Source organism: Microcoleus sp. D2_18a_B4 (assembly GCF_036702475.1).
Lineage (GTDB): Bacteria > Cyanobacteriota > Cyanobacteriia > Cyanobacteriales > Microcoleaceae > Microcoleus.
In genome coordinates this window covers 56,300-111,711 of record NZ_JAUBTL010000018.1, presented here as the reverse complement: position 1 = coordinate 111,711, position 55,412 = coordinate 56,300, and the positions used below count along the sequence as shown (strand labels likewise).

The 55,412-nt window shown below is 45.3% G+C and carries 41 protein-coding genes, 1 tRNA gene and 2 pseudogenes (1 of these 44 cut by a window edge); 24 read left to right on the top strand and 20 right to left on the bottom strand.

Features of this window, described 5'->3' with window-relative positions; all coding sequences use genetic code 11:
- Nucleotides 1-54: 54 nt before the first annotated feature.
- The 6 genes and pseudogenes from QUB04_RS13410 to QUB04_RS13385 form a co-directional block, all read right to left on the bottom strand.
- Nucleotides 55-672 (bottom strand): Rpn family recombination-promoting nuclease/putative transposase, encoded by a 618-nt coding sequence (locus tag QUB04_RS13410; RefSeq protein WP_333284900.1) that lies wholly within the window; start codon nucleotides 670-672, stop codon nucleotides 55-57.
- Nucleotides 673-2,115 (bottom strand): IS66 family transposase, encoded by a 1,443-nt coding sequence (gene tnpC, locus QUB04_RS13405; protein WP_333284896.1) that lies wholly within the window; start codon nucleotides 2,113-2,115, stop codon nucleotides 673-675.
- Nucleotides 2,116-2,148: 33 nt separating this feature from the next.
- A pseudogene (locus QUB04_RS13400) lies at nucleotides 2,149-2,415 on the bottom strand (Rpn family recombination-promoting nuclease/putative transposase); the annotation flags it as partial.
- Between the two features lie 745 nt (nucleotides 2,416-3,160).
- Nucleotides 3,161-4,024, bottom strand: coding sequence for an Npun_R2479 family HD domain-containing metalloprotein (locus QUB04_RS13395; protein WP_333284894.1), 864 nt, complete (start codon nucleotides 4,022-4,024; stop codon nucleotides 3,161-3,163).
- A gap of 323 nt (nucleotides 4,025-4,347) precedes the next feature.
- Nucleotides 4,348-4,506: a Mo-dependent nitrogenase C-terminal domain-containing protein gene (locus QUB04_RS13390; protein ID WP_333284892.1), complete on the bottom strand. Its 159-nt coding sequence runs from the start codon at nucleotides 4,504-4,506 to the stop codon at nucleotides 4,348-4,350.
- A 178-nt stretch (nucleotides 4,507-4,684) separates the two neighbouring features.
- Nucleotides 4,685-4,834 carry a hypothetical protein gene (locus QUB04_RS13385; RefSeq protein WP_333284890.1) on the bottom strand — a complete coding sequence of 50 codons (150 nt, stop codon included), beginning with the start codon at nucleotides 4,832-4,834 and terminating at the stop codon, nucleotides 4,685-4,687.
- A 324-nt stretch (nucleotides 4,835-5,158) separates the two neighbouring features.
- On the opposite strand from QUB04_RS13385, the gene QUB04_RS13380 reads away from it, so the two are divergent.
- Nucleotides 5,159-5,974: a cobyrinic acid a,c-diamide synthase gene (locus QUB04_RS13380; protein WP_333284888.1), complete on the top strand. Its 816-nt coding sequence runs from the start codon at nucleotides 5,159-5,161 to the stop codon at nucleotides 5,972-5,974.
- Nucleotides 5,975-6,130: 156 nt separating this feature from the next.
- Here QUB04_RS13380 and QUB04_RS13375 read toward each other — a convergent pair whose 3' ends face one another.
- Entirely contained in the window at nucleotides 6,131-7,174 is a 1,044-nt protein-coding gene (locus QUB04_RS13375) for an AI-2E family transporter (RefSeq protein ID WP_333284886.1), read from the bottom strand.
- 980 nt (nucleotides 7,175-8,154) lie between these two features.
- Between QUB04_RS13375 and gshA the strand changes: the two genes are divergently transcribed.
- The 7 genes from gshA to QUB04_RS13340 all read left to right on the top strand — a co-directional run bounded on the left by gshA (nucleotide 8,155) and on the right by QUB04_RS13340 (nucleotide 18,920).
- Complete coding sequence (gene gshA, locus QUB04_RS13370; RefSeq protein WP_333284884.1) at nucleotides 8,155-9,306, top strand: glutamate--cysteine ligase; 1,152 nt, start codon at nucleotides 8,155-8,157, stop codon at nucleotides 9,304-9,306.
- Nucleotides 9,307-9,546: 240 nt separating this feature from the next.
- The gene (locus QUB04_RS13365; RefSeq protein ID WP_333143020.1) at nucleotides 9,547-10,008 is read left to right on the top strand and encodes a tRNA (cytidine(34)-2'-O)-methyltransferase; all 462 of its coding nucleotides are present in this window, start codon (nucleotides 9,547-9,549) and stop codon (nucleotides 10,006-10,008) included.
- A gap of 581 nt (nucleotides 10,009-10,589) precedes the next feature.
- The gene (locus QUB04_RS13360; RefSeq protein ID WP_333284882.1) at nucleotides 10,590-13,064 is read left to right on the top strand and encodes a peptidoglycan DD-metalloendopeptidase family protein; all 2,475 of its coding nucleotides are present in this window, start codon (nucleotides 10,590-10,592) and stop codon (nucleotides 13,062-13,064) included.
- Between the two features lie 138 nt (nucleotides 13,065-13,202).
- Nucleotides 13,203-13,275 (top strand) — tRNA-Met (locus QUB04_RS13355).
- A 126-nt stretch (nucleotides 13,276-13,401) separates the two neighbouring features.
- Nucleotides 13,402-14,001 carry a peroxiredoxin gene (locus QUB04_RS13350; RefSeq protein WP_333284880.1) on the top strand — a complete coding sequence of 200 codons (600 nt, stop codon included), beginning with the start codon at nucleotides 13,402-13,404 and terminating at the stop codon, nucleotides 13,999-14,001.
- Between the two features lie 112 nt (nucleotides 14,002-14,113).
- Entirely contained in the window at nucleotides 14,114-14,656 is a 543-nt protein-coding gene (locus QUB04_RS13345) for a redoxin domain-containing protein (protein ID WP_333284878.1), read from the top strand.
- A gap of 214 nt (nucleotides 14,657-14,870) precedes the next feature.
- Nucleotides 14,871-18,920, top strand: a complete 4,050-nt coding sequence (locus QUB04_RS13340; RefSeq protein WP_333284876.1) for a hypothetical protein — start codon at nucleotides 14,871-14,873, stop codon at nucleotides 18,918-18,920.
- 107 nt (nucleotides 18,921-19,027) lie between these two features.
- Here the strand turns inward: QUB04_RS13340 and QUB04_RS13335 are convergent, their stop codons facing one another.
- The gene (locus QUB04_RS13335) at nucleotides 19,028-21,496 is read right to left on the bottom strand and encodes an ATP-dependent Clp protease ATP-binding subunit (RefSeq protein WP_333284874.1); all 2,469 of its coding nucleotides are present in this window, start codon (nucleotides 21,494-21,496) and stop codon (nucleotides 19,028-19,030) included.
- Nucleotides 21,497-21,938: 442 nt separating this feature from the next.
- Here QUB04_RS13335 and QUB04_RS13330 point away from each other — a divergent pair, with 442 nt between their 5' ends.
- Nucleotides 21,939-27,278 carry an AAA family ATPase gene (locus QUB04_RS13330; protein ID WP_333284871.1) on the top strand — a complete coding sequence of 1,780 codons (5,340 nt, stop codon included), beginning with the start codon at nucleotides 21,939-21,941 and terminating at the stop codon, nucleotides 27,276-27,278.
- 1 nt (nucleotide 27,279) lies between these two features.
- Here QUB04_RS13330 and QUB04_RS13325 read toward each other — a convergent pair whose 3' ends face one another.
- Nucleotides 27,280-27,846, bottom strand: coding sequence for a hypothetical protein (locus QUB04_RS13325; protein ID WP_333284869.1), 567 nt, complete (start codon nucleotides 27,844-27,846; stop codon nucleotides 27,280-27,282).
- 122 nt (nucleotides 27,847-27,968) lie between these two features.
- Here QUB04_RS13325 and QUB04_RS13320 point away from each other — a divergent pair, with 122 nt between their 5' ends.
- From QUB04_RS13320 to QUB04_RS13310, 3 genes are all read left to right on the top strand, one after another.
- A complete protein-coding gene (locus QUB04_RS13320; protein WP_333284867.1) occupies nucleotides 27,969-28,982 on the top strand; it encodes a hypothetical protein in 1,014 nt (337 codons plus the stop codon).
- Between the two features lie 171 nt (nucleotides 28,983-29,153).
- Entirely contained in the window at nucleotides 29,154-30,254 is a 1,101-nt protein-coding gene (locus tag QUB04_RS13315; protein WP_333284865.1) for a glycosyl transferase, read from the top strand.
- 110 nt (nucleotides 30,255-30,364) lie between these two features.
- Nucleotides 30,365-30,781, top strand: a complete 417-nt coding sequence (locus QUB04_RS13310; protein WP_006631723.1) for a secondary thiamine-phosphate synthase enzyme YjbQ — start codon at nucleotides 30,365-30,367, stop codon at nucleotides 30,779-30,781.
- On the opposite strand, the gene QUB04_RS13305 is transcribed toward QUB04_RS13310, so the two are convergent.
- Complete coding sequence (locus QUB04_RS13305) at nucleotides 30,768-31,283, bottom strand: heme-binding protein (protein ID WP_333102701.1); 516 nt, start codon at nucleotides 31,281-31,283, stop codon at nucleotides 30,768-30,770. The two genes, QUB04_RS13310 and QUB04_RS13305, sit on opposite strands and share 14 nt — an antisense overlap.
- 421 nt (nucleotides 31,284-31,704) lie before the next feature.
- Between QUB04_RS13305 and QUB04_RS13300 the strand changes: the two genes are divergently transcribed.
- Together QUB04_RS13300 and QUB04_RS13295 are read left to right on the top strand one after the other, a co-directional pair.
- Nucleotides 31,705-32,910, top strand: coding sequence for an EAL domain-containing response regulator (locus QUB04_RS13300; RefSeq protein ID WP_333284863.1), 1,206 nt, complete (start codon nucleotides 31,705-31,707; stop codon nucleotides 32,908-32,910).
- Between the two features lie 53 nt (nucleotides 32,911-32,963).
- Nucleotides 32,964-33,809 (top strand): prohibitin family protein, encoded by an 846-nt coding sequence (locus QUB04_RS13295; RefSeq protein ID WP_333284861.1) that lies wholly within the window; start codon nucleotides 32,964-32,966, stop codon nucleotides 33,807-33,809.
- Between the two features lie 136 nt (nucleotides 33,810-33,945).
- On the opposite strand, the gene QUB04_RS13290 is transcribed toward QUB04_RS13295, so the two are convergent.
- Complete coding sequence (locus QUB04_RS13290) at nucleotides 33,946-34,860, bottom strand: LysR family transcriptional regulator (protein ID WP_333284859.1); 915 nt, start codon at nucleotides 34,858-34,860, stop codon at nucleotides 33,946-33,948.
- A 391-nt stretch (nucleotides 34,861-35,251) separates the two neighbouring features.
- On the opposite strand from QUB04_RS13290, the gene QUB04_RS13285 reads away from it, so the two are divergent.
- The 9 genes from QUB04_RS13285 to QUB04_RS13245 all read left to right on the top strand — a co-directional run bounded on the left by QUB04_RS13285 (nucleotide 35,252) and on the right by QUB04_RS13245 (nucleotide 42,745).
- Nucleotides 35,252-36,754, top strand: a complete 1,503-nt coding sequence (locus QUB04_RS13285; RefSeq protein ID WP_333284858.1) for an APC family permease — start codon at nucleotides 35,252-35,254, stop codon at nucleotides 36,752-36,754.
- A gap of 211 nt (nucleotides 36,755-36,965) precedes the next feature.
- Entirely contained in the window at nucleotides 36,966-37,670 is a 705-nt protein-coding gene (locus QUB04_RS13280; RefSeq protein ID WP_333284856.1) for a cadmium resistance transporter, read from the top strand.
- Between the two features lie 20 nt (nucleotides 37,671-37,690).
- Nucleotides 37,691-38,341, top strand: a complete 651-nt coding sequence (locus tag QUB04_RS13275) for a cadmium resistance transporter (RefSeq protein ID WP_333284854.1) — start codon at nucleotides 37,691-37,693, stop codon at nucleotides 38,339-38,341.
- 549 nt (nucleotides 38,342-38,890) lie between these two features.
- Nucleotides 38,891-39,556 carry a hypothetical protein gene (locus tag QUB04_RS13270; protein WP_333284852.1) on the top strand — a complete coding sequence of 222 codons (666 nt, stop codon included), beginning with the start codon at nucleotides 38,891-38,893 and terminating at the stop codon, nucleotides 39,554-39,556.
- A 146-nt stretch (nucleotides 39,557-39,702) separates the two neighbouring features.
- Nucleotides 39,703-40,125: a DUF202 domain-containing protein gene (locus QUB04_RS13265; RefSeq protein ID WP_333284850.1), complete on the top strand. Its 423-nt coding sequence runs from the start codon at nucleotides 39,703-39,705 to the stop codon at nucleotides 40,123-40,125.
- 15 nt (nucleotides 40,126-40,140) lie between these two features.
- Complete coding sequence (locus QUB04_RS13260; protein ID WP_333284848.1) at nucleotides 40,141-40,716, top strand: DUF202 domain-containing protein; 576 nt, start codon at nucleotides 40,141-40,143, stop codon at nucleotides 40,714-40,716.
- Between the two features lie 19 nt (nucleotides 40,717-40,735).
- Nucleotides 40,736-40,972, top strand: coding sequence for a hypothetical protein (locus tag QUB04_RS13255; protein WP_333146427.1), 237 nt, complete (start codon nucleotides 40,736-40,738; stop codon nucleotides 40,970-40,972).
- Between the two features lie 170 nt (nucleotides 40,973-41,142).
- The gene (locus QUB04_RS13250) at nucleotides 41,143-41,646 is read left to right on the top strand and encodes a hypothetical protein (protein WP_333284846.1); all 504 of its coding nucleotides are present in this window, start codon (nucleotides 41,143-41,145) and stop codon (nucleotides 41,644-41,646) included.
- 304 nt (nucleotides 41,647-41,950) lie between these two features.
- Complete coding sequence (locus QUB04_RS13245; protein WP_333284844.1) at nucleotides 41,951-42,745, top strand: sulfite exporter TauE/SafE family protein; 795 nt, start codon at nucleotides 41,951-41,953, stop codon at nucleotides 42,743-42,745.
- A gap of 447 nt (nucleotides 42,746-43,192) precedes the next feature.
- On the opposite strand, the gene cysK is transcribed toward QUB04_RS13245, so the two are convergent.
- The 7 genes and pseudogenes from cysK to QUB04_RS13210 all read right to left on the bottom strand — a co-directional run bounded on the left by cysK (nucleotide 43,193) and on the right by QUB04_RS13210 (nucleotide 50,065).
- Nucleotides 43,193-44,173, bottom strand: coding sequence for a cysteine synthase A (cysK, locus tag QUB04_RS13240; RefSeq protein WP_333143086.1), 981 nt, complete (start codon nucleotides 44,171-44,173; stop codon nucleotides 43,193-43,195).
- Nucleotides 44,174-44,191: 18 nt separating this feature from the next.
- Complete coding sequence (locus QUB04_RS13235; protein ID WP_333284842.1) at nucleotides 44,192-44,629, bottom strand: Rrf2 family transcriptional regulator; 438 nt, start codon at nucleotides 44,627-44,629, stop codon at nucleotides 44,192-44,194.
- A gap of 684 nt (nucleotides 44,630-45,313) precedes the next feature.
- Nucleotides 45,314-45,898, bottom strand: a complete 585-nt coding sequence (locus QUB04_RS13230) for a Crp/Fnr family transcriptional regulator (protein WP_333284840.1) — start codon at nucleotides 45,896-45,898, stop codon at nucleotides 45,314-45,316.
- An 87-nt stretch (nucleotides 45,899-45,985) separates the two neighbouring features.
- Complete coding sequence (cysE, locus tag QUB04_RS13225) at nucleotides 45,986-46,717, bottom strand: serine O-acetyltransferase (protein WP_445301050.1); 732 nt, start codon at nucleotides 46,715-46,717, stop codon at nucleotides 45,986-45,988.
- A 157-nt stretch (nucleotides 46,718-46,874) separates the two neighbouring features.
- A pseudogene (locus QUB04_RS13220) lies at nucleotides 46,875-47,819 on the bottom strand (sensor histidine kinase); the annotation flags it as partial.
- 426 nt (nucleotides 47,820-48,245) lie between these two features.
- Nucleotides 48,246-48,818 carry a hypothetical protein gene (locus tag QUB04_RS13215; protein ID WP_333284835.1) on the bottom strand — a complete coding sequence of 191 codons (573 nt, stop codon included), beginning with the start codon at nucleotides 48,816-48,818 and terminating at the stop codon, nucleotides 48,246-48,248.
- Nucleotides 48,819-49,033: 215 nt separating this feature from the next.
- Nucleotides 49,034-50,065 carry a sulfate/molybdate ABC transporter ATP-binding protein gene (locus tag QUB04_RS13210; RefSeq protein WP_333284833.1) on the bottom strand — a complete coding sequence of 344 codons (1,032 nt, stop codon included), beginning with the start codon at nucleotides 50,063-50,065 and terminating at the stop codon, nucleotides 49,034-49,036.
- A gap of 520 nt (nucleotides 50,066-50,585) precedes the next feature.
- Between QUB04_RS13210 and gltD the strand changes: the two genes are divergently transcribed.
- A complete protein-coding gene (gene gltD / locus QUB04_RS13205; RefSeq protein WP_333284831.1) occupies nucleotides 50,586-52,070 on the top strand; it encodes a glutamate synthase small subunit in 1,485 nt (494 codons plus the stop codon).
- A 644-nt stretch (nucleotides 52,071-52,714) separates the two neighbouring features.
- Here gltD and QUB04_RS13200 read toward each other — a convergent pair.
- Nucleotides 52,715-53,323, bottom strand: coding sequence for a transposase (locus QUB04_RS13200; protein ID WP_333284829.1), 609 nt, complete (start codon nucleotides 53,321-53,323; stop codon nucleotides 52,715-52,717).
- Nucleotides 53,324-53,645: 322 nt separating this feature from the next.
- On the bottom strand, nucleotides 53,646-55,412 hold the 3' portion of the coding sequence (priA, locus tag QUB04_RS13195; RefSeq protein ID WP_333284827.1) for a primosomal protein N'. It continues 795 nt past the right edge of the window; 1,767 of the gene's 2,562 nt are visible here — the last part of the coding sequence; its start codon lies off the right edge, out of view; the stop codon is at nucleotides 53,646-53,648.

Sequence of the window (55,412 nt, the reverse complement as noted above, 5' to 3'; positions counted from 1 at the left end):
GAATTTAACAGGCTTTTCAATTCACATATCATTTTCAGTTTGTTTTGTCAACTCCTAATACTGAACCGACGCCCTAGCAATTTCCAGAGCTTTTTCTCGCATTCCTAGTGCGAGCCCTTCTTCTCTGCCTTCTTCTCTGCCTTCTTCTCTGCCTTCTGCGATGCCTTGTTCTCTGCCTTGTGCAATGCCTTTTTCAATTCCCTTGAGCAAGACACCCTGCTGATCGAGAATAAACATTTCACGTTCTTCTAAATCTGCCAACTCCTCTGGATTCAAATTAGTTTCATTGGCAATCGCAAAGGCTTGCTGTATTTCCGAGACTGTTTCCATTGTTGACGGCACTATTTCCAAGCTGGGAGCATTTTTCATAAAATAAATCCACTTGTCAGTCAAAGTTTCTAACTCATCCAATTGTTTATTGAATTTGGGCAATTCGATAAATATCAGTTCAATCTCTGGATCGACATAATCAAATAAACGCTTTTTCTCCTTGAACACAAAGTGAGAAATTACTTCTTGGTCATTGTCAAACATTTCAAAATCTGTAATTGTCAAAGCAATTACAGGTTTTAACTTAAAGTAACCTTGACCGCGAATCAGTTGAGTAGAGTAAGTTTTCGCAGCATTGTAAACCACCCGTTTCGCAAAAGATGCTACATTTAAAGTAAGGATTCAGGTCTGAAGAATGGGAATGAGCTCAGGCATAGCCAAGTCACAAGAATGGGCAGAAAGAGCCTCACGGAAAAAAGTCATTACTGAACGAGCTTGAAAACGACAGGTTTGAATCACACTAAGTAGATCAGCCGTTTCCTCAAATCGTTTCATCGAACGAGAGCCGCCAGAAACTTTCCGCTTAGTTACAGCTAACCGTAGAGAACGTTCGGCTTTATTATTATCTGGAGGAACCGAGGGGTCAGAGAGAAAATACCACCATTGTTCTGCCTTATCCCGTAAGGATTTGAGTAACAAACCTGCGGTATAACCAACTTTGTTCAACCAAGTCTCCAAAGCAAGATTCAATCGTATTTTGAAATCAGTTGCCCATGAGTAGTATGTGAGTTGCTCCTTCGTCTTGCGCCACGACTCATGGGCGATAAAAGCTTCATCTATTAATGACAGAAATATTTGAGCGACTGCTGCATTATCATTGCCAGGAAGTACCAGCACTTTCTTAAAATGCCGTCGTAAATGGGCCAGACACTTCTGTTGAGCTGCGACTTTCACACCATTATAAACACTGAAATCATCTGAGCTTAAGACTCCCGCAAATTCTTTGCCCAGCATGGTTTCTAGTTCCACGCGCCCCCTGGTATCTGCGGCATGAAATAAACAAAATCCTTCTCCACTAGCCGTCCATAGCCATTCTTTAACCCCCATCACACACCACGGCGTTTCATCTACATGAACGTTTGATTGTAGAGGGGCCCATTCCCACAGTGCTTTGATAGCTGGCTCTACTGCTGCTGCTACTCGTTGATTGGTTTTTTGGAGTGTTCCTACGGACACTTCTATCCTGCCGAGTTCCCACAACAATTCAGTCAGCTTATCGTAGGAAAGATGTCCATAATTCCCCAGCCAGACTAAGAGTGCTTGAAGATTAACGCTCAAGTCTTGTCCTGGAATTATGCCGCTTGGTGGTTCTCCTCTGACTACTGCACCACATTCGAGGCATTTACACGATTGTGTTTGATATTCAACAACTTCGATTGGTTTTGCTACTAGACTTGCTACTTGCTGTCTATGAATGTTAATTACTTCACTTAATTCTTTACTGCCACAATTGAGACAGATGTCGGGTGAGCTAATTTCGGTTCTGTCTACTCGTCCAAACCCTTTTCGGGTTTTCCCGGGATGACCTGGTTGTCCACCTGGTTTCTTTTTTTGGTCTGCTTCTGGTTGAACTGTTGGTTTCTCTGATTTTTGGATCAGATCCGTTGATGGGGGCTTTGATGAAGTCTGACTGGTGGTTCGACTTTTCCCCGTAGCAATGGCTAGTTTTTCTTGTAATTCTTCAATAATTTTTTGCAGCCCCAGTACCATTTCCACCAGTTCAGCTTGGCTCAACTGCTGGATTTCGGTTTTTTTCTGCTCTCTGGTGGCTGCGGGCTTTTTCATTCGTTTATTTTACCAGCTTTTGACACTGAAGTTTTTTTGACCTGAATCCTTACCATTTAAAACTTGCATTTCGATAATTACAGTTGCGCCTCCTGCAAGCCTGGCTTTGACATCCAGGTAAGAGTCTTTGAGATACGGAACTCTCGATGCTAAATACGGGTCGATAATTTCTAGGTCGGCGATGGTGGGGTTGCCATCATAAATCATGGCATTGAGAAAGCTGATTAAAATTGGTTTGCTTTCGTTGGAACCGAATATTTTTTTGAAGGCAAAATCGGTTTTGGGGTTAATGAATGTCATGACCAATCTCTTTTAAAATGACTTACCTATTATTTTAACCCAGTGGGAAAATGGATTGGGCGAGTTACCAAAACTAGATATCGGATGCTCTATCCAAGCTTGAGCCGATCGATAATGAAGTCCATCAGCCATTAGCGCTTGCTCTATCTTCTATTCTGTCAAATGGACTTGTCGAATCTCTTCTAGCGTCAGATCCAAACATTGCGCGATTTGCTCATCGCTCAATCCTATTGCTTGCAAGCGTTGGATAGCCTCCATTTTCGCCTGCCGCTTTCCCCGCAAAAACTCAGGCGACTCTTCCTGTGACGCGCAGACATTCAGTGAGCCGATTAAACTGGACTTCGCCCATACAAATGTACTAACAGTCCTAAAACTCTTACTCTACAAAGGATGCAACTGTTGCTCTGAAAATCTGTACCCATTGATCAGCAATAGCTGACGCAGGCGATCGCCCTCAATTGTTGTATATTCAATATAATTGCCGATCGCAAACAGATATCAATCATCTACAGGGGTACACAATTTTTTACTTAACAATTGAAACCTTTGTGATGAGAGGCTTTTGAGCCTGTGTAAGTATATTTGCAGGGTGAAGATCAGATTTAAGCAAGCCCAGCTAAAAAAAGAATATCCAGAACCACGACTTCTTTAAGTGCTGCGGCGATATAAAAGAAGAGCGTTTTACTTTTAATTAGAGCGACTTACTTATCCGAAAAAAGAACGATCGCCCGACATCACCCAAACCCTAGCTAACTACAGCCACCGCAGACTCTGGCACCTGAGAATGCTCCACGCGGAACACATTGGCGCTCAGATTAGCAACAACTTGTTTTCCCTGCTGCGTCAGTTCCAAATAGCCGATCGCATCCTTCACATACCGATAAACCACATTCCAATAAAACTTCGGATAACCATCCCGCAACTCCCCCGGATTTTGATAGCCCAAAACCAGATTCTGCCCAGTCTCCTCAAACTCGTAAAACAGCGCCGCAATCTTTTGCAAATATCGCGGATCGCTCAACTGACCAATTAAATCAGCAGCCCGAACTAAACCCGGATAATTTACCGTATCTTGATAATCTTCATCTGTAGGAACTGGGAAACGAGTCAGCTCAATATTATGCTTAACCAGCTCAGCATCAATCAGTTTGTGACCGCCAAAACGCTCGTCAATAAACATTTTTCCGCGATCGACATGATAAAGCATCAAACTAGCATCCGTCGCCCCTGGAGGCAGCGTTAATTTCATGTCACCTATTCCCGTCGCATACAGTCCTAAATCTGTTCTATCTTGTCGGCAAACACCTTTAACATACCCGATATCGTGACATAGCAAAGCAATGTGGAAGTGCAACCAATCTTCGCAGGAAACACCCCCTTCGCGGATGTGCTTCCCCCCCAGAATTGCTTGTCCCACCAAGGTCACTAAAATAGTGTGTTCGACATTATGGTAAAGAGCATCGCTATTAGCAATATTTTCTAAAGCCATACTCGCCACCCAAGCAATAATCTCGCCATAGTCAGATTTAAACCCGCCGTAAGTGTGGCGGTAGCCTTCAATCAGCCGATTGACAAAAGCCTTAATAAGCAGTTCAGTTGCGTTAAACATATTGACTTCCCTCATCCCACCTAGATTATTAAATTATTTTTATAGTTATTGTTTTTGCTGCTACCGTTTGATGTTATTTTTGGCTGAAGCGCCACGATGGATACCCACTCCTATCGAGAGGCATCCATTGATATTATCAACAATTATGGCTTAAATTATGGCTCTCGCAACTACCAGATCGATAGACCCCATAAATAATTGATATCAATGGGCGATCGAGGTATGACACCCCTCAATCAGCATTACGGTGTTACATCTTCGCCGCATACCTCAGTCGATTTTAGATTTACTCCACAGATACATCTGGGATTTGGAACTAGGCTCTAAAATTTTGGGTTGCTCACTACTCTTGTGGGAAACTTGTATCTGTTTTGGCTGACCCCGCCCAAAAATGAGAGCGAGCGAAAGCGTAACCCCATGAATTCCTCATACACAGGATTAAGCTTGCACATAGGCGGTATGTGGAAAAAATGGTGTCCCAATAACTAGATATATCTCTCACAATGACCGAAAGCATCCAGGATACAAGCCCCCGGATTCATCCCTGGAGAAATAAAAAACCTGTATCCGATAAAGGAGCCCCCGAATTTATCCGTGGGGTCAATGCTTCAATTCTTTAATCTAAAATCTAAAATCTAAAATCTAAAATCGATTGACACCCTACGGGTATAAGTTGGCACACCACTGAGTTACTGGTGGCTCTCCCACTGCAATGCTATCGAGCCACTGTCGCACGGGTTGCACGAGGATCTCGCGAAAAGTTAAGTCTTGGCACTGATTTTCCGGGAAAATACTTGTAGTCAAGTTCATGATTAATCTCAGTAATCATTACTAACAAAAACTTATGAATCACCCGACTTAATCATCAACGAAACCCACTGTTGCGCCGGTGACGGGAAGAAGTTTTACGGGTGGCACTCGTCGCCCCCAAATGTGATGCGAAGAGCTAGCATTTGTGATTGAAAACTCGCTCAAGTGTGAGACAGATCACGCCCCCTGTTCCCTACAGAATGTATATTTAGATAGATGGCAAAAAAATAAGACAGAATAAGTGCCAGCCCTCCGTCCCAGCTTCCCCCTCCCATCATCTGCGATCTATTACTCTGTATACTTACTAATATAAGGTTTCAGGCAATGATTAAACAAAAACATAAATATGCCGACCTTGCTCAACTCTCCCACACTGATACCGTGTTCCAAAAACTCCCTGTAGAAGTTAAAGAGTGGGCAGAAAGCTTGCCTTGGAACCAACGGCGCTATGTCCTGTCCCTCTGCTACATATTGTGTGCATCTACTCCCGACTTGCAAGCAGAATTTTTAGATGATTATACAGCCGACGGTTTAGTCTCAAAAATGTTTGAAGATGTAGATACTCTACACAGAGTCAAAGAGTATTTAATCAGATTTCGAGTCAAAAAACAATTAAACGAATCAGATTTAAGAAGCTACATTAAACAATTTTATATCCACTCAGCTCAACAATCGCGCCGAGAAACTGACCAATATTTAGAATCGGCACTCCGCTTCGTCTTGAGTACAGAAGAACGCAATAATGTTTTTAACTACATTTTGGGCTTTGAATTTATTAAAATTGTGTTTCAAATGAGCTGGTTGCAACACGAAAGATTAGCGAGACTCCAAAAAAATCAGTCGCAGTTTATTGAAACCTATATCAAGCCGATTCAACACGCACACAGAATTAATGGCATAATTCTACCGAAAGATGAGAGAATCTTTTTTGCCAGACGCACCTATTACGTTCAACTGCCTAACATTTCCTACAGAAAGCTGATTGAGTTAGTCATGGCAACTTTTACTACAGAAATGGTGAGTAATTGCGGATTTTCTATCAGCCGCCACTCTCAAGCTCTGCGTTTTGACTGCGATTACATTTACGATCCAGAACCAGAAGAAGAAAGATTTCCTACTGACTTGCAATTTATTCATTGACTTTACGCAGTAATGTGTACCATACATTGCTTTTTTCTGTTTACTTTTAGTTTCGCGTTGGACACAGGAGAGTTTTTGAAGCATGGGACTTGTAGTCGGCCAGTTAAAATCGGATTTTGCAGCCGGATTTGATATAAAATAGGATGGCTGGATCAATTAAACTTCCCCTTGCATTTCTTCAATTTCAAACCAGCTAACTATCACTCCCGCTAACGGAATAGCAAGAAATATGCCTAAAAGTCCTGCTGATCTTGCTCCGACTAACAGTGCAAAAAATACCACTACCGGATTCAGGTTAAGGGAATTTTGCATGAGTCTCGGATGAATAAAGTTGTCTTGAATTTGCTGCAAAACAATGCAAGCTGCGAAGACTTTTAAAGCTAGCCACACATTTTGAGACAATACAATAAAACAAACTAAGCTAATTCCCAGCGTCGCTCCGATTCCCGGAACTAAATCAAACAATCCGATAATAAATGCTAAAATTAAAGGAAATCTCACATCTAACAGCAGGAAAATTACAAAGCTTGCTGTTGTCAAAAATAACATTAACAGAATTTGTGCCTGAAAAAATCCTAAAAAGTTTTTCTCTATTGTTAAACTTAAACGTCTGTGCAGGTGTCGAGGTATAAATTTTAGAACCAACAGCCACAGCCTCTCTCCATCAAGTAACATGAAAGAAGCCACTACCATAATTAATATTAAATTCAATAAATTGGTTAAAAATACTTGTAAAAAAGCAATACTCGATACAACTCCAGCTAAAGCTTGATTTCGCAGTTGTTCCTCAATAACTCGCAGGTTAACTTGCAGGTTTCTCGCCCGCAGGAATGCTTCGATCCGCTCGGACAGAGGCGCCAGAGCATTCACAAATTCAGTCATGCTGTCTATTAATTGCTGTCCTTGAGATAAAAGAGTGACGCCTACGGTGACGGTGAGACCGCCAAAAACTAAAATGGTGAGCAGGACAACGAAGGCGACAGCTAAACTTCGCGGTAAAAATCTTTGGAGAGTTCGCACCGGATAGTTGAGCAAAAAAGCCACGAGTGCAGCAATCGTGAAAACCGCGACTGCTGTTTCAAAGTAAGCTAAAAGTTGCAGTCCAGCCCAACCGGAAGCAAATAAAAGCAAAAACCGGACTAAGGCTAAATTGCTTAGCATATTCCAAAAATTGGGAGGGGTTTTTTCTTGCTCTTTCACAGGGATTTTTAGGGGTTAATAATAGCTCAAAAATATTGCAGAGCCCTCTTTTAGAATGGCACCCAAGATATATCTGTGGCTATCCCCCTCAAGGCAGAAAACAGATGTCGAAGGAAGAAGGAAGTTCGGCAACGGATTGTGTAACGGATTTAACGGATAGAAGGAAGTTCGGCAACGGATTGTGTAACGGATAGAAGAAAGAAGGTAGAAGGAAGAGGGATCTCTTCGGCGAAGCCTATCGGGTAAAAATAAGGAGGAAGCCACAGGGGAGAAGGATGAAGGCAGCAAGCAGTGCTTTATCACTGCTGTTTGGGGCAGGGGTGGGTTCTCTTCACCATAAGTTCGATCGCCCCCAATACCGAATCAAACACAAGCGCGATCGAACAAACAGCCTTTCTGACTCTAAAACCGCCTCGGAAACTCTTTGCCAGGGGAGTATTTGTCCTGGCAGGCCCCCAACTAGGAAACAAAAGCTCAAACAAAGCTGGCGCCGAAAAACCCGGTTTCCGTGCCAGTGGCGAAAAATTTCAACTCTGCTCCGTGGAAGATAGTTTGACATACTCACCGACGTGAAGGTACGGTGATTCTTAAGCCTCGCGACTTAAGTTTCTGCTTCTTGGCAACTGCCTCCACCCTCAAAGAGTTTTGGTCTTATGTTCGCTCCACAGACTAACCCCGCAAGCCCTGCGGTTTTTACGTGTCGAATACCAAACGGAATTCTTCGTAGGTTTGATTCTAGGGTTAGACTTCCATTGCCCTATCCTCTTGAACCGGTCTACCGATTTTGCTTCGCCGCCAGCACCTCGGGCTGAACTTCGCTCGTATAGGCTGTTTGATCCATCGTCTCGGGTGGGTCGTTGACCAATTACATTCTAATATAAATCCGTCCTAAAAGGACGGGGTTTCTACCCAAATTTGTGATGAACAGGTCAATTTTTGGGATACTAGAAACTAGCACTCAACTTAGCTGAGGAATAAACGTGCTGCTATCAAAAGGCTTTGAAGTAGAAATGTATACCGGCACTCCCGAAGGTGAGGTTGTCGGTCTCTCCGATCGCATAGTTGCCGATCTAGAGGGATTTGTGCGGGAGCCTGATAGCCGCAATGTGGAGTACACGACCGCCCCGCTGTGCAGCTACGATCGCCTGCTGTGCGCCTTAGTCAAGCCGCGAGTCCGGCTGCGCGAGTATCTCAAACAATTGGGCGACTATACCTTGCTGCCGGGAAGTACCTTGTCTCTCGGAGGGAGCGATCGATTTTACAGATCCGATCCCAACAACCCCTACCACACCTACATCGAGCAAACCTACGGCACAAAAGTCGTCACCGCCAGCATTCACATCAACATCGGCATCTCCCAACCAGAAATGCTGATGCGCGCCATCCGCCTCGCCCGCGTCGAAGCACCGCTATACCTTGCCTTGAGCGCATCTTCCCCCTTCCTCGACGGCGAAGTCACGGGCTATCATTCCACTCGGTGGGGTTTGTTTCCCAAAACTCCCGCCATCGTCCCCCTGTTTGAAAGTCACAAGCATTACATTCAGTGGACTGAAGAACAGCTAGAACTCGGTACTATGCAAAATGTCCGCCATTTGTGGTCTGCAGTGCGACCAAATGGCGATCGCCGCCCCTACTGTCTCAACCGCCTCGAACTGAGAATTTGCGATCTCGAGGTCAATCCTCTGGCTTTGTTAGCCATCACTGCCTTACTAGAAGCTCGCATTTGGCAGATGATGGAAGACCCCAGCTTAGACCCCTTAGAACTCAGCACCTTACCGGAGGCCACCCGCAACCAAGACTTAGTTGCTCTCACAGACGCCAACGAAATTGCTGCATCCCGGCAAAGTTTGGATGCCGAACTTACCCACTGGCAAGACGGCAGAACTATTCTGGCACGAGATTGGATTGAGGAAATTTACCGCGAAGTGTGGCCTATAGCCAAAAAACGCGGCTTTAGTTGCTTTCTATCGCCACTGAAAAAGATTCTCCGGGAAGGCAACACGGCCCAGCAGTGGTTGAAGCTACAGGAGGGCGGTTCGGACACCCGCAGTATTATTCTGCAAGGGATTCAGGGGATGGCTCACCAAGAATGGGAGCTAGAAGACAACTTGTGCGCCCAGTTAGTTGCCTGAAGTATCGGCCGTTATTATAACGGGGGCTTTCACTAGCCCCCTGGCTATGCGTACTCAGCCAATAATACAAATAGCCGGAACCTCCTCCGAAAAAGTTGCAGAGGGACGCCCAAAAACAAATCAGAATATTTAATCAATGGAGCTCGACAAAGGTTATAAATAAAAGCTATAAGGTATATATACCTTGGGGTAGTTTTATAAATTTCCCAATAGCTGTATTTTAGGCTTTTAATTAGCTTCATGCCCCAACTTGTCTTGATTCACCCGCAAATCCCCCCGAATACTGGCAATATCGCCCGCACTTGCGCTGCCACAGGCACGGAACTGCATTTAGTCGGCCCGCTGGGGTTTGAAATTAGCGATCGCTACCTGAAACGGGCAGGCTTAGATTACTGGCCCTACGTCAATCTCCACTGCCACGAAGACTTAGCGGCTTTTCTGGCTTGTCGGCAGCAGCGCGGGGGACGAGCGATCGGATTCAGCACTGGCGGGCGATGCAATTACGCGCAATTCCAATTTCAGCCCAGCGACTGGCTGATGTTTGGCTCGGAAACTGTAGGCATTCCCCAATTCGTCTTGGATGCCTGCGACGCCACAGTTTTTATTCCGATGAGCCAGCCTGGAGTCAGGAGTTTGAACCTCTCCGTCAGCGCCGCTGTGGGTTTATTTGAGGCTAAACGACAGTTGGGCGAGCTGGGATAAATCATTATCAACACATAAATATATAGAGATTTAATAGCTGCCGGAGGCGGCCAAATCTCCATTTAAATATAAGAAATTTGTATCAAAGGGGTGAAAATCTAGATAGCCGACATTAATATATTTTATTCATTCAAAAACAGATTGTTATCAGCAACACCAAATGACTACAAGAGGATTCAGCAACAAAAATAAATAATTTTAGCGATTTAGGGCGTCAGCGAGCACCAGCTTAGGTCTGAACACTATATCTAGTAAATATACGGTTGTAGCCTGTCCGGAAATTAGCCTAAAGTCGGATAATAGGTAAGAGTTCAGAGCCTTACGGGAATGAAGATTTTATGTATTCGTTCCAGCTCTTGCGGTGTAAGGCTTTTGGGGTTAATTGCAGCAGGTTTGACCGAGAATTTTAAAATTTCTGACGGTTTGAGCTTGTCTAAATTAAAAAAGCAAGGTAATCTGGCCTAAGCATGATAGCTGTCAACAATCAGAATATTTTTGCTTGTTGATTTAAATTCAGCGTCATGCGATCCCCTTGAGTGTTTCCAAGGACAGTTAGCGCTTCTCAGTAGGAGGTCGTTTTTTTGAAACGAACATATCCCCAAATTAAGCCTGTTCAGGCTAGTGAAATCGACAGAGACGGTTCTGCGGAACCATCCAAACAGACAACGCTCAGCACAGGCAGAGTTCGCTCTCTCGCCACGATCGGGCTGGCAATATCGGTAGGTGCTTCTGGCATCCTGTTACCGAGAAATGGAGACAGCGCTCGCGCGTCTGAACTCGCACCGACATCGGAATCCACCGCTGAAGTACAGCCAGTATCGGCCAACGGGCCCGCTACGTCCGCACAAGTTGACGGTTCCAGGGCCGAACAGCCCGGATCACCTTCTGAGCCGGCGACGGTTAAGGTGCAGGAGGGGCAAAGCCTTTGGGAGCTTTCTCGGGATTATCAAGTTGAACCGTTGGTACTAGCAACGGCCAACGACATCAAACCCGATACCATACTCCAAGTTGGCCAACAGCTCAGAATTCCGACTGCGACGGAAGCCACACCACAACAGAACGCCGGCTATAGCACATCGGCTTCGCTAGATCGCGCAGCGACGGTCAATCCCGAACAAGAGTTAAATCTGACTGGCTCCGAGCCATTTGATAGTGCAGCAATGACAGCGCTGCCATCAACCGCAGCGACCCCGCGGGTCACGATGGTACCGGAACAAAGTTCGATCGATATCCCGAATGCAGACGGGGCGATCGACAGTTTGAAAAAACAGGAAAACCGCACCACAGAATCGGGTCGAACGATGTTCGGGTCGGAGGGGGGAGCAAATTTATCTACACCTGCGGCATTTTTGCCGGAGTCAGCACCGACGCTGACCTCCCCCGGATATGCAACTGGGACAACTATTCCTGACCTCGATGCCACACCTGTACTTCCCAATTCCGGGGGAGGTCAAGCAGCATCGCCCGATCGAGCATTCGAGTCAATTGAACAGTCTTTGGCAACACCCAGTTTGCCCTCGGCTGTGCTAGTCCCCCCTGCAGGAAGTACCGCCGGGCCGGCTGAGGTTCTCTACAGCGTGCGTCCGGGAGATACGGTAGATGCGATCGCCAAAGGTCACGGCGTATCGCCCAAAGATCTGATCTCCGTCAACAAGCTCGGCAACCCCAACTTGCTGAATGTCAATCAACGGCTCAAAATTCCCCAAGTGGGGTTGAAAAATCCAGGGGTGCAGGCGGCAGCCTCTTATTCTGCCTCCAACTCTACATCTGTCTGGGCGGCGAGTTCGGTTCCCGCATCTTTGAACCCCAGCTCGTCTACCTCGGAAATAGCCGGTGCTGGCGTTGCAGCCCCCGCGCCCAAAGTGCCTGTTGTCTCTCCCCTGGAGAACCTGGAAGGTCTGAACAATATTTCAGCGCCGATGGTTCCCCAAATTAACAGCATTCCGCTGACTCAAGTTTCCCAAACCATTAGCGATCCACGGAAGCTGGATCTTCAAGGCGAACCAACATTTACAGGTGCAGTTGACACCAGTGCCCTGCCCTTGCCAGCCAGTGCAACTGCTACCGCCATCGCTACGGGAGAATACCCGCAGCCGATCAGCTTCGTGGCAAATACTAGCGCCCAGGGTTCAAATGCCGATCCAACTAGCGCTTTACCAGAGTCGAATTCGGAGGCTCTCCCCACCTCAGAAGCTCTCAACCCTTATTCCGAACGCTTGAGGGCAGAAGTTGTCAGGCTGCGAGAGGAATATCGTGCCTCGCGCAATTCGATCGGCGCCAATGCGGTGTCCCTGGCTCCAAATGACGGGCCCTCGGTCAACCCGTCTGAGGATATGCCAAGTGTCAATCCATATCTCTACACCCCCGACTATACTGAGGCGGTGCAGAATGAAATCAGCAGACCGCAATCGAGAGCCTGGTCTGAGCAGGTTCAGAAGCAGCAGCAAGAGCGTTTAGACCCCGCTCGCGCAGCCGAACTGCAACCGATAAATCTGACGCCGACCTCTGCTGGGCAGCAGCCTATGGTAGCAACTGCTCCTTTGGGTTCTGAGGCTTACGACCCCCTAAGCAACCCGTCTTTGGGACGCATGGTTTCTCCAGAACTGCCTCCGCTTTCGAGCCCTGATACTTATCTGCCTAACGGCAAACAACAGTCGGCTAGCCGGTTTATTTGGCCGTCTAAGGGCGTTCTGACTTCTGGCTACGGTTGGCGCTGGGGACGGATGCACAGGGGAATTGATATTGCAGGGCCGATCGGCACGCCAATTGTGGCAGCATCAGACGGGGTGGTTACCTATGCTCAGTGGAACGACGGCGGTTACGGGTATCTGGTGGAAATTACCCATCCTGACGGCACTGAGACTGTCTATGCCCACAACAGCCGAATTTTGGTGCAAAAGGGTCAGAGAGTCGCTCAAGGGGAACAGATTTCAGAAATGGGCAGCACTGGCTTCAGTACCGGGCCGCACTTGCACTTTGAAATTCATCCTGCCGGACAGGGTGCTATCAACCCAATGGCTTTACTGCCCGACGATGCGTCCAGCGCTTCTCGGTAACGACTGGTCGGAAGTTATGGGTTTTGAATGATTACCAAAACTCATAACTTTTACTTGAAGTCATTAGAAATAGTGTTGTTTGAAAACAAGACATAGCTAGCCCTACCGTGCTACGATAGTAAATCGTGAAGTAGATTTGGCTCAGTGGCGCAGTGGTTAGCGCAGGGGACTCATAAGCCCAAGGTCGCAGGTTCAAATCCCGCCTGAGCCATTATTTAATCAAAAAAACTGCGCTCTCAAATTTGAGAGCGTATTTTTTTGATCGATCGAGAAGATACTTGTAGTCGTTATGAGTATGATATATTTGTAACAGTTCGTAAAAAAGGAAACAAAATCTATGACCAGTGAATGCCTCCGGGTTGGTCAAGCTGCACCCGATTTCGCAGCGACAGCCGTAGTGGATCAGGAATTCAAGACAGTGAAACTGTCCGACTATAAAGGCAAAAAGTATGTAGTCCTGTTCTTCTACCCCTTGGACTTCACCTTTGTGTGCCCAACTGAGATTACAGCATTTAGCGATCGCTTCGAGGACTTCAAAAAAATCGATACCGAAATCCTCGGCGTATCCGTGGACAGTGAATTCTCTCACCTCGCTTGGATACAAACAGACCGCAAAGCTGGCGGTGTTGGCGACCTCAACTATCCCTTAGTTGCTGACCTCAAAAAAACAATTAGTTCGGCCTACAACGTCCTAGACCCAGAAGCAGGCATTGCCCTCCGAGGTCTGTTCATCATCGACAAAGAAGGCATCATCCAACACTCTACTATCAACAATCTTGCCTTCGGCCGCAACGTGGACGAAACTCTCCGAACTCTGCAAGCTATCCAACACGTCCAGTCTCACCCCGATGAAGTTTGTCCCGCCGGCTGGCAGCCCGGTGACAAGACCATGACTCCCGATCCTGTCAAGTCTAAGGTATTCTTTGCTGCGGTTTAAGCCGATTATATTTGTAGGGACACGGCGCTGCCGTGTCCGTACCCGCAGAGGCATTTATTTAAGCGGATTTTTAATTACCAATTAGCAATTAGCAATTACCCAATTAGGAAATATGCTGACTTCTACTAATTTTAGCGGCTTGTTAAATGAGCGGTTTTTCCAAAATTTATTGCCTGTTCCGGCGAGTAATGTTCTGAAGCTGGGACAGAGGACGCCAGATTTTGAATTGCCGGATATTAATAATGGCAAATTGGTGCGGCTGTCGAATTATCGGGGCGATAAGCCTGTAATTCTGGCTTTTACGCGGATTTTTACAGAAAAGCAATATTGCCCTTTCTGTTTTCCTCACATTAAAGCTTTGAATGAAAACTGGGAAAAATTTGCCGATCGCAATATAGAATTATTGATGGTTGCCAGTACCGACGATCGCCAAAGCCAAATAGTGGTTAGAGATTTAGGCTTGAAAATGCCTCTGCTTTCTGATCCAGGCTGTCAAGTTTTTCGGGCTTATCAAGTCGGTCAGGCTTTAGGTGCTCCTTTGCCTGCTCAGTTTGTTTTGGATGCTGATGGAAAACTCCTCTTCAAACATTTGTTTTCTTTCATAGACCACAATGCTAGTGTGGACACTTTGTTGAAATATGTCGATCATCGGTAAGGACACCGCTGCTGTGTCCTAATTTGGAGTTTTTCACCGCTGATGCACGCTGGTTTAGGCCCATCAGCGGTATTTTTTCACAGGTTGACACTGGCTGCGACAGATATTTAGTTATAAATACTTATTGTGCCAATTGCGATGGCGGTATTTTGCCATATTCGCTCGACATTAATCTAGGCTATAGCTGGAAGGTACTTAGTACAAGTTTAAGCCAATGTCGTCTCCCAAAGATCGATCGAGCAAAATAGAATTGAGCGTCTTAGCGTCGCATCCTGAGTTGTTGACAGGTTTAGATGCGTGGCTGCGGCTAGGTTTACTTTCGCCCGCTGAGGTTGAGCAATTGTGCCGACAGTATTTAGTCTGCCCACTCAGAGATCCCGCTGTAGATTTTTCTGAAATAGAAAACCTGCGAGATCCTATTGCCGAGCCAAAAGTACCTGCCTTATCAACGCCTCAAACAGTACCTAGCCGCAGAGAAAGCGTTGCTAGGCCCACAGAAACTACTCAAACCCCTAATTTTATCGCTCAAATTTTGCACTCGCTAATGGCAGAAATTAGCGTGGTGTGGCTGTTGTTTTTAGGAGTGTTCATGGTAGTTGTCTCCTCTGGAGTCTTAGCTGCCAGTCAGTGGGAAAGATTTCCTGCCGCCGGACAATATGGAGTTTTGTTAGCTTATACTTTAACCTTTTGGGCGATTAGCAGTTGGGCAAACAGACAGCAGAATTTGCACTTGACTGCTCAAACTTTGCAAGAAGTGACGCTGTTGCTAGTGCCGATCAATTTTTGGGCGATGGATACTTTTGGATTGTGGCGGTATCCTTGGGATTGGGCGGTAGCAATTGCAGCGGCACTTATTTTGACTTGGATAACTGCCCGGATTATCAAATATCAATATCAAAGCTTTTCAGGAAAAAACATCACTCGATCGATCGCCCTAAATCACTTGGGATTGAGTTATTTGCACTGGGGCTGGGCATTGGCAGGCTTTTCCCTTACTGCGGTTTATGTGGGTACAGTGGGAACTGCTGCTACTACAGTTTATCAAGTTCAGCAACAACGATTGCAATCTATCCAACGTGGGGGAAATACTGAAACATTCCCCGCTGCTTTCAGTTTGAGCAGAGATTTTCTGACTTACAAAAAAGCAGCTTTAGTAGCTTATTCGTTAGGAATTTTACTGGGTCGAGCGATATTTGTCAAGGATGTAAATCTCGCTGAAATGGGTTTAGCTTTGGCGATTTGTGGCGTACTTTTAGCATGGCTGGATTGGCAGCACCCCCTCACATCTGGGACTATTGAAAACAATATATCCGACCAGCCAAATCCCAGCAACTTTTTTAAATGGCAATTAGCGGGAATGGGTTTGTTGGGTTTGGGCTACCTGGTTTGTTTTCGCGACATTCCGCTACAGGCGATCGCAGTTAGCGGATTGGCTGTTTGGTTTTTTTATAACCGTTTAGTGCGGTTTTGGCAAGAGTTTGATTTGCTAATGCTGGAGGCGGTGGGACTTCAGAGTATTTGGCTGTTTTGGCGAGTGCTTCCTTTAGGGATTAAAACACAAGTTGCCGCATTTTTAACTCAGCTTACAAACTCTCAGGAAACTCCTTGGGCTTTTTGGGGTGTTCTGCTGTTGCCTTATTTAATTTTAATGGTAAGTGCAGCGCAGTGGCTCTACCGCAAGCGAAAGTTTCAACTTGCCAGTTTTGGCGAAAACCTTGCTCTCGGTTTGGGGAGTGCTTTAACTGTTATTAGTTTTGTCAATCCGTTTTGGCGATCGCTCAATTTATTAGTCTCTACTTTAATTTTAGGTTGGATCACTTGGAAATACGTAATTCCCGATAATTCCCGGCGAGTTTCGAGGCAGGCTTCTGCGGCTGAACAACCGGGAAATCCGGCAATTTTGGTTCCCCTAACTCACATTATGGGTTTAGGCGCGATCGCTTCGGCAATTGACTTATTTTTCCCAAACCTGACACCCAATATTTGGTCTGCAATATTATTAATATTCATGGCGAGTGAATGGGTATTTTTTGTCTGGATGAAAGCGGCAAATTCCCAAGAAAACTCTGCCTTTTTACGCTGGCATCCTGCATGCTTCCAAAGTTCCTGGTATCTGGGCTTAGTATTAGCAGGATTTAGCTTTATCTTGTTGCAAAATTATGTGATTGCGGGTACTGCCACTTATCGCCCTCAGTGGAGGTTGCTCTGGCTGGCGACTCCTTTGGCTTTGACTACTGTTGCTAAATATACTGAGGTTCCTCACAAAAAAGTTGCCAGTACCTTTAGTACGATCGCCCTAATATTCGCACAAGTTCTAATTTTTATTTTTCCGGGATATCGGTTAATTGGTTTGGGTTTTGCGGCCGGATTAATGTTGGTCAATACTTACTATTTAGTCGAGATACCAGCGGCTGCGATTGGAGTGGGGTTTGGCTTGAGTTTCGTAGCTGCGGCGATCGATCAATTAGGTTTTGTGTCGGGTTGGGATTGGGGAATTGCCGGGGCGATCGCTCTTTTGTGTCTGTGGTTGGTTCGCAGCATGATTGTTCGTTTTTCCAGCCGTTTACCTGAGCCTTCTCAATTAGCTGAAATTTACGATCGAGCTTTAGATGGGTGGGCCATCTTACTCGCCGGCTTACTGTTAACAACTATTACTTTTTATTCCTATGAACTCTACGCAGCCAGTAGCTTGACTTTCCCGCCCTCTACTGAAGTTTTGGCTGCTATTTTGGTGATAATGGCTGCGATAATTTTCCGAAGTTTACGCCAACTTTCCCCTCTGGCAATTTATGCTTTGGCTTGGAGTTTGGAGTTATTGACAGCAGTGGGTTTGAGTTTTGTCGATCGCACGACGATTAATTTGGCAGTGGCTAATATTGCTCTCGGATTGTTTACTCAATTGTTGGGGGATTGGTGGCGGCGCCGCCACCGCGATCGAACAATTTTACCTAGCATTCATTTTATACCTTTGGTTTACGGCGTATTGGGTTTAACTTTCCGATCGCACAGTTTTGCGAATTGGACTGGTTTAACTGTGTTGGGTGCGTCTTTAATTGCGATCGGCATTGGTAGGCGGGAACCAGAATTCAAACCTTTGGTTTATTTGGGATTAATTGGCGTTTCCGTTGCTGCTTACGAATCGCTACTCTATAGACTTTTTCAAGCACCAGGAGGAGCTTTTGGAGATGGCTTAATTGTCCTGGCAACTCTCGGCACAACTTTAACATATATCTATCGCATTTTATCTCCTTGGCTCAGCAATTATTTACATTTAACTAATGCAGAGTTAAAAATATTTGCTCACCTGCACTGGGTTTTGAGCAGTTTGCTGCTGATTTCAGCTTCTGCCCATGATATTAAGTCCGGCTTAAGTTTAGGATTAGTCACTGGTGCTTTATTAGTTCAATATGCTTTCTTGCAAGGGCGAAATAATCTCGATCGCCAATGGGCAGAAATTTGGATTTACTTGGGCTGGCTAGAAGCCTTTGGCATCCGGCTTTATTGGATCAATACGCCTTTAGTTAAGTATATTTCCGGGCCGCTGGGGCCTTGGAAAGTTGCCCTCGCTGCTCTATTAGCTTATTTCATTTACATTTTGCCTTGGGACAACTGGGGTTGGTCAAAAAAACCTTGGCAGGTAATTGCTTCGCTGATTCCAATAGTTGCTATTTTGGAAAGTCCGGCTAAGTTTTATCCGATTAGCTTGCTGATAGCTGCTACCTTCTATTTTTTCCTGGCTTGGGAAAGGGAGGAAGTCCGTTTTACCTATGTGAGTGTGGCGATAATTGACTGGATAATGCTGCGGTGGTTCTGGCAAATAGGATTGACTCAGCCAGAGTTTTATGTTACTCCTTTAGGACTTTCTTTACTTTACATTACTCAGTTCGATCGCACTCTCAAATTACCAGCAGAAAAACCGCTGCGCCACACTCTGCGAATGCTCGCCACTGCGCTGATTTGCGGGATGCCTCTTTTGACTCAGCAAAACCACGGTTTAGTTGCGGGGGCTTTTAGTTTGGTGGCTATTGCAGCGGGTTTGGGGCTGCGAGTTCGGGCGTTTTTGTTTGTGGGAACGGCTGTATTTTTAATCAATGTTTTCTATCAGTTGGTGGTTCTGATATTCGATTATCCGCTGATTAAATGGGCGATTGGTTTGGCTTTTGGGATTGTGTTTATCTGGATTGCTGCTACTTTTGAAACTCGGCGCGATCGCATTTCTGCTTTTGTGCAGCATTGGATTGGGCAATTGCAATCCTGGGATTAGATTCATCGATAAGTTGCTTTTTTTAACTGGTATTTTTTAATTAAAAACCCGGTTTCTCTGAGAAACCGGGTTTTTAATCAACAGTATTTATCCGTTTGTAGAGCGTATTAATGGCTCAATGCGAATTCGGGCAATTTCGGCTCCGATGAACCATCGGGCACTACCTTAACCTGACCGTTTTCATCCACATCAACGATCGCCTTTTGGCCGTCTTTCAGCTTCCCAGACAGCATTTCCTCAGCCAGTACATCTTCCAACAACCGCATGATTGCGCGGCGCAAAGGTCGAGCACCGTAGCTGGGATTGTAGCCTTCTGTAACTAACAAGTCCTTGAACCGGTCTGTCACCGACAAAGTAATACCCTGTTCGGTTAAGCGGCTGAAGACTTGCTGCAACATAATGTCCGCAATCTGCTTGACTTCTTCCCTGTTCAACTGGCGGAAGACTATAATCTCATCCAAGCGGTTGATAAATTCGGGACGGAAAAACTGTTTCAGTTCTTCGTTTACCAAGCTGCGAACGCGGTTGTACTGAACGTCTGTGGCACTGTCAGCAAACTCGAAACCGAGACCGCCGCCGCCTTTTTCAATTACTCGCGAACCGATGTTTGATGTCATGATCAGCAGTGTATTCTTAAAGTCTACTGTCCGACCTTTAGCATCAGTTAAGCGGCCGTCTTCCAAGATTTGCAGCATCATGTTGAAGACATCTGGGTGAGCTTTTTCGATTTCGTCGAACAAGATGACTGTGTAAGGACGGCGCCGGACTGCTTCTGTTAGTTGGCCGCCTTCGTCGTAGCCGACGTAACCCGGAGGCGAACCGATGAGTTTAGAAACCGTGTGGCGTTCCATGAATTCGGACATATCTAACCGAATCATGGCTTCTTCGGAACCGAAGAAATATGTTGCTAGGGCTTTTGTAAGTTCCGTTTTGCCGACGCCTGTGGGGCCGGAAAAGATGAAACTGGCGATCGGGCGATTGGGATTTTTCAAGCCTACCCGCGCGCGGCGGATAGCCCTAGAAACTGCGCTGACAGCTTCTTCTTGACCGATCAAGCGCTGGTGCAAAGTATCTTCCATGTGCAGCAGCAATTCCGATTCGGATTCTGTCAGCTTGCTGACTGGTACTCCCGTCCAATTAGCCACGATGTGGGCGATGTCTTCTTCGGTGACAATGGGAGAAGTTTTGACTTGGCTTTTGTTGATCGTAGCTTCGGCGATTTCGGCTTCAATTTCTAATTCGCGATCGCGCAATTTTCCAGCTTTGTCGAAGTCTTGCTCGCGCACTGCTGTATCTTTTTCTTTTGTTACTGCAGGCAGTTGCTTTTTGAGTTCTTTAACTTCGGGCGGGGTTTGTGAATTCATCACGCGGACGCGGGAACCTGCTTCGTCAATTAAGTCGATCGCCTTGTCTGGCAAAAACCGATCGTTAATGTATCTGTCTGACAGTGTTGCTGCTGCTTCTAAAGCTGCGTCGGAAATTGTCAGTCTGTGATGCTGTTCGTAAGCCGATCGCAAGCCGTACAATATTTCTATTGTTTCAGCCACACTCGGTTCACCGACTTTGATCGGTTGGAAGCGCCGTTCTAAGGCAGCGTCGCGCTCGATGTGCTTACGATATTCGTCCAAGGTAGTGGCGCCGACACACTGCAATTCGCCTCTGGCAAGGGCTGGTTTGAGCATATTGGAGGCGTCCATGCTGCCTTGAATTGCGCCTGCACCGACTAAGGTGTGAATTTCATCGATGACCAGAATGATGTTGCCTGCTGCACGAATTTCGGCCATGATTTTCGTCAGCCGTTCTTCAAATTCGCCTCGGAACTTTGTACCAGCAATCAGCGAACCCATATCGAGGCTGATTACTTGTTTGTCTTCTAAAATTTCCGGGACGTTTCTGTTAACAATTCGCTGGGCTAGGCCTTCGGCGAGGGCTGTTTTGCCGACTCCCGGTTCGCCTACTAACACTGGATTGTTCTTCGTGCGGCGGCCGAGCACTTGGATCACGCGCTCGATTTCATTTTCGCGGCCCACGACGGGATCGAGTTTGCCGGCTGCGGCTAACTTGGTCAGGTTTGTGCCAAATTCTTCTAAAGTCGGGATTTTGCGATCGCCGCTATCTCCTCTGCCTCCGGGTACCGCCGCGACTTCTCCCACGGCACGAATTACCTGCGTGCGGACTCTCTGGCGATCGATCCCCAAGTTTTGCAGCACCTTCGCCGCCACCCCTTCATCGTCCTGAATCAGCCCTAGCAGGATGTGCTCGGTGCCGATGTAATTGTGGCCTAACTGCCGCGCTTCGTTCAGCGCCGTCTCAAAAATGCGCTTGACGCGGGGCGTAAAAGGAATTTCCGGCGGGAGGAACCCGGAACCTCTACCGATGATATTTTCGATTTCATTGCGCGCCTCTTTCAAGTTGAGGCCCATATCCAGTAATACTTTTGCAGCGATGCCAGTGCCTTCGCCGACGAGTCCCAGGAGGATTTGCTCGGTGCCTACAAAATTGTGACCGAGGCGTCGCGCTTCCTCTTGGGCTAGCATGATTGCTTTAATGGCTTGTTCTGTAAAGCGTTCAAACATATTTTTTCTATCCTACTGTCTTGGCGAGGGCTGTATCGCTGCTGGTGAGGAGCGATTTGGAACACTACACAAATTATAGATGTAAATTTTTGTGTATTTCCTTCTCTAACAATGTATCTTGCTAAAGGGGTAGGGACAGTGCGGAGAGCCGAATAGTAGGGGTGTGGTTGCCGTCCGCTGTCGATCGGATATTAATTGAGAATAATAGTAGCAAAATGGCTTGATTCCATGAATACTATCATTTTATCTCTAAATAGATTCTTGTCCGAGTAAATAAAGCTTGATTTTTGTTGGCCTAAGTACATGGTTGAATTAAGCATATAACAGTTGCCATGTCAAGACTTTTGACGGTTGAGGGTGGTAGTGCCGTCAGCCAACAGCCAACAGTCAACAGCGAATAGCGACTAGAATCAGATATATTTTCAACTCTCTGCAGAACTCCATGCAATTTCTCTCGCAATACCAAATCCACTCCACTCTCCACGAAGGTATCGAAACAATTATTTATCGAGGAAAAATCCCCACCCACCAGGATACAACCGTACTCAAAATCCTGAAAGCTGAATATCCCACCCTCGATGCAATTACCCGGATCAAGCACGAGTATCGCATTCGCCAACATTTAGACCATCCGGGCCTAGTTAAAGTCCTTAGCCTAGAAACCTTTGACAACCGTCTCGGCTTGCTTTTAGAAGACTTTAATGGCGAATCTCTCGATCGCCTCATGTCCAGAAAAAAGCTCGAAGTCATCACCTGTTTGAGGTTTGGCATCCAACTCATAAAAGCCTTAGAATATCTGCACCTTCAAAAAATTATTCACAAAGATATTAAGCCTAGCAATATCATCATCAACAGCGAAACAGGAATTATTAAACTGACAGATTTCGGGATTGCTTCACGATTAACCAAAGAAAATCCCCAAATAAATAATATTAACTCTATAATCGGTACTTTTGCTTATATGTCTCCCGAACAAACCGGGAGAATGAACCGCACCCTCGACTACCGCACCGACTTTTATTCTCTCGGTATTACCTTATATGAAATGCTGACAGGTCAATTACCATTTATGAGTAACGACCCGTTAGAAATAGTTTACAGTCACATCGCTTCTCAAGCAATTTTACCGGGGCAAATTAATTCCGACATTCCACCAGCAATTTCACAAATTGTGATGAAATTAATGGCTAAAAATGCCGAAAATAGATATCAAACAGCCGGCGGATTGTTAGCCGATTTAGAAATTTGTTTACATCAGTTAGAAACTACAGGCAAGATAGTCGATTTTACGCCCGGAAACTTAGATATATTGAGTCAGTTGTTGATTCCTCAAAAATTGTACGGGCGGGAAACACAAGTAAGCGAACTATTGGCAGCATTTGAACGTGTAGCTAATCCTTGCGAAGAAAATTATTCCCCTTCCCAAATTGAAGTGATTCTAGTTTCTGGTTATGCAGGTATAGGGAAATCGGCCGTAGTTAGCGAAATTCAAAAACCCATCACCAGACAGCGGGGTTATTTTATTTCAGGTAAATTTGACCAATTCCAGCGGAATATACCTTACGCATCTTTAATTCAAGCTTTTCAATCTTTGATCCAGCAGTTACTTACGGAAAATATCAAAAAATTACAAGATTGGCAAGATAAACTTTTAGCCGCACTAGGCGATGCCGGACAAGTAATTATTGACGTGATTCCCGAACTAGAATTGGTAATTGGCAAACAGCCTGCGGTTGCGGAACTTGCCCCCACAGAAGCACAAAACCGCTTTAACAGGCTATTCAAAGAATTTATCCACGTATTCGCGCGAAAAGAGCATCCTTTAGTCATATTTATCGATGACTTGCAGTGGTCAGATTCAGCAACCTTGAAATTAATGGAGTTGCTGGCGACTGACCCAGATAGCAAATATTTACTATTAATTGGAGCCTATCGAGACCATGAAGTTAGCTCTACACATCCTTTAATGCAAACAGTAGAGTACCTTCAAGAAACGGGGATTATTCTCAAGAATTTAGTGCTGGAACCTCTTTCTTTGGCCCAGGTGACTGAGTTGATTTCTGAGACATTGAATGACTCAGAAAGAATTCAACCTTTAGCGGAGTTAATTGGGAATAAGAGTGGTGGGAATCCTTTTTTCTTGACGCAATTGCTCAACACTCTTTATCAAGAAAAACTTTTGAGATTTGACTTTACCCGGCTGCTGTCTCCCGGAATAAAAGGGCAGTGGCAGTGGAACATTGAGGAGATTCAGGCTATTGGCATCATAGATAAGAGTGTAGTTGAACTGGTAGCCAGTCGGATTCAACAATTGCCAGAGACTACCCAACAAGTGTTGAAATTGGCCGCTTGTGTTGGGGACAAATTCACTTTAGATGTTCTCTCTACTGTCAACGAAAAATCTCCATCAGTCACTGCAACTGAACTCTGGGATGCTTTGCAAGCGGGGTTAATACTTCCATTGAATGAGAGTTACCTCATTCCTTTATTTTTAGATGGAGAAGCAGCAGCTAATTTAACTTTCGATTCTTCGCGAGTCAGCTATAAATTTTTGCACGATCGCGTCCAGCAAGCTGCATATTCGCTGATTCCTGATGACGAAAAGAAAGCCACTCATCTTAGCATCGGTAAATTGCTGTTTGAAAATACGCCACCCGATAAAGTAGAAGAGAAAATTTTTGATATTATCAACCAGTTGAATGTAGGAATTGATTGTCTCAGCCTGCAATCAGAAAAAGATGAGTTAGCAGGATTAAATTTAATTGCTGGGCATAAGGCAAAAGCAGCTAACGCTTATGAACCCGCTGTTAAGTATTTGAATGTGGGAATTTCCTTATTAGCACCGGATAGCTGGGATTGCAACTATAGCATGACGCTGCGGCTGTATGTAGAGACACTGGAAGCGGAATATTTAAACACCAACTTTGAGCAAGCAGAAGTTTTGGCAGAAGTGGTTTTGCGATCGGCTAAAAACCAGCTTGACATAGTAAAAGTGTATCAGCTAAAAATCATATTTTATCAGGCTCAAAGCCAGATGCTAAAAGCTGTTGAAACAGGTCTAGAAGTGCTGGAAATGCTGGGAGTAAACCTATTAGATAACAAAACCATTGCAGTGCCAAAATTGCCGCGAATTGAGGAATTAGAAAACCTGCCAGTTATGACAGATCCTTATCAACTGGCAACTATGGAAATCCTGACAGCCCTCTATCCTCCTGCTTATATTGCCAAACCAGAAATTGTTTCCTCCCTCGTCTTGACTATGGTCAATCTTTGTATCGATCGCGGTCATTCAGCATTAGCTACTTTTCCCTATACTCTTTATGGAATGATGCTGTGCGGCATCGAAGGCGACATCGAAGCTGGCTACTACGCTGGGCTAATCGCTTTAAAGCTGTTAGAACAATTTAATGCTAGCCAACAGAAAGCTAAGGTTTATGTAATGTTTAATGGTCATATAAGAATCTGGAAAGAGTCTACTAAGAATACACTTGCTTCCTTTCTCCAAGGAATGAACTTTGGTGTGGAAAGTGGTGATTTAGAATGGGCTATTTATAATTGTAAGCACTATATTACCAATTTATTTTTGGTTGGAGAACCGCTAGAGTCTGTCAAAGAAAAACAAGCCATATATCTGGAATTTTTGATAAAAAATAAACACGAATTTGCCATAGGTTATGCTAAGATTTGGCAATTACTTGCTTCCAGCTTAAGAAGCCAAACAGCAGAGGAAGTACGGTTAGTTAGCGACAGGTTGGATGAACCTGCTGTGATGTCGCGTTGGCAGAAAGAAAATAATCGAATGTCGCTGTTTGCAGCTTATGTTGCTAAATTGATGCTGCTTTATTTACTTAAAGATTATGCTGGGGCTGTTGCTAGCGGTAAATTAGCGGCAGAATACGCAGATGGGGCGATCGGCTTAATCACTGTTGGGGTACACAATTTCTACTATTCGCTGGCCCTCCTCGCTCACTATCCTGACAGTGACAATCAAGAAGCATACCTAGCTATTGTTAACTCTAATCAGCAAATTATGAAAAAGTGGGCATACCATGCACCCATGAATTATCAGCACAAGTACGACTTAGTTGAAGCTGAGAAATCTCGAATATTCAGCGATAAACTTGCAGCAATGGATTATTATGACTTAGCTATTAAAGGAGCGGCTGCTAACGGTTACATCCAAGAAGAAGCATTAGCTTATGAATTAGCGGGAGAGTTTTATCAATCTTTGGATAAAGAGATAATTGCTCGAACTTATGTGACAAAAGCTTATTATGCCTACATCCGCTGGGGAGCTATAGCAAAAGTTAAATACTTAGAATCCCGTTATCATTATTTAGTTGAGCGTCATCAAGAAGCAATATCTAAAAATGTTGTCACGACTGCCACAACTACTATCAACAATAGTTTGGTGCTGGATTTCCCAACTGTTGTCAAAGCATCTCAAGCTGTTTCGAGCGAAATTATCCTCAGCCGCTTGCTAGAGAAACTCGTACAGCTTGTGAAGGAAAACGCAGGCGCTCAAAAAGTATTATTTCTTGCCAAGACAGGTAATCAATTCTTCATAGAAGCTGGACTTACAGGTGAGTTTAATGATGTAACTCTGTTGCAATCTCTGCCGATTGCCGAATCTGAGATTCTGCCCATTTCCTTAATTAACTATGTAGAAAGAACCAGAAAATACTTGGTTTTAGACGATGCTACCCGATCCGATCAATTTCAATATGACCCGTATATTGCGAGCAATCAACCCCTATCTATTCTGGTATTGCCAATTATCCATCAAGGCAACCTGACGGGAATGTTTTATTTAGAAAATAATTTAACCAAAGGTGCTTTTACTAGCGACAGGCTTGAAATTTTGGGAATCCTGTCTGCACAAGCAGCTATTTCTCTAGAAAATGCCCGTTTTTATACTATTCTGGAAACGCGAGTAGCGCAAAGAACTGAGAAATTGCATACTGCATTGGAAGAACTTCGCCACACTCAATTGCAGCTAATTCAAAGTGAAAAAATGTCCAGTTTAGGGCAAGTGGTCGGGGGAATTGCTCACGAAATTAATAACCCGATTAACTTTATTTATGGAAATTTATATTACACCAAGGAATACGCTGAAAACTTACTACATTTACTACGTTTATACCAAAATCATTACCCAAATCCCGTGCAAGAAATAGTCAATGAAACAGAGCAAATAGATTTAGATTTTTTGATGACTGATTTCACTAAAATGATAGAGTCAATGAGAGTTGGCGCTGCGAGAGTTCGCGATATTGTGCTGTCGCTGCGAAACTTTTCTCGTCTAGATGAATCAGATAGAAAATGGGTTAATCTCCACGAAGGTATCGACAGCACCTTGATGATTTTGGATCGCAAATTAATTGATATTCAAGTGCTCAAGGAGTACGGCAATTTGCCTTTAGTGAACTGCTATCCGGGAGAAATTAATCAGGTATTTATGAATGTACTGACTAATGCTATTGATGCTTTGTCTCGCGAAAAAAGAGGGAAAGAATTTGACTCGACAATTCAGATTTGCACTGAAGTCGCCGAAGGAAATCAAGTAGCGATTCGCATTGTAGATAATGGTGTTGGGATGAGTTCGGAGGTATTGGGTAAAATATTTGACCCGTTTTTTACTACTAAAGAGGTAGGTAAGGGGACTGGTTTGGGATTGTCTATCAGTTATCAAATTGTGGTAGAACAGCATGGAGGAAAGTTAATTTGCAAGTCGGAACCGGGAGAGGGCAGCGAGTTTACTATATTGCTGCCGTATTTATGAATTAAAGCCATCGTGAAAGCAACTGCTCAATTACTTTCACAAAGCCGATCGCAATTTGAATCAACGGCCAACCCACAAAACAAATTAACACCGCCCAGCGAGTTTGAATATCCAAACCTTGGCGAACCGCCACAATTACAGCTAGCAAACTCCAGACAGCTAATATCCGCTCAATTCCTTCTCCCAGCAAGGGAATTAAGGTTAAGAAATTCAGCACTTGGGGCGCGTAAGCAAAGCCGATCGGAACCAGCAACTCCCCATAAGTTACGTGTCCCGGTTTCAGCCACTCCCCGATTTTAAAGATAGTGAAAGTCCAAAAATAATAACCCCCCGCGACTGCCAAACCATCTATCCAAAGTGCTAAAAATAACACTGATAGCTCAGTTCGATTGATTAACAAAATGACAGCGCTGCCCAACACGCGGGACAGCGCAGCTAAAATTACAATTGTTAAAGCTATCCGCTTAGTTCTGCGAGTGTAGGGAGTTTTTTCGTAAAAATTGCCGTTCAATGAAAGTGCGTTCCAAAGCGTTACCCCCAAGCCTGCAATTGAATCTTCTCCCTTCACGTTGAACTCCTGCTCCTCAAGATAGTTGACAACTTTTACAAAATAAGCTCTAATACAGCAGAATCACCGAACTATTTGTACGTAATTAGGTAATTAATTGGCATTCTACCAGATTTTATTAAATGCTAAGATTGATTTTACGGATACTTGCATGGCTGCGCGGGGGAAGTTTAAATTTGTTGATCATCGCAGGTGTAATCCTGTTAGTTTGGGGCATTCTTTCGCCGGTGGGAACTGTTATATGGTGGCTGAATCAAAGTGCCGAAACTTTGGGTATCAAGAAAAATCCGCCGGAGATATTGCCCTCAAACAAGGGCAATTTAGAAGCCCGCAAGTCTTCGCAGATCAATTGTTATATCATCTTTTTACCGGGAGTTGGCGATTTTTCGGGGGATGAATTAACCCCTGGTGAAGAGTTTTTTCTCAAGCGTTTAGTGAAAAGTCACCCGCAGTGCGTAGCAGTGGGCGATGTTTTTCCTTATTCAGCGTCTAACAAAAGTTTAGGAGGAGAACGGTGGCTAGCTCCTTTTTGGCGGTTTGCAGAACAGGCACAAAAAGGGCCGATTGCGGGGAATATATTCATTAAAATTCGCAATCTCTGGAGGTTTGCAATTTCTCTAGATTATCGCTATGGCTTTGCATACAATCAGGGAATTGCTAATGCAATTATAGATCGCATGAATGCTCAATCTCCCATTTCAGTTAATCCTCAAAAACCTTTGAAAGTTATTTTAATTGGCACTAGCGGCGGCGCCCAAGTTGCTTTGGGTGCTACTCGCTATCTTAAAGAATGGCTGAAGGCAGAAATTACGGTTGTTTCGGTTGGGGGCGTGTTTTCGGGAGAAAATGGTTTTGCAGAGGCCGATCGCATTTTCCACCTTCGCGGCACTCGCGATTCAATTGAGGATATTGGTGGCATAGTTTTTCCGAGTCGCTGGTACTGGTACGCGACTTCTCCTTTCAATCAAGCTCGTTTGCAAGGCCACTATGCAGAAGTTTTGAGCGGCCATCACAAGCACGACGGCGATGAGGGATATTTTGGGGAAAATCTAGCGGCGGACGGTAAAAAGTATGTAGATATAACCCTGGACAAAATTAATCAATTACCTGTTTGGTCTGAGGGTGCGCGCGATTGATGAGTTCTTGCATATTCGATATTCATTAGTTATTAATTGTGTCATTGTTGGTTGTGCGTCGCTTGAAGCTTGGCCTTGTTGCCTTCCAGTCTCTACCTCCAATTCCCAATTCCCAATTCCCCATGCCCGATGCCCAATTCCCAATTCCCAATTCCCCATTCCCTATTATCAATGTCTCGACCAACATTATATATTGCCATCACAAATCACGGATTCGGCCACGCTGTCCGAGTCTCATCCGTAGCTGCAAAAATTCAAGAATTAAATCCAGATATCTTACTAATTATCACAACAACAGCACCTCGCTGGCTGCTAGAATCTTATATTAGTGGCGACTTTATCCACCGTCCCCGCGCTTTTGATGTGGGTGTGGTGCAAGCTGACAGTTTGAATATGGATAAAGAGGCGACGCTGGAAAAATTGCGGGAAATTCGGAAAAAGCAAAATTCCCTAATTGCCAGCGAAGTTACTTTTATCAAGCAAAATCGGGTGGGTTTGGTGCTGGCAGACATTCCTCCTTTGGCAACGCGAATGGCGGCAGCGGCTGGGGTTCCTTGCTGGATGATGAGCAATTTTGGGTGGGATTTTATCTATCGCGATTGGGGCGGGGAATTTGTAGAAATGGCAGATTGGATTGGTGAATGTTTCGGAATGTGCGATCGCCTTTTTCGTCTTCCTTTGCACGAACCGATGACAGCTTTCCCACATATTCAAGATGTGGGGTTGACTGGCGGCAATCCTCGCTACACTAACGAAAAAATTCGGGAAGTATTCGGCATCGAAACACCGCTGGAAAAAACTGTATTGCTGACGTTCGGCGGATTGGGTTTAGAGGAAATTCCTTATCAAAATTTACAGCAATTTAGCGACTGGCAATTTATTACTTTTGATGCGGGATCTCCCGATTTGCCGAATTTGATTTATGTCAAAAATCAGGAGTTTGCACAATCTTTCCCGATTTTACCGCGTCCGGTTGATATTATGCCTGTCTGCGGGCGCTTAGTTTCTAAACCGGGATACAGCACTTTTGCGGAAGCTTTGCGTTTGGAAATACCTGTTGTTTCTATAAGGAGAGAAGGTTTTGCAGAAGCTGCGGTGTTGCTGGAAGGGATTCAAAATTATGCGGAACATCAAATTTTGACGGCGACGGAGTTCTTTGAGGGGGATTGGGAGTTTTTGCGACAACCGCTACATCCGCCCCGTTTGTCGGATAAATTGGATAAAAATGGTACGGAGGATATCGCCCAAGCTGTTGTAGACTATTTTTCATAAGTCCGATTAGAAATCGATCTTACACAAACAAAGTCTACCTCCCCGAACCGAAGACTTTTGCATCAGTCTCATCCAAAATCTAAAATCTACAATCTACAATCTAGAATCGAATGAATCACTATCAACAGATACTCAAGATTCAAACTACCGGGAAATCTCTGTCCAAAATCACTCCTAAGATAGAAGATGCGGTGGCGAATTCAGGTATTAAAACAGGACTTTGTAGCTTGTTTTTGCGTCACACTTCTGCTAGTTTGGTGATTCAAGAAAATGCTGACCCGGATGTACTTAAGGATTTGGCTAACTTTTTGGCTAAACTGGTACCGGAGGACGATCGCTACATTCACGATGCCGAAGGCCCAGACGATATGCCGGCGCACATTCGCACTGCGCTGACTCATACTTCTGAACAAATCCCGATCGATCGCGGCAGGTTGCTGTTAGGAACTTGGCAGGGAATTTACCTGTGGGAACACCGCCAGCGGGGTCACATTCGCGAATTAGTTGTTCACGTCAGCGGCACTTGATCGGAATTTGTACCTCGCTGATTTTAGTTGCTTCCGGCGTCATCGGGGAATTGTAAAAAAAGCGGCGCGGCGGCCCGACTATTTCGTATTCAGGATGTTCTTGAAGCCAATCTTTGAGTTTCTGGAGGTTATTTTCGTAGCTTTCCCAAGTGTAGGCCCCGCGCACGCCGATGCTGACAACCGTCATCGGCGAAGTATCCGTGATTTCTACAGCGGAGTTAACGCTACTGGGGGCGATATTTGGTGCGGGATAGAGGAACGAAACTTCAGCTTGGGGAACTGCATCGATTTGCCCGGAAGTTTCCGTGTAGCGCGCTTCTACTGGTGTTGTCATCGCAATTTGGTTGTTGCTGATGTGTTGAAATAAGGGATTGAAGGCGATGCCAGTTGCTTGTCGCAAATCGCCCGCGTGGGTGTAGGTGACAGCGCGGTACTGAGGATATTGCTTAACTTCTATCACCCCAATCTGTGCGGGTTCAGGGAATCCAGTAGGTAATACCATTTGAGATTTAAAAGTTGAGATTTTACATTCAAGAAGGGGGAAAGACTGACTATGCAAGGGTTTGGAACTTGCTTGCAGTTGCATGGTTTTTGGCAACTGGTATAAATAGGCTGAGATTGTTTGCAGACAATCGTTCAGGCGGCACAATTAGTTTAGCAGTTATTTAAGGCGCTGCTAACTGTCGATCGCCTAGAATTAGTTGAGAGATTATGAATTAACCTCGTAATAATACGGACGGCACTGAGTAAGCACAGAAACATTAATCTAGTTGTGCTTGAAAAATTAGCGTTTTTCAGGTGTTTGCTATTTGTGTCGGAAAATATTCCGCTGTTTGGTCGATCGAGCTGTGCGTTCTCAGTTATTGGGACGCTGATCGCGTTCAGTAACGCCTATCAATTATACCGCTTTCAGGGAATGACGTATGAAAAAGATTCTAGTGATTGAGGACGAGCAAGTAATTCGCGAGAATATTCTCAAACTTCTTAAAGCTGAAGGTTTCGACGTGACGGGTGCAGAAAATGGATCGCAAGGTTTATATGCGGCGGTGTCAAATGTTCCCGACGTGATTATTTGCGACGTGATGATGCCAGAACTTGACGGGTATGGGGTGCTGGTGGCCTTGCGATCTAATCCTGTTACTGCTACAGTACCTTTTGTTTTTCTCACTGGTAAAGCCGATCGCTCTGAAATGCGGCAAGGTATGGAATTGGGCGCAGATGATTACCTGACTAAACCTTTTAGTAAAGCTGAACTTGTGGGGGCGATATCGAGCCGCTTGAAAAAACAAGAAGCTGTCGCCGAACAGTACAATACTTTGCGATCGCAAAGCAGCGAATTGATCCAAGATGCCGCCGACAAATTAGAGCGGATAAAAACAAGTTTGTGCGACGCACTGGAACGAGAAGAATTCCAAGTTTATTATCAGCCGCAGGTCAATGTCCACACGGGTAAAATTATCAGCGCAGAAGCTTTAGTGCGCTGGCTGCATCCAGAAAAAGGGCTGATTTCGCCCGCAGAATTTATTCCCCATGCCGAAGCAACTGGCTTCATTGTACAGTTAGGGGAGTGGGTTTTGCAGACAGCTTGCAGGCAAATGCAAGTTTGGGAAAATGCTGGTTTTTCGGGGCTGCGGGTAGCGGTGAATCTGTCGCCCCGCCAATTTCACCAACCGGATCTCAGCAGCAGAGTTGCCCAAATTTTAGCAGAAACTGGTTTGCAAGCGAGCAGTTTAGAATTAGAGCTGACAGAAAGTTTGATGGTAGAAGATGCGGAAAGTGCGATCGCGACTTTGCAACATTTGAAAAATTTGGGAGTTTGTATATCTCTTGACGATTTCGGAACAGGGTATTCTTCTTTAAGCTATCTGACGCAATACCCCTTCGATACTTTAAAAATAGACCGCTGTTTTATCAGCAATATCACCGATGGTTGCACAAATGCAGCGATTGTGAAAGCTATTATTGAAATGGCGCACAGTCTCTGTCTTGAGGTAGTTGCCGAAGGAGTTGAAACAGAAGCAGAAAAAGATTTTCTCTGGCGCTACAAGTGCGATACAATGCAAGGATATTTTTTCAGTCCTCCTTTGCCTGCAGCGGATTTTGAACAGTTGTTGATGGCAGGAAAATAGAAGATTGGTTAAATCAATATTGGTCATTGAATTAAGGGCGATCGGGGTGGAATATGGTTTTAGAATCCAGCAGTAACGTTGACTCCCTCAAATCCAGCAATAAAAAAAATAAGGATTTTTACCTAGCTGTTCAACTAGCTCTAGTAATAGTATTTTTAGCTATTTTGTCCAAATTTTTTATCATAGTCAACGCTGGAGAACGGGGCGTGCTGATGCAGTTTGGCAAAGTGCAAGAACAGGTACTAGGAGAAGGAATTCACGTAATAGTTCCCACAGTTTATACTGTAAAAAAGTTGAGCGTCAGGGTACAAAAACAGGAAAGTTCCGCTGAAGCTTCCTCAAAAGATTTGCAAGATGTTTTTACGGATGTAGCGCTCAATTGGCACATTATCCCAGAAGAAGCAAATGCTATTTTTCAACAAATAGGTGACGAAAAAGAAGTCGTGGCTCGCATTATCGATCCGGCAGTTGAAGAAGTATTAAAAGCAGTTATGGCAAAATACACGGCTGAAGAAATAATTACTAAACGGGGAGAAGTTAAAGCCGCAGTTGATGATTCTTTGACCTTGAGGCTGGTTACATATCACATTGCCGTTGACGATATTTCTTTAGTACACGTTCACTTTTCTGAGCGGTTTAGCGAGGCGGTGGAGGCGAAACAAATTGCCGAACAGGAGGCAAAAAGAGGGGAGTTTTTAGCGCTGAAGGCAGTAAAACAGGCCGAGGCTAAGGTGAATTTAGCCAAGGGAGAAGCCGAAGTGCAAAGGTTGCTGCGGGACAATTTGACTCCCGAACTTTTGGAAAGGCAGGCTATAGAAAAATGGGATGGGAAATTGCCGCTGATTGTTGGTGATGGGGGGAAAAATTTATTGGACTTGAGGAAATTGATTGAGAGATAATTATAATCCTGGACGCACAGGTGGGCAGAAACCGGGTTTTTTACGAAAATACACGGCGTTTAGCTTTTTATGCCGGTAAAAAAACTGATTTCTTGAGTATTGGTGCGTAAGTCCTGAATTAGCACTTACCAGCATCTTAAGTTAATATCTGTTCAAAGGCTTTAGCAATTCCCGTTTGAAAGCGCTGTCGGTGTTTCAGTTTCAAAACAGGTTTAATTATTTCAAAAGATACATTTGAACTCGGTTCGCTAGCTGAAATTTTTATTGCTCGCAGTGTAGATAGCTGCAATTCTTTTTTTACCATCAATTCAGGAATAGCCGCTGCACCTGTGCCGCTTTCCACCACTGCTTTTACCATTTCACTGCTGTTCAAAACTAAAGTTACATTCAATTCCTGGGGATTAATGCCCCAACTTTGCAAAGCTTGTTCCAACATTTGCTGAACTCCAGAACCAGCTTCTCGCATCACCCAATCCGTTTTCACAATTTCCGTTAAACTAACCTCTGCACGTTCAAACCAAGGGTGAGATTTGCCAACTACAATCAGCAAGCGTTCGCTGCCTACAATTTCTTCCTCCAGAGTGCTCTTAAGCGAAGCTTTAATATCTCCCGTCACTAAACCCAAATCAAATGTTCCCGTGGCCGTCCCCGCACAAATTTCTTCGGCATTTGCCAGAGTACAATTCACGCAAATACCAGGATATTTTTGTTTGAACTTGCTAAGTTTATCAGGCAACCAATAATTGCCAATGGTCAGACTGCAACCCAAGTTTAATTCGCCTCGCTGCAAGTCGTTCAACTCCCGCAAACCTCTCTCTGTCAAAGCAACTTGGTCTAGAATTTTCTGCGTTTCAACTTGCAGCAACTTCCCAGCATCTGTGATTTCGATGCGGCGGCCGATGCGGTGAAATAGTTTTACTCCGTATTGCGCCTCTAAGCTTTGGATTGTCGCGCTGACAGCGGGTTGGGTGATGTAAAGTTCCTCCGCCGCGCGGCTGAAGTGCAGGTGTTCCGCGACAGCTAGAAAAACTCGCAGTTGGTCAAGTGTCATTCCGGCCATGCTGAGGGTTCCTTTACTAAATACAGTTATTTTTTGAGATTAAAATCTCTTGCGGCTAAGCTTTGACGTGAACTTTTCGATCGAGTCTCTGGTACAGGTTGGAATTACCAAAAAAGGACGGTTGCCAGCCGCTATTTAAATTTTCCTTTTAATATCAAGGGTTTGGGCTGGTGGCGACAGATAGGTGTCGTCTTCCAACAGTTCTTTGGCTGCAGCATTGCATCACTTGTATTTATTAATTCGATAAAAAACAACATTTGATTCTACCTGTAAAGAGCCTTAAGGTGATACTTAAGCTTCTAACGCAGGGCCCGATGCTGAAGCAGCACCGACAAGTTTAAGCCGATCGCCAAAAGTCGATCGACAAAAATAGAGAAGATAAATGACCAAGAAAACGCCAAAAAATCACAGTCCCCACGGCTTAAAGCCGGACTGCCTCTCCTTCGGGGAGGTTTTAGCTCAATCCTTTGCCGTCATTGCACCTACAACGATACCAGCATCAAATATAGGGTTAATCGTCGCTCTTTCGGGTAACGGGGCTTGGCTGAGCTTTCTCATCGGCTTGATAGGCCTAGTATTTGTCAGCATCAATATCAACCAATTTGCAAGTCGATCGGCTTCTGCCGGTTCTCTTTATTCTTATATTGTTAAAGGACTAGGCCCGACTGCCGGCGTAATTTGCGGCTGGAGTTTGGTACTCGCTTATCTATTTACTGCGATGGCCGTTTTGTGTGGTTTTGCCAACTTTACGGGTACTTTCATCGGTCATTTAGGCATCCATCCGTCACCGATTACGCTGTTAGCGATCGGGGCCGGCGTTGCTTGGTATGCAGGTTATAAAGATATCCAACTCTCTGCTATGGCGATGCTGTGGCTGGAGGGGGCATCAGTGGCAGCGATTTTTATCTTGGGAATGATCATTTGGGCGCACAAAGGTTTTGCCCTGGATATGTCGCAATTAACTTTGGAAGGCGTAACTCCCGGCAATATAGCGACGGGACTTGTATTAGTCATGTTTGGTTTCTCTGGTTTTGAAAGCGCTACATCTCTGGGCGACGAAGCGAAAAAACCCTTAAAAAATATCCCCAGGGCTGTCATGGGCAGTGCTGTCATGGCAGGCTTATTCTTCATTCTGATGACCTATATTGAGGTTTTGGGTTTTAGCGGTACAGGAGTTTCTATTACTAATAGTGAAGAACCTCTGACTTTTCTAGCGCAACAAGTGGGCATGGGTTGGCTGGGAGAGTTAGTGGCTTTCGGCGCTTTATTTAGCTTTTTTGCTTGCGTGCTCGGCAGCATCAATCCAGCCGCGAGAGTGTTTTTTATGATGGCGCGGCACGGTTTGTTTCACTCTTCATTAGGTGTAGCGCATTCATCTAATAGAACTCCCCACGTTGCAGTAACGATGTGTACATTTATGACATTTTTGGTGCCTGCTGTGATGTCTATGTTTAACATCAAACTGTTCGATTGTATGGGTTATTTGGGGGCAATTTGCAGCTACGGATTTTTAACAGTGTACGTCTTAATTTCGATCGCCGCACCGATGTACCTGCACAAAATTGGTAAATTGCGCGTGCGGGATGTAGCGTTTTCGGCTGTGGCGATCGCATTTATGATGATTCCGATTGCGGGCAGCGTGGGCATTCCAGGCAGCACTATGTTCCCACCTCCAGAAGCTCCTTACGATGCGTTTCCTTACTTGTTCTTGATGTACTTGGTGGCTACTTGCGGATGGTTTTTCTGGCAACGGCTGCGTTCTCCGGGACTTGTGGGTTCGATGGAGCAGGGTATTGACGCAATTCATGCCAGATTCGAGGAAGAAAATGCAATTTACGGTGGTGTTCGATTGAAAGCAGTTCCCTTTGACAGCGATCGTTTTTGATTAACAGTTACCAGTTCACAGTCAGGACTAATAGTTTTTAGCAACTGGGTTTTTACTGAGATATTGCAGCATTGTCAATCAGCATTTCAATGGCGGGCTAGAATCAAGAACCCACAATAAAATTTAATTTTTGTGGAACGGGCATCTTGCCCGTTCCGAAGATACGATCCCAGCAAGTACAACCAAATAAAAAATCTGAGGAGACACAGAAATGAATGAATTACTAACAGCTATTTCTACGGGAATGACAGCTTTTACGGCTACGAATCTGGACGATATTCTGATTCTGCTGCTGTTTTTCTCGCAGGTGAATGCCGTATTTCGGCGCAGGCATATCGTGTTCGGTCAGTTTCTGGGCTTTACTGCACTGGTTTTTGTTAGCCTTCCCGGCTTTTTTGGCCGCTTAATCTTTCCCCCAGATTGGATCGGAATGCTGGGTTTGCTGCCAATTGCGATCGGGCTTAGCCGCTTGCTGAATCCAGAAACTGACGATTCGGAAGTTGAGGCAGAATTAGAGCAATCTGAGAAATCTTTTTTTAGCAGTTTTCTGTCTCCTCAAACTTACAGCGTAGCAGCGGTGACTGTGGCAAATGGCGGCGACAATATCGGGATATATGTGCCGCTTTTTGCTAGCAATACTTTAGAAAGTTTGGCGGTGATTCTCACTGTATTCTTCGGGATGGTGGGCGTTTGGTGCTACGCTGCTTATCGGTTAATTCAGATGCGGGCGATCGCAGATACTTTGACTCGCTACGGCAATCAGCTTGTGCCTTTTGTTTTAATCGGATTGGGAATGGCGATTCTGGTTAAAAGCGGCACTCTGGCAAGCCCCACTTTAAGTATAATATCTTTAGTTGGTTGCGCTTTCTGTTTGATAACGATGAGCAGAAGTAACGCCAGCGGAACTGAAGTTTAAAAAAATTGCAGGGACAGCACATGAATTGGATTGCAGCAGCGATTATTGCCGGGATTACATCTTTTGCCGCAACCAATATCGACGATATGGTGCTTTCGATGCTGTTCTTCGCCCAGGTAAATGATACTTTCCGCCCCCGGCATATCTTTGTCGGTAAGTACCTCGGATTTGCAGCACTCATCGCTGCTAGTTTGCCCGGTTTTTTTGGCGGTTTAATTGTGCCGAAAGCTTGGATTGGCTTGCTGGGTTTGGTTCCGATCGCGATCGGCATCAGTCACTTAGTCAAGAGAGGAAATGATGAAGATGAAGTACAAGCAGTATCGGGCGAATTTAACCGGAAATCTAATTCACCTGTGTCAAAGCTAGTAAATCTTTTCAACCCCCAAACTTTGAATGTGGCTGCGGTAACAGTGGCTAACGGGGGTGACAATATCGGCATTTATTTGCCGCTGTTTGCTAGCAGCGATTTGCCGAGCTTGGTGGTAATTTTGGCGGTTTTCTCGGTGATGGTAGGTGTTTGGTCTTATGTCGCTTACCGGTTAACTCGCCAAAGGGCGATCGCCCATATTTTGACTCGCTATACCAAGGCTGCTGTCCCTTTTGTATTGATTGGTTTGGGAATCTTCATCCTGATTGAAAGTGGTAGTTATCGGCTGCTCCCGCCATTTTAATCTAACTAATGATCGGCCAAGGTTTCGCTACTTTCATCCCTCTGTCGGTAGATAATTTGCCATAAGTCATAAGTCCTAACTCATCACTTTTACCTTAACAATTATTTGCTTAAAAATGGCGGTAAATTGCTTGAAAGTTATCAACAAATATGCTAAGTTAATAATGAAGTGAGTGACCAAGCTAAAACCAGCTTCAAACTAATTTAGCCTCAAGTAGTCACGAAACTTGAAACCATCTTTTGAGCTAGCCAATTGCCAAGACTTAGGCAACAATATACCTCTTGTCTCAAGAAATCCTGTAGTGGTGAATCAAACCGAGCTAAAAAATTGAGGATTAATCCCTAAACGCTCGCCCGCTCGCTTCGCCACTACCCCACGCCGAGCGACTTTGACAATAGGTATAATGCTAAAAAAACAGATTTTTCGCTTCGGCAAAATTTGGTTTTTCAGGCAAACCAGTTAAAGAGATATCGTTTTTGCCTAAGTCCTAAAATAGCAAGCAAACAGAAAGTTGGAAAAAACCTGACAATCGAGAAAAGGAGAAAAATTGTGAAAATCTTCAAATTTGTTTTAGTGCTCTTGGTAATGACCGCCAATTTAGTATTCGTTCCCCCATCCTGGGCCGACGCTCCAAAAACGCCGAAATATGCGAGCAATCCCGACTACATAGAGGTGACTCAAGCTCTGAACACTCTCAAGGCAGCGAAAGACGCACCCGATACCGCCCAGAATTATACCCCTGAGCAACTTCAGCAAAAAATCTCTCAATTGGAGTTTCAAAAATACACTTTAGAAACGGGAAAACCTTGGGGTCAGTGCCGCAACGAGACAGGAAAAACCCTGGCTGTCTACGGCCCGAAACGCAAAAAAGCAGCGGAGTCTTCTTACGAGAATGCCCTTTATTTTCTAGCTGACGGCCAAACAACTGAACATAAATGGGATTGCGATGGAATTTATCTAGCCAGCGATGTCAAAGCAACCGATTTAAGAACGACCGATCAACCTTCAGAAGAATTGACTGGCGGTCTAGCTGTTAAGATAGTTGACGGCACTCAAGTTGTAGCCAGAGCTAATCCCGCTACGGGGGCTGTAGAATTCAACGTTCCTACTGCTAAGGTTTTCCAGCCTGGGGATGCGAATTGGTTTGTTCCTGATGTGACTCAGGCTTACATAGATACGCAAGTTCCCAACGCACCAACTGAGGAAAATGATTAGTTTTGGTGAAGTTGTAATGCGATCGGCTGTTTAAAGCCAGTTGCAACGCAAAATCCCGCCGGGTATTTATACCCGGCGGATAATCATCCCAGCGCAAATATATCGGTTTACCTTCTCATTTCCCGTTAAAATTAAAAGGTTTATCTATGCTATTAAATTGGAAATCCACAAAAGTAAATACAGAAAAGATTAAGCGACCAAATCCGTCGCGGGTGCGGGATCACTTGGCAAACGAGCGCACTTATTTAGCATGGATGCGGACAGCAATATCGCTGATGGGTTTTGGCGTAGTTATCGTGCGCCTTCGCACCTTTCATCCCCCTCTACTCCCAACTCCCGGCAATGGCTGGAAGTTGGGTTTGCTTTTTTCAGCAGTGGGTTTGCTGACGGTGTTATTCTCAACTAAGCACTACTTTGGCGTCCGTCACGATATCGATTACGATACTTATGAACCTACGGATCGCTGGGTAATTCTTTTTAGCCTCGCGATCGCACTCCTAGGAGCTGGGGTAATTTATTATATGTTCACCGTTCCTTCTAGCTCATTTGGTTTGATGGCACCTGAATAATGGTGGCGGTTTAATATGAATATTAAAGAGTTCGATCGCGTGCAATTATCGTTCCAACTGAGATGTTGCACCATTGTCAAGAATAGGCAAGATGCCTGTTCCACAAAAAGTGCATTTTCTTGTGGGGTGGGCATCCTGCCCGCCCAAAAAAGGCTTATCGAGAATGGTGCAAGATGTGAGCTCCCACCGATGCAAGTAGATGATGAGAAAACAAAACAGCAAAATCTGTCGCGGGCGATCGATCGATCGGCAAATGAGCGCACCTTCTTAGCATGGATGCGGGCTGCGATCGCACTCATGGGTTTTGGCGTCGTCATCATCCGACTTCGCGTCGTGCAAATGCCCGTACATTACCGTCAGGCGATGGGGTGGAAGTTGGGTTTAATTTTCTCTCTAATAGGTTGGGTCACAGTCTTAATCTCAACTAAGCACTACTTCACCGTTCGCCACCAAATTGACCACGATACCTACAATCCCCCAGACGGCATGGTTTTATTTTTCAGTTCCGCTGTGGGCTTATTGGGGATTGGAGTAATTTATTCAATTTTGGCAACCGCCCTGAGCCCAAGTAGTTTTGTAATACCCGATTGATTGTCAACAGGAGTTAATCATGAACAGCGATACAGTTGCCACGATCGCTTCCATTCTCATCTTAGCTGCTGCTATCTGGGCCGCATTCGTAGTGCTGGAGACTGTCGCGAAAATAGTCCCGAAATTGCTGGGCGTGACAGTCGCGATCGGGCTTTTACTCGTTTACCTGCAATTTTACTGGGGCATCGACACTGCATATCTTTGGCAAACTGTCAAGCATTTGCCGGAAACTTTCAATTTGTCGATCGGCGCCTAAATTATCACCAGCCAGCATTCTCAACAACCTCTCTCGGATAGATATTTTAGTACCGCAAACAAAGTATATTTAGCCGATTCCACAAAATACGGTAACTTGATTGACTTACTAGACATAACTGATTCAGGCTGTTAAACTACGGTAAGTCGATCGAGTAATGAGCTATTAACGTGGAAAACGCTAAAAAAGTCATTGAAGAGTACCAGCTTGCAGGACAACTAAGCCAACAGTTGCCAGAAGCGAAGGGCTTTAACGAAGTCTGGTTTAAAAAGATCAGAGGCGGGTTGCTTCTGGCAATTGGATATTTGCTATCACCCCTGTGTTGGTGGAACGACATATTTTTCAATCTGCCAATTGCCTACGCCTTTGGGTATATCTTCAGTTGGCTTTCCCCAGATTTACTGTTTCCTTGCACAATTGTCGGCTACTGGCTTTCCAATATTGTGGGAATTCTGTTGATGCAGCTAGGAACTTTAGATGTTTTGGCCGACAAACCCAAGGAAAAAAACCTCAAAAAAGAGTTATTGACGGGTTTAGTTTCCTCAACCGCCTTCACTCTTGTCATTGTGGCATTGATTCATTTTAATGTTCTCGAGACTCCCGATTTCTTTTCCGGCCAGCAGTCAGTTAACCTCAGCTCTGCTTTACCTGTGACGCTCGTCACTTCAAGGTAGAAAGCCGAATATAAACCCCATAAATAAATCCAGGGTTTTTAATCAGTTACACAGGTAGATATAAGAAAATCAGGGAGCTTTTACACTACAATTTATGTAGTTTTGTTTATTTGCATTTACTTACTTTTACCAAGAATTTTGTAGCGGAACGCGCGGTAAGTCTCAAGCGTTGAAGAGCCAAATTCCTGGCTAGGAATATTGAAATGCGAGTAAATTTTTGCCTGTGTAGCTGTGTTGCAGGAGCCAGTCAAGTTATCTATTTGTTGGTTGGCAGCGCTTAAATACACAGTTTTTGGGCATAACCGTGAACTACTTATTACTATCCTTTCTCAGCTTTATTGTGGGCATTATCGTTGGTTTTACCGGAGTTGGCGGAGCCTCGCTCATCACCCCAATGTTAATTTTTGTTTTTCAAATTCCAGCATCAATTGCTATTAGTTCTGATGTCGTAGCTGCTACACTGATGAAAGTTGTTGGCGGCTTCAAACACTGGCAGCAAAAAACCCTCGACTTGCAAGTAGTTAAGTGGCTGGCTTTGGGTAGCGTACCCGGTTCGCTGACGGGCGTGTGGATTTTACACTGCATCCAATCCAGCGGAAATCAGGACTTAGACAGCATATTGCTGCGCTTTCTCGGAGTAGCGCTCGCCCTCATAGTCGCTTTATCGCTGACCAAATTAGTGGTCAAAACATTTTTCCCTAGTTTTAAATTGCCTTCGCCCGCTAAATGGGACTTAAATACTAATTATGGCCGTATTTGTACTGTGAGTGCGGCAGCAATTTTAGGCTGCATAGTGGGAATCACTAGCGTGTCTTCCGGTTCGATGTTTGCACTGTTGCTGATTGCTTTTTTCCGCCTGGATACTTCTAAATTGGTGGGTACAGATATTTCGCAGGCGGCAATTTTGTTGATGTTTACATCTCTGGGACACCTCAGCCTCGGAACGGTAGACTGGAGTTTAGTTTTGCCAATTTGGTTGGGTTCGGTGCCGGGAGTTTTAGTAGGTGCTAAATTCTGCCAAATTATGCCTCAACGCCCGCTAAAGTTTGTTATTTACGGAATGTTGGCGATGGCTAGTTGGAAGTTGTATCAAGTCTGAAAAGTAGGGGTAGTGCCGGGCCCATTGCTGTCAACAATGCCCTACAAACCTTTGTATATCTTGTTTATAGCCGAGTCTAGATCCCCCTAAATCCCCCTTAAGAAGGGGGACTTTGATAAGAATCTTGTCCCCCCCTTATTAAGGGGGGTTAGGGGGGATCTAGACTTCGATATAACAAGAGAGACGGTCGGTTTGACGTTAAGTTGTCACCAATGCCCTACAAGGTAGGGGTAGTGCCGGGCCCATTGGTGTCAACAATGCCCTACAAACCTTTGTATATCTTGTTTATAGCCTAGTCTAGATCCCCCTAAATCCCCCTTAAGAAGGGGGACTTTGAGAAGAATCTTGTCCCCCCCTCCGGCGGGGGGTTAGGGGGGATCTAGACTTCGATATAACAAGAGAGACTGTCGGTTTGACGTTAAGTTGTTACCAATGCCCTACTACAATTTAATACTTGCTGACTAATGCTTCGAGTTCGCTGACAGTCGGCAATTCTAAATCTTTGAACAGCGCTGTACTGAGGTAGCGTTCGCCATAAGAAGGCTGCACAAAAACTATCAATTTTCCAGCATTTTCGGGACGCTTGCCGACTTGAATTGCGGCATACAAAGCGGCGCCGGCAGAAATTCCTGACAACAATCCTTCTTCTCTGGCTAGTCGGCGACTGTAGGCGATCGCATCTGCGTCGCTAACTGCAATTGTTTCATCAATTAACTCTGGTTTCAACACTTCCGGGATGAATCCTGCACCAATCCCTTGAATTTTGTGAGCACCAGATTTGCCTCCAGAAAGCACGGGGCTGCTGGCTGGTTCAACTGCAATTACCCTAAAACTAGACTTTCGCGGTTTAATTACTTCAGCAACTCCAGTAATCGTACCGCCGGTGCCAACTCCAGCAACTAAAAAATCTACTTTACCCTCTGTATCTTCCCAAATTTCCTCGGCCGTTGTCTCCCGGTGAATTTTTGGATTAGCGGGGTTGCGAAACTGTTGCAGCATGAAAGCGTCGGGGGTTTCTTCTACAATTTCTTCCGCACGGGCGATCGCGCTTAACATCCCTTCATGTCCCGGAGTTAATTCCAACTGAGCTCCGTAAGCTTTCAGCATCGATCGGCGTTCCGTGCTCATCGTATCCGGCATCGTTAAAATCAGACTGTAGCCTTTCGCCGCCGCGATCATTGCCAAAGCTATTCCAGTATTGCCTGAAGTCGGTTCAACTAAAATAGTTTTCCCCGGTTGAATTAACCCCGCATCTTCTGCCGCCTGAATCATGCTTGCCGCAATCCGATCTTTCACCGAAGCAGCCGGATTCATCCCTTCCAATTTTGCCACAATTCGAGCAACTACTCCTTCGGCTTGGGGAATTTTATTGAGTTGAACTAATGGAGTTCTGCCAATTATTCCTGTAACATCCTTAGCAATTCTCATGGCTTAATTTCTCTCCCCTTAAATGTAGTACATGGGATGTGCTTGTTTGCGAACATCCCGCTGTTCGCACAAATCTTGTAATGTGTATTTCCCCAAAACAGACCAAGATGCCTGTTGAGCTTCCTGCCAGATTTCTAGCACCGCAGTTTTTTCTATTGTTACAGATTCCGAAACTTTTTGGGTCGGGCCACTGCCGGATCCTTCGAGTGTCGAAAACACCTCTAGCAAGGTAATCTGCCAAGGCTCTTTCGCCAGCAAATAACCGCCTTTAGCACCTCGCAAACTCTGGACAATACTTGCACGCCGCAGCACGGCAAGAATTTGGTCTAGATAGCGTTCCGGTATCTCACCAGAAGCAGTAAGTTCGCTTACTGTTAGGGGCGAATCCTTCGGGTAGTGGCTCGCCAATTCCAAGAGCGCTAACAGGGCATATTGTACTCTAGAAGATAGTTCCACATTCCCCACTGGCGATCGAGTTTAAATTGTACATTATATCATAGTACACAATTCCGGTAGGTGTACAGGTGTTAATATATCTTTATTACAAAAACGGTTGGAGAAATCCCGTGAGCAACGTAAATGTAGGTTTAAGCTGTCGGCACTGTCGGTATTACGAGCAGCACGGGCACAGGGGCGGAAACTGCCTGATGCTCGGCGTGGGGGTACAGGGTGGGTGGAAAGCTTGCCCATTCTTGGTTCGGCCCTTTGCACCGTCTTGGGAATACCCCGAAGCGGGTAGAGCAGGAGAGTCTCAAATGTTGCAGGGATCGAGTATTTTACAAGCAATACCGCCCCCTTAAAGTAACTGCTAAGTAGGTAGGCGGATATATGCTGAGTCATAGTTAAGTTTATTCATACTTACCTACTTGGTGGCCGTCAACAGGTGCGAGATATCGCATCTGTTGGCAGTGAGAAGAAAGAAATCAACACAAAGAAAAAAGCAAGTGCGATCGTCGCCCTTGCTTTTGAACTTATTGACAAGTCGATGAGAAAATTTAATTAACGCAAATTCGCTACAAATTATCTGTCTAGAGAACTCTGAATTTGCTCGAATATCGCATTGCCACCGAAGAAATTCTTTGGCAGCGCATTCCTATCACCTACATCGGCGATCGTAAACTATTAACAGTTAATAACCTTTTATATTTCGTAGTGCCAGACCTCAGAAGGTTGCAGAATAATCCGGTGGAGCGGCAGACGATCGATCAAGCCTTGCTGCTCAAAATGACCGAGGGTGCGAGTGACAGTTACGCGACTTGTACCGATGATTTCTGCAATGTCCTGATGCGTTAAAATCATATCTATTAGATGTCCTTGCTCTACCTCAGAACCAAACCTCTTAGCCAGCCAAGTTAATAGTTGATAGAGCATAAAATCAACTCTTTTGTAACCTCGCATTACCATGAAATCTTCAGCCTGCTGAATGTGAGTGAGCAAAATATCTCTATTTAGCCAGCGATCGCCCGATAGTAAAATTGCTTCGACTTTAGTGAGGCATTCAATTTGAAAAGGATCGCATTTTGATATTGGTTTGCCGATCGTATCACCAGGCCCCCACAATCCCAAGGTGATAATTGTGCCATCTTCAAGCCACGTTACAGTTCGCACTACTCCAGTTTCAATTCGCCACAGAGCATTGCTTCTGTTGGGCAAGTGCGAGCGGCGAGGAAATATATGGCGGCTCGTTTCATCAAAAGTTTTAGTGGAAAGAGAAGCAATAGTCATAGCCAGTTACTGAAAGAATAAAAGTTAGTTTGTCCAATGGCAGCAGGATAGTGTGGCTGGCAAAACTCTAGATAAATTAAAGCTTTACTAGATTCCTGCACCGTCTAAAAACTGTGTAATGAATAAATCCGACGACTGAAATAATTCATGTTTTTCGACCTCTGCTTGCTCGGATTGAGTTGTTTTGATCGGAGATAATTGAGATTTTAAGAAATCAACTTGCTCTTCTAAATCCTTAATTCTATCGAACAAAGCTCGAATAGCTTGAGCTTCCAAATCCGGTAGACCTTGAGAATTTTGAGCATCTTCCACCTGCTTTTTCCGAGAGATGATGCGGCCGGGAATTCCCACAACTGTGCAATCGCTAGGGACATCCCGCAGCACTACCGAACCCGCACCAATCCGAACATTATTGCCAATTTGAATATTGCCTAAAACTTTAGCACCGGCTCCTACCACTACATTTTCTCCCAGCGTTGGATGCCGTTTTCCTATTTCTTTGCCCGTGCCGCCAATGGTCGCTCCTTGATAAATTACAGCATAATCTCCAACGATCGCAGTTTCGCCAATTACCACCCCCATCCCGTGGTCGATAAACACGCCCCTACCAATTGTCGCACCTGGGTGAATCTCAATACCTGTTAAAAAGCGACTCAGTTGGGAAATCAAGCGCGGTACAAACGGCAGGCCAGCGGAATAAAGCCAGTGTGCTATCCGGTGCAAAAAAAGTGCTTGCAGTCCGGGATAGCAAAATAATACTTCCAGCCAGTTGCGCGCCGCGGGGTCACGTTCGTAAATAATTTGCAAGTCACTGAACATATTTAGTCCCGCCGTGTTTGGGTTATACAGTATCGGCAGTGCCGACGGTTTAAGCTGCATAAAGCAGTATTGGTTTTGGCATTCTTACTTATAATACTATAATCCGACCGAATTACAGTAGTTAAGGAGAAAAAAATTTTTCCTTCCCCAGCCCTTTCTAAGCTGCCTCCGATATTTTCCGCGAAACAAACGGTACAGCTTGTCTGACTTCTTGCCGCAGCGGAATCTCGATCGAGAATTCCGTCCCCAATCCCGGTGTCGAATCGCAGCGCAGCGTACCTTTGTGCTTTTCTACGATAATTTTATAGCTGATTGACAGTCCCAATCCTGTCCCTTTTCCGACCGGTTTAGTAGTAAAGAACGGGTCAAACAGCCGTTTTTTGACATTTTCTGCCATACCGGGGCCGTTGTCAGATATCCGCACAATTATTTTATCGGGACTTGAATATTCTGTGGTTATGGCGATCGCGATCGGATTAGCTTTCGCTGCTTTGGGCCCGCGATCGAGACTGTAACTCTCAAGGGCGTCGATCGCATTAGCCAGAATATTCATGAACACCTGATTTAATTGTCCGGCATAGCACTCTACTAAAGGTAAATTGCTGTAGTTTTTAACAATCTCGATCGGCGGGCGATCGGCTGTAGCTTTCAGGCGACTTTGCAGAATTAGCAGAGTGCTGTCAATGCCTTCATGGATGTTGACAGGTTTCATTTCGCTTTCGTCTAAGCGAGAGAAATTCCGCAAAGATTTGACAATTTGAACAATGCGATCGGCTCCTATTTTCATCGAATACAGCAGTTGCGGCAAATCTTTGCTGAGAAACTCAAAGTCAATATTTTCTAAATACTTTGAAATTTCCGAGGGAGGGTATGAATAGTATTTTTGGTAGAGTTTTACCAACTCCAACAAATCGCTACTATATGCGCTGGCGTGTTGAATATTGCCGTAAATAAAACTAATAGGATTGTTCACTTCGTGGGCAACACCAGCGACTAATAAACCCAAACTTGACATTTTCTCCTGCTGAATTAGGTGAGCTTGAGTTTGTTGCAACTCTTGCAAAGTTTGCTCTAGTTGTTGAGATTTAGCCGTGCGTTCGGCTGCTATTTTTTCAATTTTTTCGGTATAAGTTAACAAGCTCATTATATAAAGTGTCGCCACCAAAGTTAAGATTGTCCCCCAAATTAAAACAGTCAAAGAACGCCAAAATCTTAGAGGATTAATGTACTCTGGCGTTATCCGTAATTGCAGCAACCACCTGCGATTTTCAATATTGAGAATGCGGGTGCAACTGCTGCCGTCCGGGCAGTAAGCTCTTTCCCCAATTTGGATGTTATTTTTAATGTTTTCATCGGTAATTATCCTTTTTGTCTTGGCTTCATAAAAGGCAAGAAACCTTTCTGCTTCAGGAGCCATAGCATCTTGAAGATAAACGTTAACAAAGTAGAGGTTAGTTTCCTGTAAAGCCGATTTAACAATAGCATCAACCAGCAAAACGCCAAAAGTAAAACCTTTCAAATTTTCTCGCTATCGAGGAGGTAAATTTGGCTGCAATTCTGCGCCATCGTCAGCAGAATTTTGAGTAAAAATTGGCATAAATACGAAGACGATGGGTTGATTTTGCGAAGACATTTTTTGGCGATGTGTCGCGGTAATTTCTTGTCTTTTTGTGGCGTTTTCTAACGCTACCCGATTGGCAGTTAAATCTAAATCTAAATCTATTTCCTCTGTCAGGAATTGCGGAGAGTCAGAAACACGGGGCAGCCAAGCGATCGCCTTGAGGCTCGGATGGCGGTACAGGGCAGTACCAACAAATGTATTAACTTCTGGTTTTTTAACGCCGTCAAATACGCTGTAAAATGCTCCCGCTGCCCGAATTATTTCTAAATTGCCGCTAACATCTCTCTGAATGTCTGTAGCTATTTTGTCCAGCCGGTCTTGCAGTTCGGCTTGCATGGATTTGTATTCCCAATTATACGCAACTGAAGAGGCGATCGCAGACAGCCCTAATCCTGCACAAAGTGTTAATCCTGCCTGGATGTAACGGCGATAACTAAGTAAAGTGCTAGTTGCTAAATTCAACAATTTGTTAGCATTCATATTCTTCGCTGACCTTTTTTTATCCTTCCCACTCAAAATTTCAGGGGGAAGCTTTTTCTCGTTCCCAGGCTCTGCCTGGGAATGAATTTCAGGAGGCTCTGCCTCCGATGGAGAGCCACGAGACAGCATTACCAGGCACGAGCCTGGTAACGATGTGGCAGCAGTGTTTTGTAGAAGCTCCCCGATAGTATTTTGCGTAAGATGCAGCCGCTGATTTAAATTGAATAAGCAGGGAAAGTCATTGCGTGTTTGGGCTTGACGTAAACCTGCTGATCTCGCTTTAACTGTAGAGAATCGAAGCGCTCGCGACTCACGTAAGCTGTTACTACCTGCTCGGATTCTAACACTAACTCGGTTTGTATTTCCCGCCCTAAATGAATGATGCGACTGACTTTTGCTAATGAAAAACCAGACTCCGGCTTAGTTTTAATTTCCACGTCGTGGGGGCGCAAAAACACTACGTCCGAATGAGCGGCTCCATTATTGCGAGCCGTTGTGCCGTTACTGGCGAACAAACCCGCAGCATTTGAGAGCACATTGACCGGCCCAATAAAACTCATCACAAAAGCTGATGCCGGTTTGTCGTAAATTTCAGCAGGAGTGCCAACTTGTTCGACTCTACCTTTGTTCATTACCACAATTTCATCGGCTACTTCCATAGCTTCTTCTTGGTCGTGAGTCACAAAAACTGTGGTGATGTTAACTTCTTTGTGAAGGTTGTGCAGCCACGATCGCAATTCTTTGCGGACTTTAGCATCTAATGCTCCAAAAGGTTCGTCTAGCAGCAGCACTTTTGGTTGAACTGCTAGAGCTCTGGCCAAAGCAACCCGCTGCCGCTGGCCGCCGGAAAGTTGCGAAGGATAGCGATCGCCCAAACCTGTCAACTGCACTAAATCCAAAAGTTCATCAACCCGCCTGCTAATCGAGCCTTTAGGAACTTTGCGAATCTCCATCGCAAAAGCTATATTTTTCCTAATACTCATGTGTTTGAATAAAGCGTAGTGCTGAAACACAAAACCGATATGCCGTTCCTGCACCGACTGATGAGTAGCATTTTCACCCGTCAGGTAAATCTGACCGCTGTCCGGCGGTTCTAGCCCCGCGATCATCCTCAGCAGAGTCGATTTCCCGGAACCGGAAGGCCCCAACAGCGCCACTAAAGAGCCCCTTTTAATTTCCAAATTCACGTTGTCAATGGCGTGGAAGGAGCCGAAGTGTTTCGATACGTTCTCAATTGTAATGCTCATGACTTTGTGTACCTATTTTAGGAGTTGACGGTATTAACTCCATATATCTGACCGATTTACAGTAGTATATCCTGAAATTAATATTTGGCAAGGCCTGTAACTTTTTGTATTGTATTTCGAGCCCTCCTGATGGGAACGGCGCTTGAAAGTTGACGCTGGCGGGCCGTCCGAGTTAACCCGCGAGGGTTTCCAGATGTGGGATTATCGGTAAATGCGATCGTCCCAGAGTAAGCCATGCTGAAATTACGTAGAAACCGGGTTTGATGGACGAAAATACTGCATCATAACCTTTAAAACCTTTAATCCCCGTAAAAAAGCGGGTTTCTTTGCTGTCGATCTATCTATATTTTACCGCTGCCGACAATTCCCCGACTCCCGGCGATATTAAAGATTTCATGTACAAATTGCTCAATCTGAGGTGCGATCGCACACAATTTAGATCACAATAGTTAATTCAGAAGCCCGCCAGCTTCACCTTTGAGAAAGTGACAGAATAGTAAATTCTAACCAGAACACCACTATGGGAAAACCAACAGGCTTTATCGAATTCTTGCGCGAATTGCCCTCCGAACTCTCACCAGTCGAGAGAGTCCACAACTGGGACGAATTTCACCTACCGATGGATGAGGACAAACTCCGCACCCAAGGGGCGCGCTGCATGGACTGCGGCATTCCGTTTTGCCACACGGGTACAATTATCAGCGGCATGGCAAGCGGCTGCCCGATTTACAACCTCATCCCCGAATGGAACGACCTAGTATATCGCGGACTGTGGAAAGAAGCCCTAGACAGACTCCACAAAACGAACAACTTCCCGGAATTCACCGGCCGCGTCTGTCCCGCACCCTGCGAAGGCGCTTGCGTGCTCGGCATCAACAATCCGCCGGTGACGATTAAAAACATCGAAGCCGCAATTATCGACAAAGGCTGGGATGAAGGCTGGGTTACTGCCGAACCACCCGCCAAACGCACCGGCAAAAAAATCGCCGTCATCGGTTCCGGGCCCGCCGGTTTGTCCGCCGCCGCGCAACTCAACAAAGCCGGTCATTGGGTAACTGTATACGAAAGAGCCGATCGACCAGGCGGCCTGCTAATGTATGGCATCCCCAACATGAAGCTAGACAAAGAACAAGTCGTAATGCGCCGCCTGAAAGTCCTCGAAGACGAAGGCGTGACATTCGTCTGCAACACCGAAGTCGGCAAAGACTTACCAGCCGAACAACTGCTAAAAGAATACGACTCAGTTGTGCTCTGTACCGGCGCCACCAAACCCCGCGACTTGGGCATTGAAGGCCGGGAATTAAAAGGCATCCACTTCGCAATGGACTTTCTGACTGCGAACACCAAAGCAGTTTTAGACAAGAGCACCAACGATAACTTCATCTCCGCCGAAGGCAAAGATATCGTGATTATCGGCGGCGGCGACACCGGCACCGACTGCGTGGGCACCTCCATTCGCCACGGCTGCAAAAGCCTCGTACAGCTAGAAATCCTGCCCAAACCGCCCTCAGAACGCGCCGCCAACAATCCCTGGCCGGAATGGCCGAAAGTCTACCGCCTCGACTACGGCCAAGAAGAAGCAGCAGCCAAATTCGGCGACGACCCCCGCGGCTATCTCACCACCGCGACAAAGTTCGAGGGCGACGAAAACGGCAATGTCAAAGCTGTGCACACCGTTGAGGTGGAGTGGGCGAAAAACGAGAAAGGGCAGTTCATTCCGAACCACATCCCGGGCACGGAAAAAGTGTTGCCCGCACAGCTTGTGTTGCTAGCGATGGGCTTCCTCGGCCCGGAACAGCCCTTGCTGGATGCCCTGGGATTGGAACGCGACGCCCGCAGCAACGTGAAAGCCGAGCACGAAAAATATACAACCAGCATTCCGGGAGTTTTCGCGGCTGGGGACTGTCGCCGGGGACAAAGTTTGGTTGTTTGGGCGATTAATGAAGGGCGGGGCGTGGCCCGGGAGTGCGACCTTTATCTGATGGGGAGCACTGATTTGCCTTAATTGGTAGGTGTGAGTCGATCGAGATTGTTTGATTTCCGATAATTTATTAGGCCCGTAAGGGCGGGTTCGCCAAGATTTTGATTTAAAAACCAAAAATATTGTAAACCCGCCCTTTGTACCTTGAAAGAGGTAGATTGCGATTTACCTTTGGGTGGGGGCGGGTTTACGAGATTATGGATTTTAGGCAATTATTATTGGTGAAACCCGCCCCTACAAATCTCTCGATTTGGGATGATTTTCGTGAATAAATTCCGATAATTTATTATGCCTGTAGGGGCGGGTTTTACCAACAATATTTGAGGCTCACAAACAATCTATAAAAACCCGCCCCCACCCAACCAATAACCCAGATTAACCTGATGTTTGAGCTCATCCCAAAAATGTAGGGGGCGGGTTTATTATATTGTGGGTTTATGACAGAGATGGTTGGTGAAACCCGCCCCTACACATTGGTACATTTGGATTTGTCGTTGGGGGGGGCGGGTTTTTTATATTGTGGGTTTATGGCAGAGATGGTTGGTGAAACCCGCCCCTACACATTGGTACATTTGTATTTCTCGTTGGGGGGGGCGGGTTTTTTATATTGTGGGTTTATGGCAGAGATGGTTGGTGAAACCCGCCCCTACGAATCGATCGACCTAATATTAGAGGACGATCGACTGTATATAAGATTTACCATTCCATTCGATCGCCAGCGGACTAGATTCATTAATTTTGACTGAATTATGAGGATACAATTCATCTTTTCCCCACAATAAAGGATTATTAACAATATATTCACGAATGGCAACTAATGATTCTTCATTGCGGATGATATGTTCGTAATAACCCCGCTGCCACACCGATATGCTTGTCAAATATCGCATTTGGTTAATTCGCCGCGCCGAAGATGTTTTTAAACCCCGCACAATTTCCGACAAAGGATGGATTTTTGATTTTATCAGGCCAAATTTATCGGATTCTGTAGAATTTATTTCGGGGCTGCCTTTCAAAACAATAATTCCATGAACGTGATTTGGCATCACAATAAAATTGTCTAATGCTACGTTTGGGTAACGTTTGGGAAGAATGCTCCAATTGAATAAAACAGTTTTCCCATAGGGACTCAATTGCATTTGATCATTAATAACGTCGCCGAATAAACATTCGCGCTGCCAACTGCAAATAGTGATAAAATACGCACCGGGAGTCCTATAATCATATCCTGGCAGGCGAATTGAGCGGCGGTGGTGTTTGTTAGGATCGTATTTCATAATTTTGTTTCCATAAAACAGTTGTTCGTTGGGTGGGGGCGGGTTTATTAGATTGTTGGTTTCTGACATAAATGGTTGGTGAAACCCGCCCCTACGATGGGCTGTAGGGGCGGGTTTTACCAACAATATTTGAAGCTGACAAACAATCTATAAAAACCCGCCCCCACCCAACCAATAACCCAGATTAACCTGATGTTCGATCGAATTCAAAAAATGTAGATTCGGATTTGTCGTGTTCGTGGGGGCGGGTTTATTATATTGTTGGTTTCCGACATAGATTGTTGGTGAAACCCTCCCCTACAACGGCCTGTAGCCCCACCAATCAACCAAAATTCAACGGATCGACATCAATAGTTAAACTAACAGAACGCGGCGTGCGATCGCGCAATCCGATCAAATCCGACAAATCCACCGACTCATCCAAAGGCAACTTCAGCAAAATCTGCCACCGATAGCGATTTGCCACCCGCATAATCGCCGCAGGTGCAGGCCCCAACAATTCACACCCCGGTACAGACAATCGCTCAATATACTCCTGACAAACAGACGCCAATTGTACCGCTGTCACCGCCACTTCTGCCGCATCTACACTGCTCAATCGCAACAATACCAGCCGCCCCGAAGGTGGATAATTCAGCGCTGCTCTTTCTGCTAATTCTGTTTCCACAAAATCCGCATATTCGTGCCGCCTAACTGCTTGAATAACCCGATGTTCGGGAGTGTAAGTTTGAATAATTACCCGCCCCGGATCGTCGCCTCTGCCCGCACGTCCCGCGACTTGAGTTAATGTTTGAAAAGCTCGTTCGCTTGCCCGATAATCCGATAAGTTTAGTAACCCGTCAGCAGACACAACTCCCACCAATGTTACTCCAGCTAAATCTAACCCTTTAGTCAGCATTTGCGTACCCAACAAAATGTCAGCTTCCCCATTAGCAAATTGCGTTAACAATCGGCGGTGGTCGCCCTTATTTCTAGTCGTATCGCTGTCAAACCGAATTGCCCGCAATTCGGGAAATAATCTCGTTAATTCCTGTTCGACTCGCTGAGTGCCACTACCAAAGTTTTTGAAGTAAGGAGAACGGCATTCCGGGCAGTTTTGGGGGTGTCGTTCCGTATGGTTGCAGTAGTGACAGCGCAATATTTCTGCTGTTCCTTCGCCGACGTGGTGATAAGACAGGGAAACATCGCAATTCGGGCATTCCATCACATAGCCGCAACTCCGACAAGAGACAAAGGTACTGTGTCCTCTTCTGTGAATAAATAGAATACCTTGCTGTTGTCTTGCTTGCAATTGTTCCAGGGCGTTTTGCAGGGAAGCGCTGAAAATTGAGCGGTTTCCTTGCCGCAATTCTTGGCGCATATCGACTATTTCCACAGGCGGCATGGGGCGGGAATAAATGCGATCGGGCAATGATAAATAATGGATATTTGGTAACGAGTAATAATCTCGGCACGTCCCGACAAAAGTCTCTAAAGCTGGCGTTGCGGAACCTAAAATTAAGGGACAATTTTCTAATTCGGCGCGCCATTTGGCAACGGTGCGGGCATGGTAGCAGGGGGCTGGTTGGTCTTGTTTGAAGCTGCTGTCGTGTTCTTCATCAAGGATAATTAAGCCGAGGTGAGGTAAAGGTGCGAAAATGGCCGATCGCGTGCCGATGACAATTTGCGGGGTTCCAGTCAGCATCTGACGCCATGTATCGTAACGTTCGCCGTCGGATAGGGCGCTGTGGTACACGCAAATTTGCTCGCCAAAACGGGCGCGGAATCTGTCTGTAAGTTGCGGTGTGAGGCCGATTTCGGGAACGAGTACGAGGGCGGATTTGCCGCTGGCTAAGATTGGGGCGATCGCCTGCAAATACACTTCGGTTTTCCCGGAACCTGTAACACCGTGCAGCAGCACTTGACGAAATCCCGAAAAAGAGTTAATAAACGCTAAAGCTTCAGCTTGAAAATGAGTTAAAGTCTTCGGTGCATCGGGCAATTGAGAAATTCCGCGATCGCCCCTGAGCACTTCCCTTTGATCGATGACAACGCTACCTTTTTGTTCCAAATTTTTGACAACAGAAGAACTCGCGCTGCAAATTCTCAG

What these genes read in the sequence shown, in the direction of transcription:
- tnpC (WP_333284896.1), bottom strand. Translation starts at nt 2,115, where the DNA reads ATGAAAAAGCCCGCAGCCACCAGAGAGCAGAAAAAAACCGAAATCCAG.
- QUB04_RS13395 (WP_333284894.1), bottom strand. Translation starts at nt 4,024, where the DNA reads ATGTTTAACGCAACTGAACTGCTTATTAAGGCTTTTGTCAATCGGCTG.
- QUB04_RS13385 (WP_333284890.1), bottom strand. Translation starts at nt 4,834, where the DNA reads ATGAACTTGACTACAAGTATTTTCCCGGAAAATCAGTGCCAAGACTTA.
- QUB04_RS13380 (WP_333284888.1), top strand. Translation starts at nt 5,159, where the DNA reads ATGATTAAACAAAAACATAAATATGCCGACCTTGCTCAACTCTCCCAC.
- QUB04_RS13365 (WP_333143020.1), top strand. Translation starts at nt 9,547, where the DNA reads ATGCCCCAACTTGTCTTGATTCACCCGCAAATCCCCCCGAATACTGGC.
- QUB04_RS13350 (WP_333284880.1), top strand. Translation starts at nt 13,402, where the DNA reads ATGACCAGTGAATGCCTCCGGGTTGGTCAAGCTGCACCCGATTTCGCA.
- QUB04_RS13345 (WP_333284878.1), top strand. Translation starts at nt 14,114, where the DNA reads ATGCTGACTTCTACTAATTTTAGCGGCTTGTTAAATGAGCGGTTTTTC.
- QUB04_RS13340 (WP_333284876.1), top strand. Translation starts at nt 14,871, where the DNA reads ATGTCGTCTCCCAAAGATCGATCGAGCAAAATAGAATTGAGCGTCTTA.
- QUB04_RS13335 (WP_333284874.1), bottom strand. Translation starts at nt 21,496, where the DNA reads ATGTTTGAACGCTTTACAGAACAAGCCATTAAAGCAATCATGCTAGCC.
- QUB04_RS13330 (WP_333284871.1), top strand. Translation starts at nt 21,939, where the DNA reads ATGCAATTTCTCTCGCAATACCAAATCCACTCCACTCTCCACGAAGGT.
- QUB04_RS13320 (WP_333284867.1), top strand. Translation starts at nt 27,969, where the DNA reads ATGCTAAGATTGATTTTACGGATACTTGCATGGCTGCGCGGGGGAAGT.
- QUB04_RS13315 (WP_333284865.1), top strand. Translation starts at nt 29,154, where the DNA reads ATGTCTCGACCAACATTATATATTGCCATCACAAATCACGGATTCGGC.
- QUB04_RS13310 (WP_006631723.1), top strand. Translation starts at nt 30,365, where the DNA reads ATGAATCACTATCAACAGATACTCAAGATTCAAACTACCGGGAAATCT.
- QUB04_RS13305 (WP_333102701.1), bottom strand. Translation starts at nt 31,283, where the DNA reads ATGGTATTACCTACTGGATTCCCTGAACCCGCACAGATTGGGGTGATA.
- QUB04_RS13300 (WP_333284863.1), top strand. Translation starts at nt 31,705, where the DNA reads ATGAAAAAGATTCTAGTGATTGAGGACGAGCAAGTAATTCGCGAGAAT.
- QUB04_RS13295 (WP_333284861.1), top strand. Translation starts at nt 32,964, where the DNA reads ATGGTTTTAGAATCCAGCAGTAACGTTGACTCCCTCAAATCCAGCAAT.
- QUB04_RS13290 (WP_333284859.1), bottom strand. Translation starts at nt 34,860, where the DNA reads ATGACACTTGACCAACTGCGAGTTTTTCTAGCTGTCGCGGAACACCTG.
- QUB04_RS13285 (WP_333284858.1), top strand. Translation starts at nt 35,252, where the DNA reads ATGACCAAGAAAACGCCAAAAAATCACAGTCCCCACGGCTTAAAGCCG.
- QUB04_RS13280 (WP_333284856.1), top strand. Translation starts at nt 36,966, where the DNA reads ATGAATGAATTACTAACAGCTATTTCTACGGGAATGACAGCTTTTACG.
- QUB04_RS13275 (WP_333284854.1), top strand. Translation starts at nt 37,691, where the DNA reads ATGAATTGGATTGCAGCAGCGATTATTGCCGGGATTACATCTTTTGCC.
- QUB04_RS13265 (WP_333284850.1), top strand. Translation starts at nt 39,703, where the DNA reads ATGCTATTAAATTGGAAATCCACAAAAGTAAATACAGAAAAGATTAAG.
- QUB04_RS13260 (WP_333284848.1), top strand. Translation starts at nt 40,141, where the DNA reads ATGAATATTAAAGAGTTCGATCGCGTGCAATTATCGTTCCAACTGAGA.
- QUB04_RS13255 (WP_333146427.1), top strand. Translation starts at nt 40,736, where the DNA reads ATGAACAGCGATACAGTTGCCACGATCGCTTCCATTCTCATCTTAGCT.
- cysK (WP_333143086.1), bottom strand. Translation starts at nt 44,173, where the DNA reads ATGAGAATTGCTAAGGATGTTACAGGAATAATTGGCAGAACTCCATTA.
- QUB04_RS13230 (WP_333284840.1), bottom strand. Translation starts at nt 45,898, where the DNA reads ATGACTATTGCTTCTCTTTCCACTAAAACTTTTGATGAAACGAGCCGC.
- cysE (WP_445301050.1), bottom strand. Translation starts at nt 46,717, where the DNA reads ATGTTCAGTGACTTGCAAATTATTTACGAACGTGACCCCGCGGCGCGC.
- QUB04_RS13215 (WP_333284835.1), bottom strand. Translation starts at nt 48,818, where the DNA reads ATGAATGCTAACAAATTGTTGAATTTAGCAACTAGCACTTTACTTAGT.
- QUB04_RS13210 (WP_333284833.1), bottom strand. Translation starts at nt 50,065, where the DNA reads ATGAGCATTACAATTGAGAACGTATCGAAACACTTCGGCTCCTTCCAC.
- gltD (WP_333284831.1), top strand. Translation starts at nt 50,586, where the DNA reads ATGGGAAAACCAACAGGCTTTATCGAATTCTTGCGCGAATTGCCCTCC.
- QUB04_RS13200 (WP_333284829.1), bottom strand. Translation starts at nt 53,323, where the DNA reads ATGAAATACGATCCTAACAAACACCACCGCCGCTCAATTCGCCTGCCA.